The 57,671-nt window shown below is 71.2% G+C and carries 53 protein-coding genes and 2 tRNA genes (2 of these 55 running past the window's edge); 16 read left to right on the top strand and 39 right to left on the bottom strand.

The genetic code is table 11. The features are described 5' to 3' along the window. Together KK097_RS09530 and KK097_RS09535 are read left to right on the top strand one after the other, a co-directional pair. Positions 1-751 carry the 3' portion of an aldo/keto reductase gene (locus KK097_RS09530; protein WP_214544514.1) on the top strand. It extends 230 nt beyond the left edge of the window, so 751 of the gene's 981 nt are visible here — the last part of the coding sequence; its start codon lies beyond the left edge, outside the window; its stop codon occupies positions 749-751. Continuing rightward, on the top strand, positions 748-1,299 hold the full coding sequence (locus tag KK097_RS09535) for a hypothetical protein (RefSeq protein ID WP_214529853.1): 552 nt from the start codon (positions 748-750) through the stop codon (positions 1,297-1,299). Before KK097_RS09530 ends, KK097_RS09535 begins: the two co-directional genes overlap by 4 nt. 18 nt (positions 1,300-1,317) lie before the next feature. On the opposite strand, the gene KK097_RS09540 is transcribed toward KK097_RS09535, so the two are convergent. Together KK097_RS09540 and KK097_RS09545 are read right to left on the bottom strand one after the other, a co-directional pair. Continuing rightward, a complete protein-coding gene (locus tag KK097_RS09540) occupies positions 1,318-2,892 on the bottom strand; it encodes a phenylacetate--CoA ligase family protein (protein ID WP_307858360.1) in 1,575 nt (524 codons plus the stop codon). Further along, the gene (locus tag KK097_RS09545) at positions 2,889-3,941 is read right to left on the bottom strand and encodes a nitroreductase family protein (protein ID WP_214544515.1); all 1,053 of its coding nucleotides are present in this window, start codon (positions 3,939-3,941) and stop codon (positions 2,889-2,891) included. The genes KK097_RS09540 and KK097_RS09545 overlap by 4 nt, the downstream gene beginning before the upstream one ends. A 106-nt stretch (positions 3,942-4,047) precedes the next feature. Here KK097_RS09545 and KK097_RS09550 point away from each other — a divergent pair, with 106 nt between their 5' ends. From KK097_RS09550 to KK097_RS09570, 5 genes are all read left to right on the top strand, one after another. Next, the gene (locus KK097_RS09550; RefSeq protein ID WP_214544516.1) at positions 4,048-4,422 is read left to right on the top strand and encodes a holo-ACP synthase; all 375 of its coding nucleotides are present in this window, start codon (positions 4,048-4,050) and stop codon (positions 4,420-4,422) included. 80 nt (positions 4,423-4,502) lie between these two features. After that, positions 4,503-4,802: an acyl carrier protein gene (locus KK097_RS09555; RefSeq protein WP_214544517.1), complete on the top strand. Its 300-nt coding sequence runs from the start codon at positions 4,503-4,505 to the stop codon at positions 4,800-4,802. After that, on the top strand, positions 4,799-5,974 hold the full coding sequence (locus KK097_RS09560; protein WP_214544518.1) for an acyl-CoA dehydrogenase family protein: 1,176 nt from the start codon (positions 4,799-4,801) through the stop codon (positions 5,972-5,974). Before KK097_RS09555 ends, KK097_RS09560 begins: the two co-directional genes overlap by 4 nt. Next, positions 5,971-6,942 (top strand): amino acid--[acyl-carrier-protein] ligase, encoded by a 972-nt coding sequence (locus KK097_RS09565; protein ID WP_214544519.1) that lies wholly within the window; start codon positions 5,971-5,973, stop codon positions 6,940-6,942. Before KK097_RS09560 ends, KK097_RS09565 begins: the two co-directional genes overlap by 4 nt. Further along, entirely contained in the window at positions 6,939-8,525 is a 1,587-nt protein-coding gene (locus KK097_RS09570) for an alpha/beta fold hydrolase (protein ID WP_214544520.1), read from the top strand. Before KK097_RS09565 ends, KK097_RS09570 begins: the two co-directional genes overlap by 4 nt. Positions 8,526-8,540: 15 nt before the next feature. Here the strand turns inward: KK097_RS09570 and KK097_RS09575 are convergent, their stop codons facing one another. Beyond that, positions 8,541-9,467 (bottom strand): alpha/beta fold hydrolase, encoded by a 927-nt coding sequence (locus KK097_RS09575; RefSeq protein WP_214529846.1) that lies wholly within the window; start codon positions 9,465-9,467, stop codon positions 8,541-8,543. Positions 9,468-9,523: 56 nt separating this feature from the next. Beyond that, the gene (locus KK097_RS09580; protein ID WP_110862105.1) at positions 9,524-10,012 is read right to left on the bottom strand and encodes a peroxiredoxin; all 489 of its coding nucleotides are present in this window, start codon (positions 10,010-10,012) and stop codon (positions 9,524-9,526) included. A 242-nt stretch (positions 10,013-10,254) separates the two neighbouring features. Here KK097_RS09580 and aceE point away from each other — a divergent pair, with 242 nt between their 5' ends. The 6 genes from aceE (at position 10,255) to KK097_RS09610 (ending at position 18,055) form a co-directional block, all read left to right on the top strand. Further along, a complete protein-coding gene (gene aceE / locus KK097_RS09585) occupies positions 10,255-12,999 on the top strand; it encodes a pyruvate dehydrogenase (acetyl-transferring), homodimeric type (protein WP_214529844.1) in 2,745 nt (914 codons plus the stop codon). A gap of 7 nt (positions 13,000-13,006) precedes the next feature. Next, the gene (locus KK097_RS09590; protein WP_214529843.1) at positions 13,007-14,233 is read left to right on the top strand and encodes a PucR family transcriptional regulator; all 1,227 of its coding nucleotides are present in this window, start codon (positions 13,007-13,009) and stop codon (positions 14,231-14,233) included. 128 nt (positions 14,234-14,361) lie between these two features. Then, on the top strand, positions 14,362-15,303 hold the full coding sequence (locus KK097_RS09595; protein WP_214544522.1) for an ACP S-malonyltransferase: 942 nt from the start codon (positions 14,362-14,364) through the stop codon (positions 15,301-15,303). Then, the gene (locus KK097_RS09600; protein ID WP_250893048.1) at positions 15,300-16,352 is read left to right on the top strand and encodes a beta-ketoacyl-ACP synthase III; all 1,053 of its coding nucleotides are present in this window, start codon (positions 15,300-15,302) and stop codon (positions 16,350-16,352) included. Before KK097_RS09595 ends, KK097_RS09600 begins: the two co-directional genes overlap by 4 nt. Before the next feature lie 122 nt (positions 16,353-16,474). Then, a complete protein-coding gene (locus KK097_RS09605; protein ID WP_017886710.1) occupies positions 16,475-16,723 on the top strand; it encodes an acyl carrier protein in 249 nt (82 codons plus the stop codon). Between the two features lie 87 nt (positions 16,724-16,810). Next, positions 16,811-18,055, top strand: coding sequence for a beta-ketoacyl-[acyl-carrier-protein] synthase family protein (locus tag KK097_RS09610; protein ID WP_027465338.1), 1,245 nt, complete (start codon positions 16,811-16,813; stop codon positions 18,053-18,055). A gap of 221 nt (positions 18,056-18,276) precedes the next feature. On the opposite strand, the gene KK097_RS09615 is transcribed toward KK097_RS09610, so the two are convergent. From KK097_RS09615 to KK097_RS09640, 6 genes are all read right to left on the bottom strand, one after another. Continuing rightward, positions 18,277-18,777, bottom strand: a complete 501-nt coding sequence (locus KK097_RS09615; protein WP_027465337.1) for a DUF3145 domain-containing protein — start codon at positions 18,775-18,777, stop codon at positions 18,277-18,279. A gap of 169 nt (positions 18,778-18,946) precedes the next feature. Beyond that, positions 18,947-19,792 (bottom strand): DUF1684 domain-containing protein, encoded by an 846-nt coding sequence (locus tag KK097_RS18665; RefSeq protein WP_214544524.1) that lies wholly within the window; start codon positions 19,790-19,792, stop codon positions 18,947-18,949. Further along, positions 19,789-20,913, bottom strand: a complete 1,125-nt coding sequence (locus tag KK097_RS09625; protein ID WP_214529840.1) for an AI-2E family transporter — start codon at positions 20,911-20,913, stop codon at positions 19,789-19,791. The genes KK097_RS18665 and KK097_RS09625 overlap by 4 nt, the downstream gene beginning before the upstream one ends. A gap of 7 nt (positions 20,914-20,920) precedes the next feature. Then, positions 20,921-20,995, bottom strand: a tRNA-Ile gene (locus KK097_RS09630). Between the two features lie 13 nt (positions 20,996-21,008). Next, entirely contained in the window at positions 21,009-22,220 is a 1,212-nt protein-coding gene (locus KK097_RS09635) for a glycosyltransferase (RefSeq protein WP_214544526.1), read from the bottom strand. Positions 22,221-22,333: 113 nt separating this feature from the next. Continuing rightward, on the bottom strand, positions 22,334-23,248 hold the full coding sequence (locus tag KK097_RS09640) for a DMT family protein (protein WP_214544528.1): 915 nt from the start codon (positions 23,246-23,248) through the stop codon (positions 22,334-22,336). A 39-nt stretch (positions 23,249-23,287) separates the two neighbouring features. Between KK097_RS09640 and def the strand changes: the two genes are divergently transcribed. Further along, entirely contained in the window at positions 23,288-23,863 is a 576-nt protein-coding gene (gene def, locus KK097_RS09645; protein ID WP_214529837.1) for a peptide deformylase, read from the top strand. Between the two features lie 58 nt (positions 23,864-23,921). Here def and KK097_RS09650 read toward each other — a convergent pair whose 3' ends face one another. The 13 genes from KK097_RS09650 to dusB all read right to left on the bottom strand — a co-directional run bounded on the left by KK097_RS09650 (position 23,922) and on the right by dusB (position 39,828). Continuing rightward, on the bottom strand, positions 23,922-24,410 hold the full coding sequence (locus KK097_RS09650) for a hypothetical protein (RefSeq protein ID WP_214544529.1): 489 nt from the start codon (positions 24,408-24,410) through the stop codon (positions 23,922-23,924). Between the two features lie 74 nt (positions 24,411-24,484). Continuing rightward, positions 24,485-25,192, bottom strand: a complete 708-nt coding sequence (locus KK097_RS09655; protein ID WP_307858361.1) for a pentapeptide repeat-containing protein — start codon at positions 25,190-25,192, stop codon at positions 24,485-24,487. After that, positions 25,189-26,721 (bottom strand): hypothetical protein, encoded by a 1,533-nt coding sequence (locus KK097_RS09660; RefSeq protein ID WP_214544531.1) that lies wholly within the window; start codon positions 26,719-26,721, stop codon positions 25,189-25,191. The genes KK097_RS09655 and KK097_RS09660 overlap by 4 nt, the downstream gene beginning before the upstream one ends. Before the next feature lie 130 nt (positions 26,722-26,851). After that, positions 26,852-26,924 (bottom strand) — tRNA-Asn (locus tag KK097_RS09665). A gap of 114 nt (positions 26,925-27,038) precedes the next feature. After that, complete coding sequence (locus KK097_RS09670; protein ID WP_214544532.1) at positions 27,039-28,049, bottom strand: D-isomer specific 2-hydroxyacid dehydrogenase family protein; 1,011 nt, start codon at positions 28,047-28,049, stop codon at positions 27,039-27,041. Beyond that, a complete protein-coding gene (locus KK097_RS09675; RefSeq protein ID WP_214529833.1) occupies positions 28,046-28,975 on the bottom strand; it encodes an ATP-binding cassette domain-containing protein in 930 nt (309 codons plus the stop codon). The genes KK097_RS09670 and KK097_RS09675 overlap by 4 nt, the downstream gene beginning before the upstream one ends. A gap of 147 nt (positions 28,976-29,122) precedes the next feature. Next, the gene (locus tag KK097_RS09680; protein WP_214529832.1) at positions 29,123-30,820 is read right to left on the bottom strand and encodes an ABC transporter ATP-binding protein; all 1,698 of its coding nucleotides are present in this window, start codon (positions 30,818-30,820) and stop codon (positions 29,123-29,125) included. Beyond that, positions 30,817-31,851 carry an ABC transporter permease gene (locus KK097_RS09685; protein ID WP_214544533.1) on the bottom strand — a complete coding sequence of 345 codons (1,035 nt, stop codon included), beginning with the start codon at positions 31,849-31,851 and terminating at the stop codon, positions 30,817-30,819. The genes KK097_RS09680 and KK097_RS09685 overlap by 4 nt, the downstream gene beginning before the upstream one ends. Positions 31,852-31,853: 2 nt before the next feature. Beyond that, positions 31,854-32,951 carry an ABC transporter permease gene (locus KK097_RS09690; protein ID WP_214544534.1) on the bottom strand — a complete coding sequence of 366 codons (1,098 nt, stop codon included), beginning with the start codon at positions 32,949-32,951 and terminating at the stop codon, positions 31,854-31,856. A gap of 48 nt (positions 32,952-32,999) precedes the next feature. Next, entirely contained in the window at positions 33,000-34,631 is a 1,632-nt protein-coding gene (locus KK097_RS09695) for an ABC transporter substrate-binding protein (RefSeq protein ID WP_214529829.1), read from the bottom strand. A 769-nt stretch (positions 34,632-35,400) separates the two neighbouring features. Next, positions 35,401-37,320, bottom strand: coding sequence for a DNA primase (gene dnaG, locus KK097_RS09700; RefSeq protein ID WP_214529828.1), 1,920 nt, complete (start codon positions 37,318-37,320; stop codon positions 35,401-35,403). A 40-nt stretch (positions 37,321-37,360) separates the two neighbouring features. Continuing rightward, the gene (locus KK097_RS09705; protein WP_214529827.1) at positions 37,361-38,665 is read right to left on the bottom strand and encodes a deoxyguanosinetriphosphate triphosphohydrolase; all 1,305 of its coding nucleotides are present in this window, start codon (positions 38,663-38,665) and stop codon (positions 37,361-37,363) included. Further along, complete coding sequence (dusB, locus tag KK097_RS09710; protein WP_214529826.1) at positions 38,662-39,828, bottom strand: tRNA dihydrouridine synthase DusB; 1,167 nt, start codon at positions 39,826-39,828, stop codon at positions 38,662-38,664. Before dusB ends, KK097_RS09705 begins: the two co-directional genes overlap by 4 nt. Before the next feature lie 47 nt (positions 39,829-39,875). On the opposite strand from dusB, the gene KK097_RS09715 reads away from it, so the two are divergent. Continuing rightward, positions 39,876-40,361 (top strand): aminoacyl-tRNA deacylase, encoded by a 486-nt coding sequence (locus KK097_RS09715; protein WP_214544535.1) that lies wholly within the window; start codon positions 39,876-39,878, stop codon positions 40,359-40,361. Between the two features lie 119 nt (positions 40,362-40,480). On the opposite strand, the gene KK097_RS09720 is transcribed toward KK097_RS09715, so the two are convergent. From KK097_RS09720 to KK097_RS09735, 4 genes are all read right to left on the bottom strand, one after another. Then, positions 40,481-40,690: a hypothetical protein gene (locus tag KK097_RS09720; protein WP_123672642.1), complete on the bottom strand. Its 210-nt coding sequence runs from the start codon at positions 40,688-40,690 to the stop codon at positions 40,481-40,483. Next, the gene (locus KK097_RS09725; protein ID WP_214529824.1) at positions 40,687-41,421 is read right to left on the bottom strand and encodes a DsbA family oxidoreductase; all 735 of its coding nucleotides are present in this window, start codon (positions 41,419-41,421) and stop codon (positions 40,687-40,689) included. Before KK097_RS09725 ends, KK097_RS09720 begins: the two co-directional genes overlap by 4 nt. A 128-nt stretch (positions 41,422-41,549) precedes the next feature. Continuing rightward, a complete protein-coding gene (locus tag KK097_RS09730; RefSeq protein WP_214529823.1) occupies positions 41,550-42,935 on the bottom strand; it encodes a glycine--tRNA ligase in 1,386 nt (461 codons plus the stop codon). Between the two features lie 107 nt (positions 42,936-43,042). Next, positions 43,043-44,098 carry an aminotransferase class V-fold PLP-dependent enzyme gene (locus KK097_RS09735; protein ID WP_214544536.1) on the bottom strand — a complete coding sequence of 352 codons (1,056 nt, stop codon included), beginning with the start codon at positions 44,096-44,098 and terminating at the stop codon, positions 43,043-43,045. A 70-nt stretch (positions 44,099-44,168) separates the two neighbouring features. On the opposite strand from KK097_RS09735, the gene KK097_RS09740 reads away from it, so the two are divergent. Then, entirely contained in the window at positions 44,169-45,128 is a 960-nt protein-coding gene (locus KK097_RS09740) for a LysR family transcriptional regulator (protein ID WP_214544537.1), read from the top strand. Between the two features lie 62 nt (positions 45,129-45,190). On the opposite strand, the gene KK097_RS09745 is transcribed toward KK097_RS09740, so the two are convergent. From KK097_RS09745 to KK097_RS09800, 12 genes are all read right to left on the bottom strand, one after another. Beyond that, on the bottom strand, positions 45,191-45,988 hold the full coding sequence (locus KK097_RS09745; protein ID WP_214529820.1) for an isoprenyl transferase: 798 nt from the start codon (positions 45,986-45,988) through the stop codon (positions 45,191-45,193). Beyond that, positions 45,985-46,839 carry a DNA repair protein RecO gene (gene recO, locus KK097_RS09750; RefSeq protein ID WP_214544538.1) on the bottom strand — a complete coding sequence of 285 codons (855 nt, stop codon included), beginning with the start codon at positions 46,837-46,839 and terminating at the stop codon, positions 45,985-45,987. Before recO ends, KK097_RS09745 begins: the two co-directional genes overlap by 4 nt. Positions 46,840-47,065: 226 nt before the next feature. Continuing rightward, positions 47,066-48,841, bottom strand: a complete 1,776-nt coding sequence (leuA, locus tag KK097_RS09755; RefSeq protein ID WP_214544539.1) for a 2-isopropylmalate synthase — start codon at positions 48,839-48,841, stop codon at positions 47,066-47,068. A 403-nt stretch (positions 48,842-49,244) separates the two neighbouring features. Next, the gene (locus KK097_RS18670) at positions 49,245-50,645 is read right to left on the bottom strand and encodes an ABC transporter permease (protein WP_214544540.1); all 1,401 of its coding nucleotides are present in this window, start codon (positions 50,643-50,645) and stop codon (positions 49,245-49,247) included. Continuing rightward, complete coding sequence (locus KK097_RS09765; protein ID WP_214544541.1) at positions 50,642-51,394, bottom strand: ABC transporter ATP-binding protein; 753 nt, start codon at positions 51,392-51,394, stop codon at positions 50,642-50,644. The genes KK097_RS18670 and KK097_RS09765 overlap by 4 nt, the downstream gene beginning before the upstream one ends. A 112-nt stretch (positions 51,395-51,506) precedes the next feature. After that, the gene (locus tag KK097_RS09770) at positions 51,507-52,196 is read right to left on the bottom strand and encodes a response regulator (protein WP_214529815.1); all 690 of its coding nucleotides are present in this window, start codon (positions 52,194-52,196) and stop codon (positions 51,507-51,509) included. After that, positions 52,193-53,539: a sensor histidine kinase gene (locus tag KK097_RS18675; RefSeq protein WP_214544542.1), complete on the bottom strand. Its 1,347-nt coding sequence runs from the start codon at positions 53,537-53,539 to the stop codon at positions 52,193-52,195. The genes KK097_RS09770 and KK097_RS18675 overlap by 4 nt, the downstream gene beginning before the upstream one ends. Further along, on the bottom strand, positions 53,505-54,443 hold the full coding sequence (gene era / locus KK097_RS09780; RefSeq protein ID WP_214529813.1) for a GTPase Era: 939 nt from the start codon (positions 54,441-54,443) through the stop codon (positions 53,505-53,507). Before era ends, KK097_RS18675 begins: the two co-directional genes overlap by 35 nt. Beyond that, positions 54,440-55,762, bottom strand: a complete 1,323-nt coding sequence (locus KK097_RS09785; RefSeq protein WP_214529812.1) for a hemolysin family protein — start codon at positions 55,760-55,762, stop codon at positions 54,440-54,442. The genes era and KK097_RS09785 overlap by 4 nt, the downstream gene beginning before the upstream one ends. Before the next feature lie 3 nt (positions 55,763-55,765). Further along, a complete protein-coding gene (gene ybeY / locus KK097_RS09790; RefSeq protein WP_214544544.1) occupies positions 55,766-56,227 on the bottom strand; it encodes an rRNA maturation RNase YbeY in 462 nt (153 codons plus the stop codon). Next, positions 56,224-57,366: a PhoH family protein gene (locus KK097_RS09795; RefSeq protein WP_214544545.1), complete on the bottom strand. Its 1,143-nt coding sequence runs from the start codon at positions 57,364-57,366 to the stop codon at positions 56,224-56,226. Before KK097_RS09795 ends, ybeY begins: the two co-directional genes overlap by 4 nt. Continuing rightward, on the bottom strand, positions 57,356-57,671 hold the 3' portion of the coding sequence (locus tag KK097_RS09800) for a histidine triad nucleotide-binding protein (RefSeq protein ID WP_214544546.1). Its footprint extends 38 nt past the window's final position; only the last 316 of its 354 coding nucleotides appear in the window; the start codon falls outside the window, past its right edge — the gene reads right to left on this strand; its stop codon occupies positions 57,356-57,358. The genes KK097_RS09795 and KK097_RS09800 overlap by 11 nt, the downstream gene beginning before the upstream one ends.

Raw genomic sequence — 57,671 nt, forward strand, 5'->3', positions numbered from 1 at the left:
GACGATCACCACGAAGATGGGCCGACGCGCCGACCAGGTCCCCGAGAACTACCTCGCCGCGAACTTCCGCGAGTGGGTGGACCGCTCGCGGAAGAATCTCGGTCAGGACACCCTCGACCTCGTGCAGCTGCACTGCCCGCCGACCCCGGTCTACGAGGACGACGCCGTCTACGACGCCCTCGACGCGCTGGTCGCCGACGGCTCGATCGCCGCCTACGGCGTCAGCGTCGAGACCGCCGACCAGGCGCTCACCGCGATCGCCCGCCCCGGCGTCGCGAGCGTCCAGATCATCCTGAACGCGTTCCGCCTCAAGCCGCTCGACCGCGTGCTGCCGGCGGCCCGAGAGGCAGGGGTCGGCATCCTGGCGCGCGTCCCGTTGGCCTCGGGGCTGCTCTCGGGCAAGTACACGACGGACACGTCGTTCGCCGAGGGCGACCACCGCAACTACAACCGCCACGGCGAGGCCTTCGACCAGGGCGAGACCTTCAGCGGCGTCGACTACGACGACGGCGTGCGCGCGGCGCAGACCTTCGCGGCGTCCCTGCCGGACGCCGTCTCGGTCCCGCAAGCGGCGCTCGCGTGGATCATCGCGCAGGACGGCGTCACCGCGGCGATCCCCGGCGCGCGCAACCCGGAGCAGGCGCGGTCGAACGCCGCCGCCGGCGACCTGCCGCCGATCGAGGGCCTCGACGCCACCGTGCACGACCTGTACGACACGTGGTTCCGCGCGAGCGTCCACGACCGCTGGTGACCCTGCGGAGCGTCGCGGTCGCGGTGGCCGCACTCCTGCTGCTGTCCGGGTGTGCCGCATACGGACCGGCCACCACCCGCGACGCTCCGCCCTGGCCACGGCCGACCGACCTGACGGCCCGCGCCGAGTCCGCCGGGCTCCGGAACGTGTGGGGCGAACGGCTGGCCGAGCACGTGCACACGCACCTGACGATCCTGGACGGCGACGAACCGGTGACCGTCCCCGCGAACGTCGGACACTCCGACAGCCGGAAGTTCGCCGCTGAGATCCACACGCACGACACCTCGGGCATCGTGCACGTCGAGTCCCCGACGGAGCAGACGTTCACGCTCGGGCAGTTCTTCGACGAGTGGGGTGTCTCGCTCGGCCCAGAACACGTCGGCGGCCTGCGCGGCGAACTGTCGGTGTGGGTGGACGGGCACCGGCGGATCGGCAACCCGCGCTCGATCGAGCTGACGGACCTGCGGCAGATCGTCCTCATCGTCACGACGGTCGGCGAGGTCCCGCACCTGCCGGCCCCCTTCGACTGGCCGCCGCAGTACGACTAGCGCCGGAGCCGGCTCGGCTCAGGCCTCCTTCGCCGCGACCCACGACAGGTCGAGGTCCCACTGCTCGACCGACCCGGCCGGCAGCTGCCACACGTACTCGTTCTTGAGCTTCTTGCCGTCCTCGCGGAACGGCCCCGTCCGGTACGGGTAGAACGCCACCGTCGGCAGCGTGCCGGGCGGCGCCGTGCGGATCGCGTTCGAGAAGTCCTTGTTCAGCCGCCGCAGCTCGGCGATCACGTCGCCCCGGGCGGCGTCCGCGTCGAACCCGCCGGCACCCGAGGCGAGCTGGAACGCGATGTGCAGCTGCCGGTCGCCGTGGTCGTCCTCGTAGCTGATCAGCCGGTGGTTCTCGACGGCCTCGAGCAGCTCCGTATCGCCGTACACGACGTCCCGCACCACGTCGGGCGCGACGACGGCCCCGTTGTAGTCGACGGACAGGTCGGACCGGCCGTAGTGGAACAGCAGCGGCAGGTCGAGCTCGGCCTCGTCGGCGAGCGCGGCGTGCCCGGTCGCCCGCAGCACGGACCGCAGCTCCTTCATCCGCACGACGTGTCCGCGGTCGTGGATGTTGTAGCGGATGCGGGGGCTGATGTTCTCGGAGCGGGCGATGGTGACGACGAGTTCGCCGAGGTCGTTCGTCTCGATCAGGTAGCCGAACGGGTTGAACTGGAACACCATTGGCAGCACCCCGTACTCGCTCTGCTTGGTCAGGGCGGCGGAGAGTTCCGGTGAGGCGGCGATCGCCCGGCGCAGCTGCACGCTGAACGGGGTCTCGATGCCGAGGTTGATCTCGAGGTCGCTCGCCCCGTAGGAGCCGAGCACGGCCTGCGCGTACTGCTCGATGTGGGCGCGCATGTTCTCGCTGATGCCCTCGCCCCCGAACGCGGCGACGATCGTGTACTGGCTCCAGTCGAGCCGGTCGTCCTCGAACAGGGCCTTCAGGAACGGCGGGTAGCTGCAGATGACGTAGGTGAAGTCGGTGCCGAACTCGCGCATCGTCTGCACGATCTTGTCGCGGTCCGGGCCGATCGACTTGATCATGGACGACTCGGTGAGCGAGGCGGTCACGTTCATCCCCGTGGCCCATGCCCCGAGCGAGAAGGCGTTGAGCACGAAGGGCTGCTTCGACAGGTCCTTCGCGGTGCGGGAGAACCCGAGTTGCAGCAGCTGTCGGGTGGCCTGGCGTTCGTCGGGGCCGCGCACCCAGCTGGTCGGGGTGCCGCTCGACCCGCTGGACTCGTCGACGACGACCCCGCGCCGGGGCAGGCGTCCGTCGACGCAGCGCTCGGGGATGCTCCAGCGCTTGACGTAGGAGTCCTTGTCCATCTCGGGCAGTCCCGAGATCGCCGCGGCGATCCCGCCGCGGGTGTCGAGCCGGGAGGCGCGTCCGGACTCCGCCAGGAACGCCCGGTACGCGGGGACCCGCTTCGCAGCCCGTTCCGCGGTCCGCCAGGCGCGCCAGCGTCCGAGGGTCCAGCGGAGCGGCTCGATGCCCGGCGTGAGCAGGAGCTTGTGAGTGCCGACGCGGGGCATGAACAGCGCGACGAACGTCTCGACCACCCACACCACCGAGAACACCGCTGCGCGCTTCACCGCACACCCCCGACGGTCATCGCTGCTGCGGGTCGGCGGTGTGCCAGGGGTGGTGGGTCGCTGTGGCCGAAGCGGAACAGCATCCAGGCCATCCGCCCGTCGGACTCGTCGACGCCCGCACGTTCCACGAACGCGGCGTGTGACCGCGGGTTGGTGATGACGGTCCCGAAGGGGTGCATCACAATGCCGCGTGCGGAGAACTCGAGCCAGATGCGCATGAAGACCCGTCCGGCCTCGACGTACTCGGCGGGGGTGCTGAACGGTCCCTCGAGCCAGGCGAGCTGTCGGACGCCCCGCATGGTGGACAGGTACACCCGGCGGAAGACCCCGCCGATGCCCGGGGCCTCCCAGAGTCCGCGGTGCTCCATGGCGAACCGGAGCACCGGCCCGGGCATGAGCATCGTCTCGGCGGAGAGCCCGTCGCCGGTGGCCGCCGCCTGCCGCTTCGAGAACCTCAGCCAGTGCAGGATCTCGTCGTGCACGGCGTCGTGCCGCAGGTCGTCGAACAGGGTCTCCTGGTTGACGCGCACGATCTCGTCGACGGTTGCCCGGTCGTCGGTGGTGCGGAAGCGGTGTCCGGCTGCCGAGGCGATGGCGGACGCGGCCTCGATCGCGGCGTTGCCGACGAGCGTCGCGTCGTAGGGCCTGCGTGAGGTGCGGCGCGCGAGGAAGCCGGCCAGGGCCTCCCGGTCGTCCGCGGTGACCGTGTGCGGACGCAACGTCACCGTGCCCAGCCGGTGCAGGCGGTCGTCCCCCGCCGCGTCGACACCCGTGGCGTCCAGGCGACCGAAGTCCATCTCGGCGTGGTCGAGCCGTTCCTGCACGGTGAACCCGTGCGCCCGCGCCACCACGTCGAGCCCGGCCAGGAACACCCCGGCACAGACGTGCCCGAACGGGATGCCGAACGACTCCGCCGGCAACCCCCGTCGCAGGTCGTAGAACACGGTCGCGGTGTGGTCGTCCTCGACGCGCACGACGATCGGTTGCGAGTTGTGCGGCGACGGGTAGTGCCGCGCGTCCTCGATGATGCCCGTCCACGGTGATGCCATCGTTCCCCCTCGGTGGTCCCTGGCGACGATCATACGAACCCCCGGCGTGCCCCATGCCGGTCAGGGCATGCACTGTGGACAACGGGTGCGTAGCCTGCTCCTCGTGATGACCATCCGCACCGGCACCGACCTCGCCGCGGTCGAGGACGTCGTCGACGCCGTCGCTGCCCACGGTGAGCGGTACCTGGACCGGGTCTTCACCACCCGCGAGCGGACCGACACCGGCGACGACCCGGAGCGCCTCGCCGCACGCTTCGCCGGCAAGGAGGCCGTCGTGAAGCTGCTGCGGCCGACGCCCGAGCAGGCGGTACCACTGCGCGAGATCGCCATCGTGCTCGACGCGAGCGGCGCCCCCACCGTCGAGCTGTCCGGAGCTGCCGCGGCCCTGGCCGAGTCGATCGGCTGCGGCCCCATCGCGGTGTCGTTGGCGCACGAACGCGGCCTCGCGGTGGCAACGGCGGTGGCCCTCTCCCAGCGCTGACCGCCGGCTCCGGACACCGTGCGGTTTCCCGCACCCGCACGGCGGTTTCCCGAGGCCGCACCTTCCTTATGGTTGCCGTCATGGAACAGGACCCGAACCCCTCCAGCAGCACCGCGACGATCGCCGACCCGGCCACCGACCGGGCCGTCCGTCGCGCCCTCGCCGACCACGGTCGGCTGACGGTCGACGCGTGGGACGTCGCGTCGGTCGCCGACCTCTACGCCCTCGGCCTGACCTCGCACGCCACCGTCAACGTGATGCTCGCGGTGGAGTCCGACCTCGACGTCGAGTTCCCCGACTCCGTGCTGAACCGGTCCACCTTCGCGAGCGTCGAGTCGATCACCGCCGCGGCGGAGCTCGCCGCGGAGCTCGTCTCGTGACCCTGGTCCTGCCGGCACCGTCGGTCGTCGACCGCTTCGCCGAGCGTGCGAGCGCGGTGGCCGAGGTCGCCGCACAGTTCGCCGACGAGGTCGACCGCGACGCCCGGCCCCCGCGCGAGGCCATCGCCGCGATGCGGGAGTACGGCCTGCTGGCGGCAGCGGTGCCGACCGTGCACGGTGGCGAGGGTGCCTCCGTGTCGGAGCTCTCCGCGATCGCGACCGAACTCGGGCGGGCGTGTGCCGCGACCGGGATGGTGTTCGCGATGCACCAGGGCCAGGTCATGGCGCTCTGGCGGCACGGCGGCGACGGTGCCGGCGTGCTCGAGACCATCGAAGCCGTCCGGGGCGGGGCACTCGTCGCGTCAGCCACCACCGAGCGTGGCGTCGGCGGTGACGCCCGGCGTTCCACCTGCTCCATCGAGCCGACCGACGACGGCCGGATCCGCCTGCGCAAGGACGCGCCGGTGATCTCGTACGCCACCGAGGCCGACGCGGTGTTCGTCACCGCCCGTCGCGACCCGGACGCCCCGGCGTCGGACCAGCGCCTACTGATCTGCCGGACGGACGCGATGGTCCTGTCGCAGACGTCGACCTGGGACACCATGGGGCTCCGAGGCACGTGCAGCAACGGGTGGATCCTCGACACCGAGACGACGACCGACCGGGTGTTCCGCGACGACTACGCCACGATCTCCGCCCAGACCGTCCTGCCGGTGTCGCACGTGCTCTGGGCCTCGGTCTGGCTCGGCATCGCGGTCTCCTCCGCCGAACGTGCCCGCAGCGCCGTCCGCAAGCAGGCCCGCGCCGCCGTCGGGACGACCCCGCCCGGTGCCCTCCGGCTGGCCGAGCTCCTCGTCGACCTGCAGGCCCTGGCCGACTCGGTGCGCCACGCCGCCGAACGGTTCGACGCCGCCGCCGACGACCCGGACGTGCTGGCCTCGAGCGCGTACGCCCTCGCCGCGAACGCCCTGAAGATCGGTGCGTCCGAGCGCGTCACCGACATCGTCACGAAGGCGCTGCGCATCGTCGGGATCGCGGGCTACGCGGCCTCGGGTCCGATGAGCATCGCCCGGCACCTCCGAGACGCCCACGGCGCCGCCGTCATGGTGAGCAACGACCGTCTCCTCAAGAACGACGCCGACCTGGCCCTCATGACGGGAGTGATCCTGTGACCCCCACGGACACCACCACCAGCACCACCGCGACCGCCACCACGGACACGCCCGCGGCACTCGACGCCGCCCGCGCCGCCCTCCGCGCCAGCCTGCTCACCGACGGTGTGCTCCTCGACCTCGGCGCCCCCGGCCTCTACGGCCGTACCGGCGTCTTCGAGCGCGTGTACACCGCCGTCGACGCCGCCGCGGTCCGCGGCCAGGAGCACCTCGGCGCCGAGGTCCTGCGCTTCCCCCCGGTCGAGCCGCTCGCGTCCTTCGAGCGCACGGACTACATCGCGTCGTTCCCGGACCTCGCCGCGTCGATCTCAGGGTTCACCGGCGACGACCGCACCCACCGCGCACTGCTCGCCGCCCGCGAGCACGGTGAGCGCTGGGAGGGGTTCCTCGAGCCGGCCGACCTCATGCTCACCCCCGCCGTCTGCCACCCGGTCTACGGCCTGATCGGCGACACCGTGCCCCAGCAGGGCCGGTTCTTCGACATCCTCGGCGACTCGTTCCGCCGCGAACCCTCGCTCGACCCGATGCGCCTGCAGGCCTTCCACATGCACGAGTTCGTGCACGTCGGCACGCCCGCCTCCGCAGCCGCCCACCGCGACGGCAGCATCCCCGTGATGCGCGCCCTGCTCGAGTCGTTCGGCCTCGAGATCGACGTCGTGCCGGCGAACGACCCGTTCTTCGGCCGCGTCGGGCAGATGCTCGCCCGCAACCAGGTCGAGCAGGCGCTCAAGTTCGAGTTCGTGACGCCGGTCTACGGCCCCGACCACGACGCCACCGCGATCAGCTCCGCGAACCTGCACGAGGACCACTTCGGCACCTCGTTCGGCCTCCGCACCGAGGACGGACAGGTCGCGCACAGCGCCTGCATCGCGTTCGGCCTCGAGCGCATCACCATCGCCCTGTTCGCCGCCCACGGCACGGACGTCGACGCCTGGCCGGCGTCCACCCGCGCCGCCCTCGCCCTGTGACCACGCTGCACGGCTGGTCCGGATCGCCGGCGATCCGCGCCGCGGTCCAGCTCCCCGCCACGGCGCGAGCCGGCGTCGTCATCTGCCCGCCGCTCGGGCAGGAGGGCGTCATCGCGTACCGCACGCTCCGTCTGCTGGCCGACCGCCTGGAGGCCCGTGGCATCGCCTCGGTGCGCTACGACCCGTCCGGACGTGGTGACGGCGCCCCCGACACCACGCCCGACGCGCAGGTCCGGTCCGCACGCCACGCCGCCGCCGTGCTCCGCACGACGGGGGTGCAGCACGTCGCCTTCGTCGGGCTGGCCTCGGCCGCCCTCGTCGCGGCGAACGCGGCCGCTGACGCGGACGGCCTCGTCGTCTGGGACGCACCGGCATCGGGCAAGGGCTGGCTCCGTCGGCAGCGCGCCCTGGCGACGATCACGATCGGTGCGGACCGCGTGGTCGACGACGTCGAGAGCCTGATCGGGTTCGACGTCGAGCCCGACGAGGCCGCCGCACTGTCGGACCTCGCCTTCGCCCCGCGAACCGGGCCCACCGTCGCACTCGTCCGTCCGGGCGCGACCCCGCCGAAGGGCCTGGGCGGCGTGCCCGTCACCGAGGTCACCGGCAGCGCCGAGCTCCTCGACGGCACGAGCATCCACGCCCGCATCCCCGGGGCCGCCGTCGACACCGTCGTCGCCTGGCTCGACTCCTGGGCACCCGATGTGGCGGTGCCCGTCACGGCGCCCGTCCTCGAGGAGATCCTCGACGTCGACGGCCGCGTCTCCGAGCGGATCGTCCGCCTCGGCGAACAGGGGTTGTTCGGGATCGAGACCGTCTCGTCGACCCAGCACCACGACGCCCCCGTCGTGGTGCTCCACAGCGGCGGCGCCGAGCACCGCGTGGGGGCCACCGACTACCAGGTCGAACTCGCCCGCGCGCTCGCCCGCGACGGTGCCCGGGTCGTCCGGGTCGACCGTCGTGCCACCGGCGAGAGCACCGGCGTGCACGAGGACGAGCGGAGCTTCCTGTTCGCGCAGGAGTGGGTGGAGGACCAGTCCGCCGTCGTCACCGCACTCGCCACTCCCTCGGACCGGCTCGTGCTCGTCGGCATGTGCGCCGGCGCCTGGGTCGCGGGCCGCGCCGTCGAGGAGGCCCCGCGCCTGGTCATCGAGATCAGCCCGAACGACTACCGTCGCGGCCCGGCCGAGCCCGGCTCGTACGCAGACGACGTCCGGGCGGTCGACGCTCCCTCACCGGCTCGGATGTGGGTGCGCGAGCGCTACAACCGGTTCGTGCCGAAGGCCGTCCGCGACCGGATCGCACGCCGTGACCGGATGGGCGGGGTCGTCGGCCACGTCCGCCCGCTCGTCGAGCACGGCACCGACGTCGTCGTGATCGTCGCCCCGGAGGACGCCGCCCTGTTCGACCGGCTCGGCGGACAGAAGGCCGTCCGGCGCTGGCCCGGTGACGACCGTCGCGGGTCGGTGTCCGTCGTCCGCGTCGAGGACGGCGACCACGCGCTGTTCTCCCCCACGATGCGCGAGGCCGTCGTCGCCGAGGTGCGCTCCCGCGTCGCCGCGACGTTCCCCGTCCCCGCCTGACGCGGCCCGACCGGCTCAGCAGAGGCCGAGTGTCCCGGCGACCGCGTCGGGACGCTCGACGTGGGCGAAGTGCCCGCAGTCGTCGAGCAGCACGGTGCGCGTCTGCGGCAGGAGCTCCCGCAGCGCCGCGAGGTCCGACACCCGCGCGAACACGTCGTCACGCCCGGCGATCGCGGTCACCGGACAGGTGATCGTGCGCCACCGGTCGACGTCGTACGCCGCCGCCGACCGCGCGGCCTCGGTGAACTGCTCCGGCCGGAGCTCCTCGACGAAGGCGTCGAGCACGCTCGGGTCGAGCCGCCGCACGTGCGTGAACACCGGCGCGGCGACGAGCGGCAGCAGCCCGATCCGCGCGATCCCCCGGAGGAGCGGGCGAGCGGCGCCCCCGGTCACCGTGAGGCCCGCACGCAGCAGGGTGAACGCCGGCAGCGTCCGGAGCCCGCGCACGGGGTGCCGAGCAGCCCCGGCGGTCGCGACCGTGGTGCCGGACACCAGGGCGAGCGACCGCACCCGCTCGGGCGCCACCACCGCCAGGTGCAGCCCGACGAACGCGCCCATCGAGTGCCCGACGACGTCGACCGCGCCGAGGCCCAGCGCACCGAGGACGGCCGACACGGCACCGGTGACGGCGTCGAGCCCGAGCGGACCGTCCGGAGCCGGCGACGATCCCCAGCCGGGCAGGTCGACGAGCACCAGCCCGCGGTCGCCGATCCCGTCCGCGGCGTGCAGCAGCGGTGTCCACGTCGACCAGGAGCCGGCGACGCCGTGCAGCAGCAGGAGCGGGTCCGGGCCGGCGCGGTGGTGCACGACGACGGGCCCGGTCGGGGCCTCCACGAGCGTGCGGTTCAGCCCCCAGGCGCCGGGCGTGACGCGCACCGGGTACGGGGCGTACGCATCAGCGGCGACCCCGTGACCACGTGGGTCGGTGTCGATGGCGTGCACCGGGCCTCCTGTCCGACCGTCGACGCGGATGCGTCCGTCAGGAGGGATTCGGAACGCTAACCGACGGGGACGGGTGCCGAGCAGGCGGCGAGCCGGTCGAGGGCCGCCTTGTACTCGGCGACGTCGCGCTGCAGGCCGGGCTCGGTGATGATCGACGCCTTGATGCGGCCCTGCACGTCGATGACGAAGGTCGCGCGGGTGGCGAAGCCCTTCTTCTCGAGGAACACGCCGTACTCCTTCGAGACCGCGCCGTGCGGCCAGAAGTCGGCGAGCAGCTCGAAGTCGTAGCCGTTCGTCTCGGCGAACGACCGGAGCGTCGCCTTCGAGTCGACCGAGATGCCGAGGAGCTCGATGCGCTGGTCCTGGAACATCGTGATGTTGTCCTGCAGGGTGCAGAGCTCGTTCGTGCACCCGGACGAGAACGCCAGCGGGAAGAAGACGAGTGCGACCGGGCGGTTGCCGCGGAAGTCGCTGAGTCGGACGTGCTCACCGAACTGGTTCGGGAGCTCGAAGTCCGGCGCGAGTGAGCCGATCTCCAGTGCCATCGCTACGTGTGCTTCTTCCTCGGGCGTGGGGTGTGCCCGTCGGGTCCGTGCACTCGCAGATCGCGTGCGCACGATCGGCCATGCTACGCCGACGACACGTGAATGCAAGCACCCGTCCACCTGCACGTCACCATCAGCATCAGCGTCGGTCCTGGGGCCTAGAGTGGACGGGGCCCCAGCCGGTCGTGACCCGACCACCGGAGCCACCATGTCCACCACCACGAGAACGAACGAGGTCAAGGGTGACGGTGAACGACCAGGACCCGTACAGCACCGGGGCGAACGACCAGGATCCGCAGGAGACCGCCGAATGGCGTGAGTCCCTCGACGGGCTGGTCCAGACCCACGGACACCAGCGCGGTCGCGAGATCATGCTGAGCCTGCTCAAGCGGTCCAAGGAACTGCACCTCGGTGTGCCGATGGTCCCGACGACGGACTACGTGAACACCATCGCGCCGGAGAACGAGCCGGAGTTCCCCGGCGACGAAGAGCTGGAGCGCCGGTACCGCCGTTGGATCCGCTGGAACGCGGCCATCACGGTGCACCGCGCGCAGCGTCCGGGCATCGCGGTGGGCGGGCACATCTCGACCTACGCGTCGAGCGCCGCGATGTACGAGGTCGGCTACAACCACTTCTTCCGCGCGCAGGACCACCCGTCCGGCGGCGACCAGGTCTTCTTCCAGGGCCACGCCTCCCCCGGCATGTACGCCCGCGCGTACATGGAAGGGCGTCTCTCCGAGGACCAGCTCGACGGCTTCCGGCAGGAGAAGTCGCACGCTGGCGGCGGTCTCTCGTCGTACCCGCACCCGCGCCTCATGCCGCACTTCTGGCAGTTCCCGACGGTGTCGATGGGCATCGGCCCGATCAACGCGATCTACCAGGCGCAGCAGGCCAAGTACCTGTCGAACCGCGGCATCAAGGACGCCATGGACCAGCAGGTCTGGGCGTTCCTGGGCGACGGCGAGATGGACGAGGTCGAGTCCCGCGGACAGCTCCAGGTCGCTGCGAACGACGGTCTCGACAACCTGAACTTCGTCATCAACTGCAACCTGCAGCGACTCGACGGTCCGGTCCGTGGCAACGGCAAGATCATCCAGGAGCTCGAGGCGTTCTTCCGCGGTGCGGGCTGGAACGTCATCAAGGTCGTCTGGGGCCGCGAGTGGGACGACCTGCTCGCCCGCGACACCGAGGGCGCGCTCCTCAACCTGATGAACCAGACGCCGGACGGCGACTACCAGACGTACAAGGCCGAGAACGGCGCGTACGTCCGCGAGAACTTCTTCGGGCGCGACCCGAAGGCGCTCGAACTGGTCAAGGACTACACCGACGACCAGATCTGGAACCTCAAGCGCGGTGGCCACGACTACCGCAAGGTCTACGCCGCGTTCAAGGCCGCGACCGAGCACAAGGGCCAGCCGACGGTCATCCTGGCGAAGACGGTCAAGGGCTACGGCCTCGGCCCGAGCTTCGAGGGGCGCAACGCGACCCACCAGATGAAGAAGCTCACGCTCGACAACCTCAAGCAGTTCCGCGACGAGATGCGCATCCCGATCTCCGACGCGCAGCTGGAAGAGAACCCCTACACGCCGCCGTACTACCACCCGGGCAACGACGACGAGGCGATCCAGTACATGCACGAGCGTCGTCGGACGCTCGGCGGGTACGTGCCGGAGCGTCGCACGAAGTACACGCAGCTCACGCTGCCGGACGACTCGAAGTACCAGGTCGTGAAGAAGGGCTCCGGCAAGCAGGAGGTCGCAACGACCATGGCGTTCGCCCGCCTGCTGAAGGACCTGCTGCGCTCCCCCGACTTCGGCAACCGCGTGGTCCCGATCATCCCGGACGAAGCCCGCACGTTCGGCATGGACGCGTACTTCCCGTCGGCGAAGATCTACAACCCGAACGGCCAGCACTACACGTCGGTCGACCGTGAGCTCCTCCTGGCCTACAAGGAGAGCCCGCAGGGCCAGATCATCCACGTCGGCATCAACGAGGCTGGCGCCCTCGCGGCGTTCACCGCGGTGGGCACGTCGTACTCGACGCAGGGCGAGCCGCTCATCCCGGTCTACGTCTTCTACTCGATGTTCGGGTTCCAGCGCACCGGCGACGCCATCTGGGCCGCCGGCGACCAGATGACCCGTGGCTTCATGATCGGCGCGACCGCCGGCCGCACCACGCTGACGGGCGAGGGCCTGCAGCACGCGGACGGCCACTCGCCGCTCCTCGCCACGACGAACCCCGCCGTCGTCTCGTACGACCCGGCGTACGGTTACGAGATCGGTCACATCGTCAAGGCCGGCCTCGACCGCATGTACGGCACGAACGAGGACGGCTCGCCCAAGCACGCCGACCCGAACGTCATGTACTACCTGACGGTCTACAACGAGCCGCTGGTGCAGCCGGCCGAGCCCGAGGGCGTCGACGTCGAGGGCATCCTCAAGGGGATGTACCTGCTCAAGCCGAGCGAGCACGACGGCCCGAAGGCCCAGCTGCTCGCGTCCGGTGTCGCCGTGCCGTGGATCCTCGAGGCGCAGCAGCTCCTCGCCGAGGACTGGGGCGTGTCGGCCGACGTCTGGAGCGTCACGAGCTGGGGTGAGCTGTACCGCGACGGTGTGGCCGCCGAGCAGCAGGCGTTCCTCAACCCGAACGAGCCGGCCCGCACGCCGTTCGTCACCGAGCGTCTGCTCGGCACCGAGGGCCCGGTCGTCGCCGTGAGCGACTTCATGCACCTGGTGCAGGAGCAGATCCGTCCGTTCGTGCCGACCGACTACGCCACGCTCGGCGCCGACGGCTTCGGCTTCTCGGACACCCGTCCGGCCGCTCGCCGCTTCTTCCACATCGACGGCCCCTCGGTCGTCGTGCGGACGCTGCAGCAGCTCGCCCGCCAGGGCAAGGTCGACGGCGCGCTCGTCCAGCAGGCGATCGACAAGTACCGTCTGCACGACGTCACCGCCGGCACCACCGGCAGCGCGGGCGGCGAGAGCTGATCAACCCGTGACGACGGTCCGCCCGGACCACGAGAGCCAGGAGAGCGCGCGTGAGCGTGCGCTCTCCTGGCTCCGTCAGGTGTCCGGAGAACTCTCCACCGCGACGATCAAGCGCCTCGAGGACACGCTCCCCTGGTACAGCGAGATGCCGCCGGGGCGTCGCTCCGCCGTGGGCCTCGTCGCCCAGGCCGGCATCACCTCGTTCATCAGCTGGCTCGAGGGCACCGCGTCGACGCCGTGGATCGCCGCGGCCGACGTCTTCGGCTCCGCGCCGCGTGAGCTCCTGCGCTCCGTGAGCCTGCAGCAGACCCTGCAGCTCATCCGCGTGGTGGTCACCGTGGTCGAGGAACGCGCCGCCGACGACGAGATGCTGCAGGAGGCGATCCTCAAGTACTCCCGCGACATCGCGTTCGCCGCCGCCGACGTCTACGCCCGCGCGGCCGAGGCCCGCGGCCTGTGGGACGCCCGGCTCGAAGCACTCGTGGTCGACTCGATCCTCTCCGGCGAGTACGACGACGAGCTGCCGTCCCGCATCGCCGCCCTCGGGTGGCACGGGCACGGCGAGGTCGCGGTGCTCGTCGGCACCGCGCCGAAGCAGCTCGAGGTCGACCAGGTCCGTCGCACCGCACGACACCTGGACGCCGACGTCCTCGTCGGGGTCCAGGGATCACGGCTCGTCGTCGTCATCGGTCGTGCCACCCCGCGCGACGACGTGCCCGAGGGCGAGGAACCCGTCTCCTTCACCACCATCGCGCAGGCCCTCGAACCGCTGTTCGGCGAGGGCTACCTGGTGCTCGGCAACGAGGTCCCCGGGGTCGTCGACGCCTCGACCAGCGCGAAGGCCGCCCTCGCCGGGTTCGCCGTCGCACGGGCCTGGCGCGGGGTGCCCCGACCGGCCCTCGCCGACGACCTGCTGCCCGAGCGTGCCCTGGCCGGCGACCCCCTCGCCCGGTCGGCCCTGGTCCAGCGCATCTACGTCCCGCTCAAGGACCAGTCCACCGAACTCCTGCAGACGCTCTGGTGCTACCTCGACACAGGCCGCTCGCTCGAGGCCACGGCGCGGGAGCTCTTCGTGCACCCGAACACCGTGCGCTACCGGCTGCGCCGCGTCGCCGACATCATCGGGTGGGACGCCACGCACGCCCGTGACGCCCTGATCGTGCAGTCGGCGCTCATCCTCGGTGCGATGTCCGAGTCCGCGACCGGACGCCGACGCATCACGCCCCGGCGCTAGAACACCCGACGGCCGAACGCGCCGAACGCGCCGAACGCGCCGAACGGTAGAGAACCGACAATGTCCCGCGCGGATTCGTGTGGGAAGTCCACACGGGCCCCGCGGGACGAGAACGCGAGGATTGTCCGGTGATCGTCGTCGTCGCGCCCGGACAGGGCTCCCAGACCCCCGGCTTCCTCGCCCCCTGGCTCGAGGACGCCACCGTCCGTGAACGCGTCGGGCAGTGGTCCGAGTCGATCGGGGTCGACCTCGCCGAGCACGGCACGAACTCCGACGCGGACACCATCAAGGACACCGCGCTCGCGCAGCCCCTCATCGTCGCCGCCGGACTGGTCACCGCCGACGCCCTGCTCGCCGAGGGCCGCCCTGCCCTGGTGGGCGGGGTCGCCGGACACTCGGTCGGCGAGTTCACCGCCGCCGCGGTCGCCGGGGTCCTGGAGCCGACCGACGCCGTCGCCCTGGTGGCCGAGCGCGGCCGAGCCATGGCCGACGCCGCCGCGCTCGAGCCGACCTCGATGGCCGCCGTCCTCGGTGGCGATGCCGACGCCGTGGCTGCAGCCCTCGCCGGGCACGGCCTGGTGCCCGCGAACCACAACGGTGGCGGCCAGACCGTCGTCGCCGGTGCGGCCGACGCGATCGCGGCCCTCGCCGCCGACCCGCCCGCCAAGGCCCGCGTGATCCCGCTCGCCGTGGCCGGCGCGTTCCACACCCGGTACATGGCCCCCGCCGTCGAGCGGGTCGCCCCCTTGGCGGCCGCCGCCACGGTGCAGGACCCGACCCTGCCGATCTGGACGAACGCCGACGGCTCCCGGGTCGACGACGGCCGTCGCTTCGTCGACCTGATGGTCCAGCAGATCGCGAGCCCCGTGCACTGGGACGCGGTCATGGAGTCCTTCTCCGCCGCCGGTGTGACCGGCATCATCGAGCTCGCACCCGCCGGTGCCCTCGTCGGCCTGGCGAAGCGCGGTCTCCGCGGCACGCCGACCGTCGCCATCAAGACCCCCGACGACCTGCCTGCAGCGATCGACCTGCTGCAGCGCGCGGGCCAGGAAGCAGACGCAACCGCATGACCGACCCGACCACCCCGACGGACGCCCCCACGGGCCTCCCGACCGGATCCGCGCGTCCGCTGCTCCAGCAGCGCCGCGGCCACGAGTTCACCCGCATCCTGGCGTTCGGCGCCGCCCGCGGCGAGAACGTCGTGCCGAACGACGACCTCGTCGGCCCGATCGACTCATCCGACGAGTGGATCCGCCAGCGCACCGGCATCATCACCCGCAAGCGCGCGGGCAAGGACGTCGAGGCGGTGGACCTCGCCGAGGCCGCCGCGCGCGAGGCCATCGAGAAGGCCGGCATCGACCCGTCCCAGATCGGCGTCGTGCTCGTGAGCACCGTCACCCACACGGTGGCCACCCCGTCGATGGCGTCGCTGCTCGCCGAGCGGATCGGTGCCACCCCGGCCGCCGCCTACGACATCAGCGCCGCCTGCGCCGGGTACGCCTACGGCATCGCCCAGGCCGACTCGTTCATCAAGTCCGGGCTCGCCGACCACGTCCTGGTCGTCGGGGCCGAGAAGCTCAGCGACGTCGTCGACCCGACCGACCGCTCCATCTCGTTCCTGCTCGGGGACGGTGCCGGCGCCGCCGTGGTCGGCCCGAGCGACTTCCCGGGCATCGCCCCCACGATCTGGGGTTCCGACGGCTCGAAGTGGGACGCCATCGGCATGACCGCGACCTACAACGAGTGGGAGGCCGGGGCACCCCGTCCGACCATGCGTCAGGCCGGTCAGACCGTGTTCCGCTGGGCCGTCTGGGAGATGGTCAAGGTCGCCCGCCAGGCGCTCGAGACCGCCGGGGTCCGCCCCGAGGACCTCGCCGCCTTCGTGCCGCACCAGGCGAACATCCGCATCATCGACGAGTTCGCCAAGCAGCTCGGCCTGCCCGAGACGGTCACGATCGCCCGCGACATCACCACCACCGGCAACACCTCCGCCGCGAGCATCCCGCTCGCAACGCACCGCCTGCTCGAGGAGCACCCGGACCTGTCGGGCGGCCTCGCCCTGCAGATCGGGTTCGGCGCCGGGCTCGTGTTCGGTGCCCAGGTGGTCGTCCTCCCCTGAACCCACTCCGGTCGCGCACCCGCGCGACCGGTCCCCATCCCGACGAGCCTCCGCGCACCCGGACCCCGCGTGCCCTAGGCTGGTCCACGGTCAAACGACACCCCCCTTCAAGGAGAACACTCATGGCCCTGTCCAACGAAGAAGTCCTCGCCGGCCTGGCCGAGCTGATCAACGACGAGACCGGTATCGCCACCGACACCGTCGCCGCCGACAAGTCCTTCACGGACGACCTCGACATCGACTCCATCTCGATGATGACCATCGTGGTCAACGCCGAGGAGAAGTTCGACGTGAAGATCCCGGACGAAGAGGTCAAGAACCTCAAGACCGTGGGCAACGCGGTCGACTACATCGTCAAGGCCCAGGCCTGACACGAGCTTCCTGAGCGCCGCGGCCCGCGGACCCCTGTGGGCCGTGGCGCTCATCTTGTTCACCCCAACGAAAGAACACGTCGTCCCATGACCAAGAAGACCGTCGTCGTCACCGGGATCGGTGCGATCTCACCCCTCGCCGCGACCGCCCCGGACACCTGGGACGCGCTGCTCGCCGGCAAGTCCGGCATCACCCGCATCGAGGACCCGCGCTACGCCGAGCTCGAGCTCCCCGTTGAGTTCGCTGGCCAGGCACGTCGGTTCCTCACCGACCAGCTCACCCGCCCGGAGTCCAAGCGCCTCGACCCGTCGTCGCAGCTGTCCCTCGTCGCCGCGCGTGAGGCCTGGGCCGACGCCGGCATCGACGACGAGTCGGTCGTCCCCGAGCGCCTCATCGTCGACTGGGCCACCGGCATCGGCGGCGTGAACACGCTGCTCGACGCCTGGGACACCCTGCGCGAGAAGGGTCCGCGTCGCGTCCTGCCGATGACGGTCCCGATGCTCATGGCGAACGGTCCGGCCGCCGCCATCGAGATGGAGTTCGGCGCCCGTGGCGGTGCCCGCACCTACCTCTCCGCCTGCGCGTCCTCGACCGAGTCGCTGGCCGAGGCGTACCGGCACATCGCCGACGGCGACGCCGACATCGTCATCACCGGTGGCGCCGAGGCTGCCCTGCATCCGCTCCCGCTGGCCGCGTTCGCCGCCATGCAGGCCCTGTCGCGTCGCAACGACTCCCCCGAGACCGCTTCACGTCCGTACGACGTGACCCGTGACGGCTTCGTGCTCGGTGACGGCGCCGCGGCGCTCATCCTCGAGTCGAAGGAGCACGCCGAGGCCCGCGGCGCGACGATCTACGCCGAGGTCGCCGGTTCCGGCATCACCTCGGACGCCTTCCACATCACCGCGCCGGACCCCGAGGGCAGCGCCGCCGCCCGTGCGGTCCTGCAGGCCCTCGAGCACGCCGACGCGAGCATCGAGGACGTCGTGCACGTCAACGCGCACGCCACGTCGACCCCCGTCGGTGACGTCGCCGAGTACCACGCGATGCGTCGGGTCTTCGGCGACCACCTCGACGACGTCGTGGTGTCCGCGACCAAGGCGTCGACCGGTCACCTGCTCGGTGGTGCGGGTGCGATCGAGGCGGTCTTCACCGTCCTCGCACTGCACAACCGCGTCGCCCCGCCGACGATCAACCTGCACGACCAGGACCCGGAGATCGTCATGGACGTGGCCCGCGAACCGCGTGCGCTGCCCGAGGGCGACCTGCTCGCGGTCAGCAACTCGTTCGGCTTCGGCGGCCACAACGCCGTGGTCGCGTTCCGCAGCGTCTGATCCGTCGCACCCTGCCTGGAGGCCCGTCCCGCGTCGTCGGGGCGGGCTTCCGTCGTCCGGTGGCCGGTCCACCGCCCGCCCACACACGCCGTCGTGTCGCTGTGACGCCCCTGGAACGACGAGACGCCGCCGTATTCGGCGGCGTCTCGAGTCTGTGGCGGTGTCAGGACAACACGCCGGCGTCTGGCGCACCCGAGACGCCGGTGTGTCGTGAGTCCGGGTCAGCCGACGCGGTGCAGCCAGACGACCGGGTTGCCCTCGGCGGCGTGGCGGAAGGGCTCGAGCTCGTCGTCCCAGGCCTGACCGAGGGCGAGTCGCAGCTCACGGTGCAGTTCGAGGGCGTTGCTGCCCGCGACCTCCATCGCGTAGCGCACGCGGTCCTCGGGGATGACCATGTTGCCCGTGACGTCGGTCTGCGCGTAGAACACACCGAGGTCCGGCGTGTGCATCCAGCGGCCACCGTCGGAGGCGCTCGTCGGCTCCTCGGTGACCTCGTAGCGCAGGTGCTCCCAGCCGCGAAGCGCCGAGGCGATCGCGGCACCGGCGCCCACCGCACCGGTCCACGTGTACTCGGTCCGGCGCGCGCCGTCCTGCGCGGGCTGGTCGAGCCACGAGAAGTTCACGGCACGGTTCATCGCACGACCTGCCGCCCATTCGACGTGCGGGCAGAGCGCGCGGGGTGAGGAGTGCACGTAGAGCACTCCTGTCGTCGTTCCGTTCACGGTTCCTCCGATACGTCAGGTGCGACTTCCCCATCGACCTGGTGCGGAGGACCCTGACCCGAGGGGCCACGGAACCATCGGTATGCGATTGTGATGTCCCGACGGGACACGCCCATTATGCAGCGCCGCGCCTGGGAACGGCAAGGACCCGCCCGGATCAGAGCACCGATCAGTGCAGGACGGCCCCGCTCGCGTCGACCGGGTGCCGCTCCCCCGCCGGGATCGGCACCGGGACACGGTTCTCGTCCGGTGGGATCGGGCACGCGTACTGGTACGAGAAGGCGCAGGGCGGCAGCACGAGCAGGTTCCAGTCGAGCTCGACGGCGGCCTCGGTGCCGGGGTCGTCGAGGAACAGGAACCGCCCCATCGCGTACGTGCTGCCCGGGTCGTCCTCGGGCAGGGCACCCGTGGCGTCCTGCACGATGAGCTGCAGTCGCGGAGCTCCGCGGAACGCGGCCGACCGGACGGCGACGAACCGCATCGTGGCGGTCCCGACGGTGGTCTCGACGTGCCCGGCGACCGGCAGGGCGTCGCCGGCGGCGTCGCGGACGCTGCCACGGGCCTCCAGGTCGTCGCCCACCAGCGGGACGTACCTGCCGGACGTGACCCCCTCGTCGGACCGCTCGAAGCGCGCGATGTGCGAGAAGCGGGCGATCGCCTCGGAAGCGGGGTCCCAGACGCGCAGGGTGTCACCGCTGACGGTGCCGGCGAAGCCGTCCGGGAACGCGACGCTGGACGGGACGACGGCGGTGTCGCCCGACACCAGGACCGTGCCGTCCACCGGGACGCCGTCGACCACGATGCCTTCGGATGCCTCGGCCGTGACGGTGAGTCCGCCGGGAGCCGGGGCCCACGTGCCGGGGACCGGCCAGACCGGCTGCGGGTGGTCGACGTGCTGCGCGTTCACCAGGGCGAGCGGGCCGCGAGCACCGCGTGCCCAGCGGTCGCGATCCTCAACGTGGGCGGCGAACGCGGCGAACGCGTCCCCCTCGGTGCGCGCGGCGCCACTGGTCACGCCTGCTCCTGGCGGGGGTAGATGACCTTCTGCACGATGATGATGACCGACGCGGCCACCGGCAGCGCGACGAGCGCGCCGAGCACACCGCCGATGGTGCCGCCGGCGACCGCGGCGATGACCACGAGCGCGCCGGGCACCTGCACCGCACGCGACATGATGCGCGGCGAGATCAGGTACGCCTCGACCTGCATGTACACGAGGTAGTAGATCGCGGCGGCGAGGGCGGTCGCCGGCGACGCGAAGAAGCAGAGCAACGAGATCACGATCGCCGCGGCGAGCGTGCCCACGAGCGGGATGAGCGACCCGAGGAACGCGAACGACGCCAGCAGCACCGGCAACGGCGCACCGATGATGATCAGGAACACGAAGCTCAGGATGCCGTTGATGAGCGCCTGCGACACCTGCCCGACCACGTACCGACCGACCGCCTGGGTGATCTGCTCGCTCACGTCGATGAAGTTCTGACGACGCGACGCCGGGACGAACCGGTACGTCGCACGCTTCATGCCCCGCATCGACGCGAGGAAGTACAGCATCAGGATGATGACGATGAGCGCCCCGGTGACGCCGGACAGGATGCCGCTGCCCACCGCCAGGATCCCGCCGCCGACGCTGAGCAGGTTGCCCGGCTTCTCGACGAAGGACTGCAGCGACTGCAGCGCGTGGTCGATGTCGAACGACCCGGCGAACTGCTTCGACAGGTCCTGCACCCACTGCTGCTGCGAGATGTCCTGCACGATCTCGGGGAAGTTCTGGATCAGGTTCGACGCCTGCTCCACCAGGATCGGCACCACGGCGAACACGATGCCGGCGAAGGCTCCGAGCACCGCGACCACGACGATCGTGATGGCGGACCAGCGCGGGATGATCCGTTCGAGGAACGACACCAGCGGATCGATGCCGAGCGCCAGGAACAGCGCCACCCCGATGTAGACCAGGACGGTGCTCAGCTCGTTGATGATCGACCCGGCGAGCAGCGCGACGAGCACACCGATGGCGCCCATGAACCCGATGCGGAAGGCGTTCACGCGCACGCCCGTGCCGCCACGGGTCACCTCGAAGGTGACGTTCGGTGTCGGTGCGTGGTCGTCCTGCGACGTGTCGCGCTTCCTTGGCATGTGCACGTAGGGCGGGCGGGACTCGAACCCGCGGATCGTTCGGTTATGAGCCGACTGCCTTGACCAGCTTGGCTACCGCCCCTCGCCGGGGACCCTCAGGCCACCGGCTCCCCACGATACAGCGACTCGAACGTCGACAGCGTGCGGTTGATGTCGTGCGCCTCGATCATGGCCAGACTGCGGTCCCGCATCGCCACGTACTCTGACTCCGGCGCGGTGAGCACCGTCGTGAGCTTCGCCGCCAGGTCGTCCACGTCGCCCGGGGCGAACAGGTACCCGTTGCCGTCGATGAGGTGCGGCAGGGCCATCGAGTCGGCCGCGACGACCGGCAGTCCCGACGCCATCCCCTCGAGCGAGGAGATGCTCTGCAGCTCGGCCGTCGACGGCATCGCGAACACCGTCGCGTTCGTCAGCGCCTCCTGCTTGCGCTCGTCGGAGACGAACCCCAGGAACCGCACGCGGTCCTCGAGGCCGAGCTCCTTCGCCAACGCGGTGAGTTTCGGGATCATCTCGCCGTCGCCGACGATGGTCAGGGTCGCGGACAGTTCGGCGGGCAGCAGCGCCACCGCCCGGACGAGCACGTCGAGGTTCTTCTCGGGGGCCACACGGCCCACGAACACGATGTCGTTGTTCGCCGGGCGGCCCTCGCGGGCGACGTACCGGGACGCATCGATGCCGCACGAGATCGCGAGGACCTGCTGGCCGGCGATGGCCTTCCGCAGGTAGTCGGCGGCCAGGTTGGTCGGCGTCGTGATGGTGTCCGCCAGCCGGTAGGTCTTGGCAGCGTCGCTCCACGCGATCTTCAGCGCGATGGGCAGCGTCCACTTGCCGAACGGCGTGTACTCGAGCAGGTTCTCCGGCATGAAGTGGTTCGTCGCGATGACCCGGATCCCGCGGTCGTTCGCCTCGTGCACCATGCCGCGGCCGATGACCACGTGCGACTGGATGTGCAGCACGTCGGGCTCGACCGCGTCGAGGATCGGGCCGGTCCACTTCCGGACGCTCCACGGCCACACGAAGCGCAGCCACGGGTGCAGCGGCCACTTGTACGACTTCAGGCGGTGCACGACCAGGGTGACGCCGTGGTGCTCCTCGTCGAACGTGCCGTACTGGCGGCTCGAGGCCGGGGCCACGACGTGCACCTCGTGCCCGCGCTCGGCCAGTCCGACGGCGAGCTGTTCGGCGAAGGTGGCGGCGCCGTTGACGTCGGGGGCGAAGGTGTCCGCTGCGATCAGCACGCGCAACGGTCGGTGACCGCCCGTCGCACCCGTCGGTCCGGCGGTGGCGGTGGTGGCGTCTCCTGACACGGCTGAGTTCGTCCTCTCGTGGGCGATGGCTGGTCGGCAGTGACGCTATCGCACCAGGATCGACGGCCGCGTCAGCCGCGCGGATGAGGGTGGCGACGGCTGGGCGTGCGGCATCAGGCCCGGGTCTGGGGATGGTGCTTGGCGAGCAGGAACACCCCGGTGATGGCGATGCCCGCGGCGACCACGAACCCGGCGACCGCGAACCACGGCGCCCCCGATGCCTCGGCGAGCACGATCACGCCGATGCCGACCGCGACGATCGGGTCGATCACCGTCAACCCTGCGATCACGAGGTCGGCCGAACCGCTCGAGTACGCGTTCTGCACGAAGTACCCGCCGAGCGACGCCGCAACGACGACCCCCACGATCGCGAGCACCGTCAGCCAGTCGAAGGTGCTGTGCACGAACCGGTTCAGCACGACCTTGGCCAGCGTCGCGACGAAGCCGTAGAGCACCCCGGCCCCGACGATGTAGTAGAGCGCGCTGCGGTGCTTCGCCATCAGGCGGAACGACACCAGCACCAGGACCAGCACCACGGCCAGGATCACCAGGACGGTGACGAGCTGCTGCCGGGTGATCGCGCTCTCGTTGCCCACGAACGCGGCGATCCCCACGAAGATGCCGACGCCGATGATGCAGGTCCACACCGCTCGCCGCGCACGGCGACCGAGCGGCACGCCCGACGACCGCGACGAGAACCACGTCGTGATGACGAGGGCCACCGCGCCGAGGGGCTGCACCACGATGAGGGGGGCGAACGCGATGCTGACGAGCTGCAGCACCACCGCGATGCCGAGCATCAGCGTGCCGAGCACCCAGTAGCCGCTCGAGACGAGCGCGACGACGTGCCGGACGCTCAGCCCCTTCGACTGCCGACCGAGACGCGCCTCGACCCGCTGCACCCCACGGCTCTGGAACTGCGCCCCGAGCGACAGGAAGACCGCGCCGATCAGGGCCACGGGGATCATCAGCGCCTGGAACGGCGTGAGGTTGCTCACGGCGTCGGGCAGCTGGAGGTCCGTCGTCACGCGTCGAGGCTACCGTTCCCCGCCGGATAACCTGGGTGAATGGCCGTTCTCCCGATCCGCATCACCGGCGAACCCGTCCTGCACGAGCGTGCAGCCGAGGTCACCGCGTTCGATGACGACCTCCGCACCCTCGTCGCCGACATGTTCGAGACCATGGACCTGGCGCCCGGCGTCGGCCTGGCCGGCCCGCAGGTGGGCGTCGGCAAGCGCCTGTTCGTGTACTCCTACACCGATGACGACGAGGTCCTGCACCGCGGCGCCGCCGTGAACCCCGTCCTGTGGATCACGCCCCCGGTCCCGGAGTCCGTCGAGGAGCTCGACGAGGACGAGGAGTCGGAGGGCTGCCTGTCGATCCCGGGCGAGCGCTTCCCGCTCCGCCGCTCCGAGGGCGCCCTGCTGCGCGCCGTCGACGAGCACGGCACGCCCTTCGAGGTCGAGGCGCACGGCTGGCTGGCGCGGATCTTCCAGCACGAGTACGACCACCTGGACGGTTGGCTCTACGCCGACCGCCTGGTGCACCCCTACGGCAAGCAGGTCGCCAAGGCGATCCGGAAGAGCAGCTGGGGCGGCCCCGGCCAGTCCTGGTTGCCGGGTCGCGACCACCCCGAGGGCTGACGCCCGTTCCGCCGCCGTCGGACCGTCGCTGGTCCGACGGTCGGCCTGGAGGCCCGGCTCAGCCCCGGTACGCCGTCAGCGCGTCCCGCAGTCGGTCGGTCTCCGGGTGCCCCGGGCAGTACCGCAGGAGCCCTGCGGCCACGTGCGCACCGCGGTCGTCGGCGACCGCCGACGTCCACGGGTCGGAGCCGCGCACGGCGCAGGCGCTCGCGAGCTCGACCAGGGTGGCGTCGCCACGGGCCGCATCGACCGCTGCCTGCTGCTGGCTCGACGGCACCGAGCCGGTGAGTCGCTTCGCCGCGCAGTCGGACCGACCGGCCTCCCACACCGCCGAGTAGGTCGTGTAGGTCTCGCGGTCCGCTCCGTCGCCGTCGCACACGAAGGCGAACACGACGGGCGACGCGCCCGAACCGAGTCCGGTGTCGGAGCTCGTCGGGTCCTCGGACGCATCGGTGTCCGGGCCGACGCTGCTGCAGCCGGAGAGCGCCGCCGTCACGGCGACGACCACGCCGAGCAGGGCGAGTCGAGGCGAACGGGAACGGTGCACCTGTGAACGCTAACAGCATCGGCGGGGCGGCAGCCGTACGACCGACGTCCGTCAGCGCGTCGGGGCGGTGACCGTCAGCGCGTCGGAGCGGTGACCGTCACGGTGGCCCGCTGGTCGAGCCGGCCCTGTCGCGCGTCGGTGCTCATGCGGCACCGGAGTTCCGTGACGCCGACCTTCGCGTGGAGTACCCGGTCGACGCAGCTCCGCGAGGTGACCCCGCGCGGGAGGTCCAAGTCGACGCGCACCGTGACCCGTTCGCCGTCGGGACTGCGCAGCCGGCGGTCGACGAGTTCCATCGGCGTTCCACGGACCGTCAGCCGCTCGATCTTCGCGCTGGTCAGGTCGACACCGTCGAGGCGCGCGTCGGTGATGTCGGCGCCGACGAGGTTCGCGCCGACGAGGCTCGTCCGCCGGAGGTCCGCCCCGGTGAGGTCGGCGGCGTACAGGTCGACCCCGTGCAGGTCGGCACCGCGCAGGTCCGCGCCCCGCAGGTCCGCGCCGAACAGGACGGCCTGCCGCAGGTCCGCGCCTCGCAGGTCCGCGCCGTGCAGGTCGGCCAGCCGGAGGTCCTCGGTGGCGAGGTCGACTCCGCCGAGGTCCTGTCCGGCGCACGTCGTGACGGACCCGGGCTGCGGGGCGATGCGCACCGTGCAGGACCCGACCTGGCGTTCACCGGCGCTCGTGCCACCGGTGCGGGCGAACGCCGCGACGCCGATGACCACGAAGAACAGGACCGTGAGCGCCACCACGATGACCGTGCGGATGCGCGGTGACGCGGTCACGAGCGGACCCCGGTCAGCCAGTGCGGCAGCACGTTCTGCGCCCATCCGGAGTACCACGCCGGCGAGGAGGCGTAGGGGAAGAAGGCGCTGATCGGGTTGTAGAGCGCGAACAGCGCGACGCCGACGACGACCACGACGGTCCACGCGACCGTCGCGGCGCGCCCCCGCAGCCGGCGGAGCCACGCGTGCACGCCGAGCAGGACCACCGCGACGATCATCGGCATCACCGGCAGCAGGTAGCGACCGGAGAACGCGAACTCCTGCCGCAGGTTCACGGTCGTCGCCGCGTTGAAGCACAGGACCGCGAGCGTGTAGGCCACCGGGACGACCGCGAGCCACCACGTCGAGGCCGAGCGCAGCACACGACGCAGCTGGGTGGCGGCGACGACGGTGGCCGCGAGCACGGCGGTCGCGCCGAAGACCACGACGGCCAGGTTCGGTCGCCAGGGCAGCGTCGGGCCCCAGAAGAAGAAGAGCGACCGGAAGTAGGTGGTGGCCCACGCCCACAGGAACGCGAGCGGGTGGAACGGTTCGAGGGTCCCGGCAGCGGCGGCCAGGTCGTGCGTCCGCGTCGCGTTGTAGTTGCGGCGGAAGATGTCGAAGTTCATGCACGCCGCACGGCTGTGGATCGCGGAGCAGTCGGGGTTCAGTGCCCGGTACACGAGCAGGTTCACGCCGAACCGCTCGAGCACCAGGGCGAGCAGCGCCGCGCCGACCACGACGAGCACGAGCGACCGCCCCGGCCGCTCGCGGAAGCCGGCGACCGCCCGGCGGACGGGGTGCCGCAGCCAGGTGAAACCGTCGACGCGGTACCGGAACAGGATCGCGAAGAACGCGCCGGCGAGGATGAGCGGCGCCTGCGAGTACTTGAGCATCAGGGCGAGCATCGCGGTGACGACCAACCACGCGAGCGTGCGGAGGCCGCCACCCCGCACGACCTTCACGGCCACCGCGGCGAACAGGAAGAAGGCCGCCATCGAGGGTGCGTCGTAGCTGATCGTCGCGGCCTGCCAGACGTACCGACCGGTGAAGGCGGTCGCGACGATCGCGAGCAGACCGATCGCGGCGGGGACCCCGGCGTTCCGGAACATCACGCGGAGGGCGTACAGACCGGCGCCCGCAGCGAGGACGTCGATGCCGCGCAGCACCATCACGGTGCGCTCCTGGTCGAGGCCGATCGCGAGCGCCGCCTTCGCCGGGAACGACATCCCGTAGTAGTAGAGGTACGCGGGGAACCGCGTGACCTCACCGAGCCGCAGCGTGGAGGCCGCGACGTCGTGCAGGAACGGCCCGGCGGTCCAGGGCCGCTCCGCGTAGAGCAGGATGTTGCCGATGTGCCGGACCTCATCCGGGGCGGCCGACGCCGGCACGTGGATGGTGACGGCGAACAGGAACCCCATGAGGACGAAGGCGACGAGCACGACGACGAACGCCGCTCGTGACGCCAGGACGCGGCCCGTCCGACGAAGGACCCGTTCGCCCCACCCGCCGACCGTCGGCCCGCTGACGGACTCGGTGGTCAACGACATCGAACAGTGGCCTTCCGTGGATCTGGGTGCGCTGGCTCAGGCTAGCAGCGCCGCCCCTCGGGGACGGGGAGGCCAGCGGGCCGCCCGCAACGCAAAAGGTCCCCACCCCCGGAGGGATGAGGACCTGTCGCTCCCCGAGTTGGACTCGAACCAACAACCTGCCGGTTAACAGCCGGCTGCTCTGCCAATTGAGCTATCGAGGATCACTGTTCACTGGCGAATGACGTGCGAACAACGGGTAACAGCATAGCAGCACCCTGGCGCCCTCCACCGCATCGGACACGCCGCCCGGGCGCGCCGCGCGACGAGGCCCCGCGTCAGTAGCCGGCGACCGGGTCGACGACCCCGACGAAGCCCTCGCCGTCGCCGCCGAGGAACGCCGCGGTGTTGAGCCGGACACGCTCCGCGAGCAGGGGCGCGACCATCTCCGGGGTGTCGGCCTGGTGCGGGGTGATGACCGCTCCGGGCTCGGACCACAGCGGGTGACCGTCGGGCAGCGGCTCGGGGTCGGTGACGTCGAGGCCCGCCGCCGCGATCTCCCCCGCGCGCAGGGCGGCGACCAGGGCGTCGGTGTCGACGAGTCCGCCGCGGGCGATGTTCACGAGCCGGGCCGACGGCTTCATGATCCGGAACTGCCGCTCGCCGAACAGCTTCGCGGTGCCCGAGGTCATGGCCGCCGCGATCATCACGACGTCGGCATCCGGCAGGACCTGGTCGAGGTCGTCGGTGGTGACGGTCCGCGCGGCGCCGGGCACGGGGTCGGCCGAACGGCGCACCACGGTCACGTCGACGTCGAACGGGGCGAGCAGCCGGAGGTACTCGAGCGCGATGCCGCCGGCACCGATCACGACGACGTTCCGCCCGTACAGCGAGACGCCCTCGGGCTCGGTCGCCCACGACGACGCACGGGCGCGCTTCTGCAGGACCCGCAGCGTGCCGAGCGTCAGCGCCAGGGCGTGTTCGGCGACGGGTTCCGCGTAGGCGCCCTTGGCCGAGGTGAAGAGCACGCGGTCCCCGTGCTCCTGGATCAGGTGGGCGAAGGCGTCGACGCCGGCGAACGGCAGCTGCACCCAGCCCACCCCCGGGGCCGCGGACAGCGCGTCGGCGAGGCCGGACGGGTCGGAGGCGTCGAGCCAGACGATCCCGCGGGTGTCGGTGTCGAGCGGCGCGACGGTGCCACCGGCCTCGGTCACGGCGCCCGCGTGCAGGTCGGCCGGCTCCGGCAGCACGGCGACGGGGCCGGCCTGCGGGGCGTCGATCGGCAGCGGCGCACCCGACGTCGGGACGACGGCGCGGTGACCGCGCTGGACTCGGTCCGTGGTGCTCACGGGTTCTCCTGACGGTCGGTCCGGGGGCCGGTGCCGGCGGCGAGCGGGCGTCGGGGCGCCGACGAACGGCGCGCAGTGGTCGGTGCCGGGCGACGCTTCACGCCCCGGGCAGCGGTCGACGCGAGCGTCTTCACGTAGGGGTCGACGGGGTTGTCGAGGACCTCGTCGAAGGTGCCGAGCCCGACGAGCCGCGCGTCGGCCATCACGGCGACACGGTCGGCGAGGGCGCGGGCCTCGCGCAGGTCGCTCGACACGACGACGGCGGAGAACTGCCGCCCGCGCTGCAGGGTCGCGAGGGCCTCGAGCACGGACTGCCGCACGAGAACGTCGACACCACGGGCCGGTTCGTCGGCCACGAGCAGCTGGGGTTCGAGGACGAGTGCCTTCGCCAGGGCGACCCGCTGACGCTGACCGCTCGAGAGCTCCCACGTGTTCAGACGCATCGTCCCGAGCGGCAGGTGCACGGCGTCGAGCAGCCGCGCGACGATGAGCCCGGCCTCGCGCCGGTCGAACCGGCGGTCGCGCGCGTAGATCGGTTCGGCGACGGCTTCGCCCACGGTCAGGTCCGGGCTGAGCCGGTCCGCGCCGTCCTGCGGCAGGTAGCCGATCCGGCCGCTCAGCCGTTCGAGCTTGCGGGACGAGGGACGGAGGCCCCGGGTCTTCTGCCCGAGCACGGTGAGCTCGCCGCCGACGATGTGGCGACGCAGCGCGCCCTCGCCCTCGCCGTGGGATCCGAGCTGGCCGGCGATGGCCGCGGCGAACGTCGACTTGCCCGAGCCCGACTCACCGAGCAGCGCGAGGATCTCCCCCTGACGGACGGTGAGGCTCACGCCGTCGACGGCCCGGATCGACTCGCCCCCGCGTCCGCCCCGGTACTCGATCGACACGTCGTCCGCGACGACCGCCGGTCCGTTGACCGCGATCATGGGTCCCCTTCCACGCCGCCCCCTGGCGGCGGTTCGCGACGGGCCGCCCTGGCAGGCCCGTCGTGCGTACAGCAGTGGAGGCGACCGCCCTGGAGGCCCGGCGTGCGTCGTCGACGCAGGGCGGGCCTCCAGGGCGGTCACGTCGGGTCAGGACCCGGCGTTCTCCAGTCGCTCCAGAGTACGCCGTCGCTCCGCCTGCTCCGCTGGGTCCGGTACCGGCAGCGACGCGAGGAGGCGCTGCGTGTACGGGTGCTGCGGCGAACCGAGCACCTGCGCGGTCGTGCCGGTCTCGACCAGGTCACCGCGGTACAGCACCGCGATCCGGTCGGACAGCGCGCCGACGACCGCGAGGTCGTGGCTGATGAACAGCGACGCGAACCCGAGGTCCTGCTGCAGCTCGAGGAAGAGCTCGAGGACCCGGGCCTGCACGGAGACGTCGAGCGCGCTGGTCGGCTCGTCGGCGATGAGCAGCTTCGGCCGGAGCGCGAGCGACCGGGCGAGCGACGCGCGCTGGCGCTGCCCACCGGAGAGCTCGTGCGGGTAGCGGTCGCCGTACGCGGCCGGCAGCTGGACCGCCTCGAGCAGCTCGTCGACGCGCTTGCGGGCGGCACGGGGGCTCGAGACCTCCTTGTGCACGACCAGCGGCTCGGCGACGCACTCGGCGATCGTCAGCAGCGGGTTGAACGAGGTCGCCGGGTCCTGGAACACGAACCCGATGTCCTTGCGCAGGTGCTTGAAGTCGCGCTCGCGGTACCCGAGCATCTCGGCGCCGAGGACCTTCAGCGAGCCGCCGGTGACCTTCGTCAGGCCGGCCATCGCGCGGCCGATGGTGGTCTTGCCAGAGCCGGACTCCCCCACCAGGCCGAGGACCTCGCCGGGACGGATCGCCAGGTCGACGCCCTTGACCGCCCGGAACGCCGGCGCACCGAGCCGACCCGGGTACTCGATCTCGAGACCCTTCGCCTCGACCAGGGGTGTGACGTCCTCGGTGATCGCGGCGCGCCGGGCGACCCCGGTCGACGCCTCGAGCCGGGGCACCGCGGCGAGCAGCCGCTTGGTGTACTCGGCCTGCGGTGTCGCGAAGAGTGCCGTCGCGGTCGCTTCTTCGACGATCTCGCCCTGGTACATCACGGCGACGCGGTCGGCCAGGTCGGCGACGACGCCCATGTTGTGCGTGATGACCACGATCGCGGTGCCGAACTCGTCGCGGCATCGGCGCAGCAGGTCGAGGATCTCGGCCTGCACCGTCACGTCGAGCGCGGTCGTGGGTTCGTCGGCGATGATCACGCTCGGTTCGAGGGCCAGCGCGCTCGCGATGACCACGCGCTGCTTCTGCCCGCCGGAGAACTGGTGCGGGTAGTGGTCGACGCGGGTCTCGGGGTCGGGGATGCCGACGCGACCGAGGTAGTCGATCGCCTTCGCCCGTGCCTCCTTCTTCGACATGCCGCCGTGGGCGCGGAGCCCCTCGGCGATCTGCCACCCGACCGTGAAGACCGGGTTGAGGGCGGTGGAGGGCTCCTGGAACACCATCGCGCCGGCGGTCCCGCGCACTTCGCGGAGCTTCTGCGACCCGACCGACACGACGTCGGTGCCGTCGAGGAGCACCGCGCCGCCGAGCGTCGCCGTCTCGGGCATCAGTCGCAGCATGCTGCGGGCCGTGACGGACTTGCCGGAGCCGGACTCGCCGACCAGGGCGAGGACCTCGCCCGGGCGGACGTCGAGGCTGACGCCCTTGACCGCGTCGACGGCGCCGCCGTCGGTCGCGAAGGTGACCGTCAGGTCGTCGACGACGACGACGGGTTCGGTGGTGGTGTCGCCCGGTTGCAGGCGGGTGGTCGGGGTCATGCGCCCGTCCCTTCCGTGTCGTTCCCGGCCTTCCGCGCATCGTCGGCTCCGCGCGGTGTCCGGGTTCCGCGCGTGGACACCAGCTGCTTCAGCCGGCGTCGTGCACGCAGGCGGGGGTCGGAGATGTCGTTCAGGCTCTCGCCGATGAAGGTCACACCGAGCACGAGCACCACGATGGCGACGCCGGGGAACACGCCGGTCCACCAGACACCGCTCGCGACGTCCGAGAGCGCACGGCTCAGGTCGTAGCCCCACTCGGCGCCGGACGTCGGGCCGATGCCGAACCCGAGGAATCCGAGACCGGCCAGGGTCAGGATCGCGTCGCTGGCGTTCAGCGTCAGGATGAGCGGCAGGGAGCGCGTCGAGTTCCGCAGGACGTGCCGCGTCATGATGCGCCACGGGTTCGTGCCCATCACGCGCGCCGACTCGACGAACGCGTCGTTCTTCAGCCGGACGGCCTCGGCACGGACCACGCGGAAGTACTGCGGCACGTAGACGACGGTGATCGAGATCGCCGCCGCGATGATGCCACCCGAGTAGCTCGAGTTGCCGCCGGAGATGACGATCGACACGATGATCGCGAGCAGCAGCGACGGGAACGCGTAGACGGCGTCGGCCACGACCACCAGGACACGGTCGAGCCAGCCGCCGAGGTAGCCCGAGACCATGCCGAGCAGGACGCCGACGGTGATCGAGACGATCACCGCGACGATCACGACGAGCACGGCCGTGCGGGCGCCGTAGAGCACGCGGCTGAAGACGTCGAAGCCGCCGACCGTCGTGCCCCAGATGTGTTCGGCACTCGGGGCGCCGGTGCGCGGGAAGCTCTCGCCGTCCGCGCCCTGCAGCTGGCCGAAGCCGTACGGCGCGAGGAGCGGGGCGAACACCGCGATCAGCAGGTAGAGGGCGCAGATGACCACGCCGACGATGAGCATGGCGCGCTGCCAGCCGGTGCTCTTGCGGAGCTGGACCACCACGGGGAGCCGCTTCCACAGCGGCTCGTGGCGGTCGACGAGGGTGGTGTCGGCCATCGTCAGAACCTCACTCTCGGGTCGATCAGTGCGGCGACGACGTCGACGACGAAGTTGGTCACCGCCACGATCACCGCCAGCATCGCGACGATGCCCTGCACCGCGACGAAGTCTCGGGCCGACAGGTACTGGTTGAGTTCGAAGCCGAGGCCACGCCACCCGAACGTCGTCTCGGTGAGCACCGAGCCGCCCAGGAGCATCGCGATCTGCAGCCCCATCACGGTGATGATCGGGACGAGCGCCGGACGGAACGCGTGGGTCCGGACGAGCCGCGACTCGCGCACGCCGCGCGACCGGGCGGCGTCGACGTACTCGGAGCCGAGCGAGCCGATCATGTTCGCGCGCACCAGGCGCAGGAAGATGCCGGCGGTCAGCAGACCGAGCGTCAGCGCGGGCAGGACGGCGTGCTGGAGCACGTTGCCGATGACCTGGGCGTTGCCGGTGCGGAGCGCGTCGACGATGTAGATGCCGCTCGCCCCCGGGATGTTGTCGAGGATCAACGAGACCCGCGTCGAGGCTCGGTCGCCGAGCGGCAGCCAGTCGAGCCACACCGAGAACACGAGCTTGAGCAGCAGCCCGCCGAAGAACACCGGCGTCGCGTAGGTGAGGATCGCCAGCGCACGGAAGAGCACGTCCGGCCACTTGTCGCGCACGTAGGCGGCGATCATGCCGAGCGGGATGCCGATCACCAGCGCGACGATGAGCGCGTAGAACACGAGCTCCGCGGTCGCGCCGCCGTACGTGACGATGACCTCGGTGATCGGCCGGTTGTCGGTCGACGTCGTGCCGAAGTCGCCGCGCAGGATGTTGCCGAGGTACTCGAAGTACTGCACGAGCACCGGGCGGTCGTACCCGGCGGCGGCGAGGCGTTCCTGGAGCTGGTCCGGGGTGAGCCGTCCGCCGACGGACGCGGTGATCGGGTTCCCGATCACGCGCATCAGGAAGAACACGAGCGTCACCAGGATGAAGACGGTCGGGATGATGAGGAGGAATCTGACGAGGATGTACCGGCCGAGTCCGCCGCCACCGCCGCCGGCACGTCGCTGTGCCTGGGGCTTGGTGGGTTCGGTCTCGATCGCCTCGGGGGTGCTGAGGGTCACGGGGTGGGTGCCTTTCGTCGCCGTTGCACAGGCACGCGGGGCTTGGTGTTACTTGCTGAGCGTGGCGTAACGGAACTTGTACGAGGAGTCGAGGGTCAGGCCCTTGACGTCCTTCGATGCGACCGCCACCGACTTGCCCTGCAGCAGCGGGAGCGTCGAGATCTGGGTGGCCTCACGCTCCTGCACCTGCTCGATGAGGTCGGCGCGCTTGTCCGCGTCGGACTCCTGCTGCTCGGCGGCGATGAGGTCCTGGATCTCGGCGTCGTCGTAGTGGTTCTGGACGAAGTTGTCCTTCGAGAAGAACGGCGACAGGTAGTTGTCGGCGTCCGAGAAGTCCGGGAACCAGCCGAGCTGGTACACCGGGTAGGCGTCGTTCACGCGCTCCTCGGAGTAGGTCGTCCAGACCGTGGACTGCAGGTTCACGGTGAACAGGCCCGAGTTCTCGAGCTGGGTCTTCAGGGCCGCGTACTCGTCGTCCGAGGTGGAGCCGTAGTGGTCGGGCGAGTACTGCAGGTCGATCGAGACCTTCCCCGTGACACCGGCGTCGGACAGGGTCTTCTTCGCCTTGTCGACGTCCGGGCCGCCGTCGCCGTCCCCGTACATCTCCTCGAACGGCTTCGCCGCACCCGTGAGGCCGTCCGGCACCATCGAGTAGAGCGGCGAGTAGGTGTCGTTGTAGACCTCTTCTGCGATCGCCGAGCGGTCGACGACGTCGGCCACGGCCTGACGGACCGCGAGGGCCTTGGCCTCGTCGGCGTCGTCCGTCTTCGCGCCGAAGGGCTGCGTGTCGAGGTTGAACACCACGTAGCGGATCTCGCCACCGGGGCCGTCGGTGACCTTCAGCGAGTCGTCCTTGCGGAGGTCCGCGATGTCGGTCGGGGTCAGCGAGCGGTACGCCACGTCGACGTCGCCCTTCTGCACGGCGAGCTTGAGGTCGGTCTCCTTGGTGTAGTAGCTGGCGGTGACCTCGTCGGTCTTCGCCTTGCCGAGGAGGCCGTCGTACGCCTTGTTCGCCTTGTACTGGATCGTCTCGTTCTCCTTGTACGAGGTGATCTCGTACTGCCCGGCGAACGCCTTGCCCTTGACGATGTCGTCGGCGCTGGTGAGCTCGGTGGCCGAGAACACGTCCTCGTCGACGATCGGGCCGGCGGGGCTCGAGAGCACCTGCGGCCAGGTCTGGTCGGCGTGGTCGAGGTTGAACACCACGGTCGTGTCGTCCGGGGTGTCGATGCTCTTGAGGTTGGCCAGCAGCGACTGCGGGCCGTTCTCGTTGTTGATCTTCAGTTCACGGTCGAACGAGAACTTCACGTCACTCGACGTGAGCTCGTTGCCGTTCGCGAACTCGAGCCCGTCCTTGAGGGTGACCTCGTAGGTGGTCGGGTCGGTGAACTCCGCCTTCGTGGCGATGTCCGGCTCGACGTCCGGGCTGCCCACGGGCGTGTTCATCAGGAACGGGAACACCTGGTTCTGCACGGCGAAGGAGCCGTTGTCGTAGGAACCGGCGGGGTCGAGCGACGTCACCTTGTCCGTCGTCCCGATGCTCATGCCGCTCAGTTCGGTGTCGCTCACGCTGCTGCTCGCGCAGCCGGTCAGCACCAGCGCCGTCGCTGCTGCTCCGGCGCCGAGCGCGATGCCGCGCCTGCCCCACGTGCCTGTGTGCTTCTTGAACACGGATGCCATGTTCGATGCCTCTCTTGAAGATGAATGCAAGGGCCCTGAGCCGGAGGTGGAACGTCTGTGTGCCCGGTCAGGAACGCTCATTGGTACCACCCTGTCACGGAACCCAACGAGCCGAGGACGATTTGTTTACACCGCTGTAATGCACGGCCCGGTCGCGTGATGCATGATTCGTGCGCATCGGTCCGGCGCGCCGCACACGAATGTTGCGTGGTGCAACCGGGGCGCTCTGGCCGCCCCAGGTTCCGAAATCTCGGCATGTCGGCGCTCGTCCGGCCCGGCATCGGCACCTCGGCGCATCGCACACGGCGTTTCCTGGAACCTCGGCGCGCCGAACAGGATGCCCCCGAACCCACCCGTCGTGCGTTGCGCGGACACCTCCCGCCCACCCCAGGTTCCGAAATCTCGGCATGTCGGCGGACGTGCGGCCCCGCATCGGCATCTCGGCGCACCGCACGCGGTGTGTTGTGGAACCTCGGGCATCGACCGGGAGGCCCGCCACACCTCCACAGCGCCCGTCACCGCTGCGACGCGGTCGCGCCGCACGGCCTCGGTTACGACGTGCGGTCGCGTCCCGCCCCCACCATGGCCCGCCGAGGTTCCACGAAGTGCCGCTCGAACGCCGGCAGATGCGCAGATTTCGGAACCTGGGCGAACGGCAGTCGGAGTGTCGTGCGTCGTGCGTCATGCGGCGTGCGTCGGGTGCGTCGTACGACTTCGGGGCCGCTGACGACCCGACGCGCCGGCGGGAGCTCGAGGCGCGCGAGGAGCGCTAGGATGCCTCGGCGTCGGCGCGCAACCGCATCCGCTGCCCGTCGATGTCGACGAGCTGCCGCTGGATCTCGGCGCGGCGCTCCGCCTGCTCGTGTGGGTCGGCGCGCTGCAGCTGTCCGAGCAACGAGGCCTTCCGAGCGAGCAGGTCGCGCTCGACCAGGGCCACGACGATGCTCCGGCAGTAGGCCGCCAGGTCCTCCGCGTTCCGAGCGGGGATGGGGGCGAGGGCGAGTTCGTGCGTCAGGGTTCGCAGGGGCGCCGGCACGTCGGCGAGCAGCCGGTCGAGCCAGTCCCCCGCACCGATGACGTCGACGTTCGCGACCACGGCGTCCCGCACCGCGGCGAGCATCGGCGTCGAGAACGTCGCCGACGCGGCGAGCCCGAGCATCGGTGCCCCGACCGACGTCGGCTGCTGCACCATCGCCATCACGGCGTCGCGCTCCATGCGGCTGATCGGGTCGTTCGGCAGCGAGCGGATCCCGGCGACGGGCTCGTCGGGGGTGTCGGCCCCGTCGGTACCGTTGCCGGCACGGCCATCGCGCCCCGAGCCCGCGGACCGGTCGTCCTGGGCAGCGGACCCCGCACGGCGTCGGGCGGTCTCGACCGACCGACGGACCTCGGGGATCTCCATGCCGAGCCAGCCGGCGAGTTCGCGGACGTAGCCCTGGGTCAGCGAGCGGTCGCGGATGCCGGCGAGCACGGGCGCGGCCGCCCGCAGGGCACCGACGCGCCCTTCGACGGTCTCGAGGTCGTGGCCGTCGAGCGTGCGACGGATCATGAACTCGAACATCGGGCGCTTGTTCGTGACCAGGCGGCGGATGGCGTCGTCACCGCGGGCGAGCCGGAGGTCGCACGGGTCGAGTCCGCCGGGCGCGACGGCGACGTAGGTCTGGGCGGCGAATCGCTGTTCCTCGGCGAACGCACGCGACGCGGCACGCTGCCCGGCTTCGTCCGGGTCGAACGTGAACACGACCTCACCGTTGGCGTTCGGGTCGGCTCCGGCCAGGTCGCCGAGCATCGGTCGGAGCACCTTGATGTGGTCGACGCCGAACGACGTGCCGCAGGTGGCGACCGCGGTCGTGACCCCCGCGACGTGACAGGCCATCACGTCGGTGTAGCCCTCGACGATGACGACCTGCTTCTGCTTCGAGATGTCGCGGCGTGCGAGGTCGAGCCCGTAGAGCACCTGGCTCTTGTGGTAGATCGGGGTCTCGGGCGTGTTGAGGTACTTGGGGCCCTTGTCGTCCTCGAGCAGCCGGCGCGCACCGAACCCGATCGTCGCCCCGGTGACGTCGCGGATGGGCCACATCAGGCGCCCGCGGAACCGGTCGTACGGCGAACGGTCGCCCTGGCTGACGAGACCGGCGGACACGAGTTCTTCCATGGTGAAGCCGCGCCCACGCAGGTGGTCCTTGAGCATGTCGTAGGACTTCGGGGCGAACCCGACGCCGAAGTGCTGCGCGGCCGAGGGGTCGAACCCGCGCTCCCCCAGGAACCGGCGGGCGGGGTCGGCAGCGGCCGTGGTGAGCTGCGACGTGAAGTACTCGAGCGCGGCCTCGTTCGCCGCGATCAGCCGGGCACGGGTGTTGTAGTCGGTGCGCGGCCCGTCGCCCTCTTCGTAGTGCAGGGTGAAGCCGATCTTCGCGGCCATGCGCTCGACGGCCTCGGCGAAGGTGGTGTGGTCCTGCGCCATGATGAAGCTGAAGACGTCGCCGTCCTCGCCGCAGCCGAAGCAGTGGTACCGACCGACCTGGGGCCGGACGTGGAACGACGGGGAGCGTTCGTCGTGGAAGGGGCAGAGGCCCTTCATCGACCCGACGCCCGCGTGCTTCAGCGTGACGTAGTCGCCCACGACGTCGGCGATGTTGACACGCGAGCGGACCTCGTCGATGTCGTTCCGCGCGATCCTGCCAGCCACCCCTCGATCCTAGTTCGTGGGACCGACGTCGGCGGACCGGTCAGACGGCGATGTGGACCGGTTCACGGTCGCCCACCACCAGACGGCGGTGCCACGCGAGCGCACCTTGATCGGTCAGGCTGGCGACCTGGTCGACGACGGCACGGAGCCGGCCGGCGTCGTCGTCCGCGGCGTGCCAGTCGGCGGCGAAACCCGGCTCGAGGTCGGACGCACCGGTCGCCGCCAGCGCGTCGAGCAGTTCGGTGAGCACGCGGCGCTGGTCCTCGTACACGGGCTGACGGTCGCCGTGGGTCATCACGAAGGCCGCGACGATGCCCTTGAGCACCGCGATCTCGCCGATGATCTCTGGTGGGGTGACGACCGAGGCGGCGAACCGCACGAGCGATCCGGAGGCGTAGGACTCACGGGTGGCAGCCGTCGCGGTGCGCGCGAAGCGCCCGATCAGCTGCGACGTCAGGTTCTTCAGGCGCGCGGCGTCGCGGCGTGACCCGTCGTACGCGGTCATCCAGAGGGGCAGTGCCCGGAGCCGGTCGAACGCCTCGAGCAGCTCGTCGCGGCTCAGGTCGTCCCCCACCCAGGCGTGCATGGCGCTGACGATGTCGTTCTCGCCGACGCGGTCGCCCAGGGCGGCGACGTCGATGAACCCCGCGACGACGGCGTCTTCGAAGTCGTGCACCGAGTACGCGATGTCGTCGGCGAGGTCCATGACCTGCGCCTCGATGCACCGCTGGCGACGCGGGGCCCCGGCGCGGAGCCACTCGAACGCGTCGTGGTCGTCGTCGTAGAAGCCGAACTTGGTGCGCCCCGACGATGCCTCGGAGACACCCTGCGCCGCGGGCCACGGGTACTTGCAGCTGGCATCCAACGACGCGCGGGTCAGGTTCAGCCCGAACGGCCGCTCGACGTCGGCACCACCGGCACCGGGGCGGAGCCCGTAGACCTTCGGCTCGAGCCGCGTCAGCAACCGGAGCGTCTGCGCGTTGCCCTCGAACCCGCCGATGCCGGTGGCCCAGGCGTTCACGGCGGTCTCGCCGTTGTGCCCGAACGGCGGGTGCCCGATGTCGTGCGCCAGGCACGCGGTGTCCACCACGTCGGGGTCGAGCCCGAGTGAGTCGGCGAGCTCACGGCCGACCTGCGCGACCTCGAGCGAGTGCGTCAGCCGGTTGCGGGCGAAGTCGAGCCCCGCGGTCGGGCTGAGCACCTGGGTCTTGGCGGCCAGGCGTCGGAGCGCACTGGAGTGCAGCAGCCGGGCGCGGTCGCGGGCGAAGTCCGACCGGCGGTTGCCGTGCTCCTCGGGGAGCCAGCGCTCGGCATCGGCCGGGCCGTACGAGGCGGTGGCGCTCATCCGCCGCTGTGGTGCAGCTCGGCGGCGGCCAGGACCTTGCGGAACTCGGAGTCGACGTCGCGGCTCTCGAGCCAGCGGTCGGGCAGCGCGGTGCGCTTCGCGTGCCCGGCACGACCGCGCGGCCCCTCGGCACCAGCACCGGGGTACGGCGCGTCGTGGTCGAGCTGGCCGAGGAAGTCGTCGATCTCCTGCAGGCTCGACGCCATCGCCAGGCCGGACCGCACGTCGCTGCCGATCGGGTACCCCTTGAAGTACCAGGCCACGTGCTTCCGGATGTCGCGGCAGGCGTGCTCTTCGGAGCCGAAGAACTCGACGAGCAGTTCGGCGTGCCGGCGGAACCCGTCGGCGACCTCGCCCAGGGTCGGCATGTAGCGCAGCCCCTCGCCGCGGAACGCCGCGGCCAGGTCGCCGAAGAGCCAGGGACGACCGAGGCATCCGCGCCCGACGACCACGCCGTCGGCGCCGGTCTCGTCGATCATCCTGAGCGCGTCGGCCGCCGACCAGATGTCCCCGTTGCCGAGGATCGGGATGTCGGTGACGGTCTCCTTCAGCGTGGCGATCGCCGACCAGTCGGCGTGCCCGGAGTAGTGCTCGTTCGCCGTGCGCGCGTGCAGCGACACCGCGGCGACCCCGGCATCCCGCGCGATGCGGGCGGCGTCGAGGTAGGTCAGGTGGTCCTCGTCGATGCCCTTGCGCATCTTCACGGTGACCGGCACGTTGCCCGCGGCACGGACGGTCTTGGTGACGAGTTCGCGGAACAGGTCGAGCTTCCAGGGCAGGGCCGCCCCGCCGCCCTTGCGGGTGACCTTGGGGACCGGGCACCCGAAGTTCAGGTCGATGTGGTCCGCACGGTCCTCGCCCACCAGGATCGACGCCGCTTCGGCCACGGTGTTCGGCTCGACGCCGTACAGCTGGATCGACCGCGGGTCTTCCGACTCGTGGTGCTGGATGAGCTGCATCGACACGGGGGTCCGTTCGACCAGCGCGCGCGAGGTGATCATCTCGCACACGTAGAGCCCGGCGCCGTACTCGCGGCACAGCCGGCGGTACGCCATGTTCGTGATCCCGGCCATCGGCGCGAGCACGACCGGCACGTCGACCTCGATCGGGCCGATGCGCAGGGGGCCGCCGACTCGCGAGGCGGGTGCTTGTGTGATCGTCATACCTGTCCCATCTTCCCACGTCGGTGCGCGCCGGTAGCGTTCTCCACATGACGACCGACGCCAGCACCCGGTTCGACGCCGACGCCCAGGCCCGTGGCCTGCCGGTCCAGGTCGTCGAGCGCCCGGCCGCGGACTCCCTGCACGAGGCCGCCGACCTGCTCGGCATCGACCCAGGCGACATCGTCAAGACCCTGGTGGTGAAGCGCCACGACGGCGGGTTCCTGCTCGCCCTGGTGCCCGGCGGCCGCAGCATCGCGTGGAAGAAGCTCCGCACGGTCGTCGGCGTCAACAAGCTCTCGATGCCCGACGCCGCCACCGCGCTCGAGGCATCGGGGTACGAGCGCGGCACCATCACCCCGATCGGTGCCACGGGAGACCTGCCGGTCTACGCCGACGAACGCATCGTCGGCCGCCGGGTCGCCCTGGGTGCGGGCCGGCACGGCGCGAGCGCCTTCGTCGACGCCGACGCGCTCGTCGCCGCCTACGGCGCGACCGTCGCCGACATCACCGATGAGGAACCGCAGCGCGACTGATCGGTCTGGCGACCGACGGATCGCGCCCCCGCACAGCCGTCGCGCCCCGCAGAGTCGGGGCGCAACGACCGCACGGGGGCGCGGGACCACCAGCGCGCGACGCGCGACCGAAGGAAGCGTCAGTCCGGCACCTCGGTCCAGTCGCCCTCGGCACCGGCGAACGATCCGGCGTCGATCAGGCACGAATCACCGTCGCAGACCGGCGCACCGCCGGGCGTGACCAGCGTGAGCAGGCCGGGGCGCGCCTCCAGACCGGAGATCGCATCCGGGACCGACGGGGCGGACGGGAGGCCCACCCCACCCCCGACGGTGACCGTCGCGCCCGTCATCGGGTCACCGCCACGTCCGCGCTCGCGTCGTCCGCGGCGCGCTCGGCCGCCGAGGCGACCTCCTCCGGTGTGGTCTCGCGGAGCGCGACCACCTGGCGGAGCACCTGCTCGAACGCCGACGGGTCCTGCGCGCCGGAGACGCCGTACTTGCCGTCGATCACGAAGAACGGCACGCCGTTGATGCCGTAGGCCTGCGCCTGGGCCTGGTCGGCGCGGACGGCAGCGAGCTGGGCATCGTCGCGTAGGGTGCTGAGGACCTCGTCACGGTCGATGCCGATCTCCGCCGCGAGGTCGGCCAGCGAGGACTCCTGGCCGACGTGCTCGCCGCGCTCGAAGTAGGCGGTGAACAAGCGCTCGACCATCTCGAGCTGCTTGCCGTGCTGCTTGGCGAGGTGGATGACCTGGTGGGCCTTCACCGTGTTGGTGTGGTGCATGGCCTCGAAGTCGTACTCGAGGCCCACGCCCGCGGCGATGGCCGTGACCTGGTCGAGCATCTGCTGCGCCTGGTCGACGGGCATGCCCTTGTGGCTGGAGAGGAACTCGGCCTCGGTGCCCTCGAAGTCGACGGGGGTGTCGGGGCTCAGCTCGAAGGAGTGGTACTCGACCTCGACGGGTCGGCCCTCACTCGAGGCACCGAACGCGGCCACGCCGGCCTCGAACTTGCGCTTGCCGATGTAGCACCAGGGGCAGGCGATGTCCGACCAGACATCGACCTTCACGGAGTCGTTCATGCTGACCCCAACGCGCTCGTGCGGCGCGCATTCCCGTCGCTGGTAGCTGAACACCGGTGTTCGCAGGTCGAACACCCGGCTGCGGGTGTGCAACGCACGAACACCGGTGTCTTGCGGAACCGAAACCCCTACGCGCCGAGCAAGCGCTGCGCCAGGTACCCCTGCAGCTGGTCGAGCGAGACCCGCTCCTGGCCCATGGTGTCGCGCTCGCGCACCGTGACGGCCTTGTCCTCGAGCGTGTCGAAGTCGACCGTGATGCAGAACGGCGTGCCGATCTCGTCATGGCGACGGTAGCGACGGCCGATGGCACCGGCGTCGTCGAAGTCCACGTTCCAGTTCTTCCGCAGGTCGTCGGCCAGTCCGCGGGCGACGGGCGAGAGCTGCTCGTTGCGCGACAGCGGCAGGACGGCGGCCTTGACCGGGGCCAGGCGCGGGTCGAGACGCAGGACGGTGCGCTTGTCGACGCCGCCCTTCGCGTTCGGCGCCTCGTCCTCGTGGTACGAGTCGAGCAGGAACGCCATGAGCGCACGGGTCAGGCCGAACGACGGCTCGATCACGTACGGCACGTACTTCTCGTTGGCGGCCTGGTCGAAGAACCGGAGGTCCTGGCCGGACGCCTCGATGTGGTTGTTCAGGTCGAAGTCGGTGCGGTTCGCGACGCCCATCAGCTCGCCCCACTCCGAGCCGGTGAAGCCGAAGCGGTACTCGATGTCGGCGGTGGCGTCGGAGTAGTGCGCCCGCTCGCCGTCCGGCACGTCGAAGCGGCGGAGGTTCTCCGGGTCGATGCCGAGGTCGGTGTAGAACGCGACCGAGTCGGCGATCCACTGCTCGTAGTGCTCCTGGGCCGAGGCCGGCGGCACGAAGTACTCGATCTCCATCTGCTCGAACTCGCGCGTGCGGAAGATGAAGTTGCCGGGCGTGATCTCGTTGCGGAACGCCTTGCCGACCTGGCCGATGCCGAACGGGGGCTTCATCCGGCTCGTCGTCACGACCTGCGCGAAGTCGACGAAGATGCCCTGGGCGGTCTCGGGGCGCAGGAAGTTCAGGCCCTCTTCCGACTCGACCGGGCCGAGGTAGGTCTTGAGCATCCCGGAGAACTCGCGGGGCTCGGTCCACTCGCCGCGGGTGCCGCAGTTCGGGCAGGCGACCTCGGCCATGCCGCCCTCGGGGGCGCGGCCCTTCTTCGCCTCGAACGCCTCGAGCAGGTGGTCCTCGCGGAACCGGTGGTGGCAGTGCAGGCACTCCACGAGCGGGTCGGTGAAGGTCGCGACGTGCCCGGAGGCCTCCCACACCTTGCGGGGCAGGATCACGGCGGAGTCGAGGCCGACCATGTCCCCGCGGCCGCGCACGAACCGCTGCCACCACTGGCGCTTGATGTTCTCCTTGAGCTCGACGCCGAGGGGCCCGTAGTCCCATGCGGAGCGGGAGCCTCCGTAGATCTCACCCGACTGGAAGACGAAGCCGCGGCGCTTGGCCAGGGCGATGACGCTGTCGAGACGGGAGGGCTGTGCCAAAGGGTGCTCCAGAGGTCGCCGAGCTGGGTGCTCGGTGCGGAAACGGTCCGGGCAAGACTACCGGCGATCGTGGGCCGGGAGGCCCGCCCCGCGTCCGGCCTCCGCGCTCACGTTCCCGACGTGCCCGGCCCCACCCCGCGCAACGCGGCCGCCACGTCCGTCACGTCCGTCTCGTCGTTCCACAGGTGGAACGCGATCCGCAGTCGCCCCGCTCGCCCGGAGGCGGTGAGGCCAGCAGCGGTGAGGGCCCGGAGGGCCGACCCGTCGGCGTCCGCGAACGTCACGATCGCCTGCCCGTCGCCCTGCCGAGGCGACCCGAGTGCGTCGCACAGCCGATCCGCGAGACCGGTGGCGTGCCTCCAGACCGCCCCTTGGTCGAGCGCGACGGCGTGCCGGAGCGCGGCGACCGCACCGGGCCACGCCTGCCAGGCCGGCGAGACGTCGAAGCGACGCGCGTCGTCGGCCAGGTGCATGGCGGGGCCGTAGCAGGAGGACCACACGTCCGCTCCCGCGTACCAACCGGCCTGCACCGGGCGGAGTCGACCGAGGGCGGTGTCGGAGAGCGTCATGAAGGCGACGCCGCGCGGCGCGCAGAGCCACTTGTAGGTGTGTGTGAGAGTCACGTCGAACGGTGCCGCGTCGACGGGCAGGACGCCGGCCGCCTGCGTGAGGTCGCAGAGGGTGAGGGCGCCGACGCGTCGGGCGGCGGCCACGATGGGCTCGGGGTCGGTGACCACGCCGGTGGCGGACTGCACCGCGGACCAGGCGACGAGGGCGGTGTCCGGTCCGACGGAGTCCGCCAGCCGGTCGAGCGGGACGCTCCGGACCCGGACACCGCGGTGTGCCTGGGCGAGGAACGGGAAGACGACCGAGCTGAAGTCACCGTCCGGGACGACCACCTCGGCCCCGTCCAGCAGGGCGTCGGCGACGACCGCGGCCATCACCGAGGTCTGCGAGCCCGTCGCGACCCGCTCCGCCGGGACGCCGACCAGCGCGGCGAAGAGGGCACGCCCCTGCTCGACCAGCGCTCCGTACCCGGCCGCCGACGTCTCGGCGCGGGACCACGCGTCGAGGTCGGCGCGCTGCGCGGCGAGGGTGGCGCGGGTCGGCAGGCCTGCGGTGCACGCCGCCAGGTAGCCGCGGCCGGCGGGGAAGGAGTCCATGCGGACAGCGTCCCGGTTCTCGTCCCATCACACCAGAGCTGGTTCGTTGTGCCACCGATAACATCGGGTGATGGACGAGATCGATCCCCAGTTGCTCCGGGTGCTGCGCGCCGTGGCCGACGGCGGGTCGATCACCCGCGCCGCCGCCGCCCTCGGGTCGAGCCAGCCGGCCGTCAGCCAGTTGGTGGCCCGGGCCGAGCAGCGTCTCGGGCACGCGCTGGTCCTGCGCGGCGGGCGGGGCGCGACCCTCACGCACGCGGGGCAGGTGCTCGCCGACCACGCTCTGCACGTCCAGGCCGCGCTCACCGCGGCGCGCGAGGACCTCGACGCCGTCAGCGGGCTCAGCCGCGGTCGGGTGCGACTGGCCGGGTTCCCGAGCGCGTCCTCCGCCCTCGTGCCCGCGGTGCTCGCCCGGCTCGCCGCGACGGCGCCCGGCGTGACGACCTCGTACGTCGAGGTCGAGCCGCCCGAGGCACTCGACCTGCTGCGCGGCGGCGAGGTCGACGTCGCCCTCACCTTCACCTACGTCGGCGACGAGGTCGGGACCACCCCGGACCCCGGGCTCGTCACGCGGGCGCTCGGCCGGGATCCGCTCGCACTGGTGACGCCGACCGGGGCGGCCCTGCCGGGAGGCGCGGGGCCGGTCCGCAGCGCGGGTCCGGCCGCCGTCGTCGACCTCGCATCACACCGCGGCGCGCGCTGGATCGGCGGCTGCCCGCGCTGCCGGGGGCACCTGCTCGCCTCGTGCGCGACGGCCGGGTTCACCCCGGACATCGTGCTCGAGACCGACAACGCGGCGGCGGTGGTGGGGCTCGTCGCCGCCGGGCTCGGGGTGGCGCTGCTCCCCCGGTTGGCACTCGCGACGACGGTCATCCCCGCCGGGGTCGCGATCGATCCCGTCGACGACGACCTGGCCCGACGCGTCGAGGTCGTCGTCGCCCGAGGGGCCGAGCGGGTCCCGAGCGTCCGTGCGGCGCTCGACGCGGTGCGCTCGGCCGCCCACCTGCTCGAGGGCCCGCTGCCGCGGTGAGGGTCGCGGTTGGGGTCGGGGCTGGGGCTTGGCTCGGGCTCGGGCTCGGGCTCGGGCTTGGGCTATGCCGTCGGGGTGTCGACCGCGCCACCGTAGCGGCGGTCGCGGCTGGCGTACTCCTCGATCGCACCCCACAGGTCGGTGCGACGGAAGTCCGGCCAGAGCCGGTCGAGGAACACCATCTCGGCGTAGGCGGACTGCCACAGCAGGAAGTTGCTGGTGCGCTGCTCGCCCGAGCTCCGGAGGAACAGGTCGACGTCGGGCATCTCCGGCACGTACAGCCGCTTCGCCAGGGCCTTCTCGGTGACCTGGCTCGGTTTCAGGCGACCGGCTGCGACGTCCTCGGCCATGCCCCGCACGGCGTCGACGATCTCGTTCCGGCCGCCGTAGTTCACGCACATCGTCAGCGTGAGGACGTCGTTGCCCGCGGTCATCCGCTCGGCGGTCTCGAGCTCGTCGATGACGCTCCGCCACAGCCGCGGACGCCGACCGGCCCACCGCACCTTGACGCCCCACTGGTGCAGCTGGTCACGGCGACGGCGGATGACGTCGCGGTTGAAGCCCATCAGGAACCGGACCTCCTCCGGGGAGCGCTTCCAGTTCTCGGTCGAGAACGCGTACGCCGACACGTGCCCGACGCCGATCTGGATCGCGCCGGCGACGACGTCGAGCAGCGAGGCCTCGCCAGCCTTGTGCCCCTCGATGCGCGTCAGCCCGCGGCCGTTCGCCCACCGGCCGTTGCCGTCCATGACGATGGCCACGTGCTCCGGCACGAACCGGGCCGGGATCGCCGGTGGCGTCTCACCGGTCCAGTCGACCGGGCGGAAGGGTTCGACGTCGTCGGGGCGGCGGGGGCTCATGCGGTGGGGGCTCCTTCGACAGCGGGATCGGGGTCGGGGACGGGCACGGCGGGTGCCGGCGTCGAGGCCACCGCGCGCGCCGTCGCCTCGGGTCCGCCGTGGGTCTGCGGTACCGGCAGCGGGTGCTCGGAGCGGTCGACGTGCGGCAGGGACCGGAGCGATCGTTCCAGGTGCCACTGGGCGTAGGCCGCGACCACGCCGGAGGCCCGCGAACGCGTCCGCTCGTCGGTGGCGTCCACGGTCGCCCAGTCACCGGCGAGCAGGGAGCCGAGCACCCCGAGCGTCGCCGGGTCGAGCCGTGGGGTCCCCGGGGGCGCCGCACGGTCGGCGACGACGCCACCGAGCTGCACCACGAACGCCGAGTGCGGGCCGGGCTCCCCCGTCACCGCACAGTCGCTGAACGAAGGGGCCCACCCCGCGATGCTCATCGCGCGGAGCAGGTACGAGTCGAGGGTCGCGCTGGACTGGTGCTCACCGCGCGACAACGAGCGCAGCGCCCCGACAAGCAACAGGTACTGCTGCAGCCCGGCGTCGGCCTCGCTCAGACGGTCGGCGGTCTCGACCATGGCGCTGGCCGCGGTGTACGCGCCGTAGTCGGCGACGATCTGGGCCCCGTACGCGCCGAGGGACTCCGCCTGGGTGACGATGTCGAGCGACCGGCCCTCGTAGAACTGGGCATCGACGACCATGAACGGTTCGAGCCGGCTGCCGAACTTCGACGCGGTGCGCCGCACGCCCTTTGCCACCGCACGGATCTTGCCGTGCTGCCGCGAGAGCATCGTGACGATGCGGTCGGCTTCCCCGAGCTTGTGGGTGCGCAACACGACGCACTCGTCCCGGTACAGCGGCATGTCCCCAGTATCCCCCGCCCCGCCGACACCCGCGTGCGGTGCGGGGCGATCGCAGCGACGAGACGCCGTCGTCTTCACCGGACGCCGCGCGCTCGTCGAGACGCCGCGACTTTCGGTGGCGTCTCGACGACACGACGGCGTCTTGCGTCAGGCAGTGAACGGGCGCACAGACGGGAGGCGCGGTGCGGGACGGACCCGCACCGCGCCTCCCGGCCTGGTCGCGAACTCAGGCCGAGACGAGCTCCGGCGCGTCGGCACCGGCCGCGGCACCCGCACGCACCGCGCGGTTCACCGCGGACACGATCGCCTTGAGCGAGGCCGTCGAGATGTCGGCGTCGATGCCGACGCCCCAGAGGCGCACGCCGTCGACGTCGAGCTCGACGTAGGACGCCGCCTGGGCGTCACCGGAGGCGCTCATCGTGTGCTCCGAGTAGTCGTACAGGGTGACCTGGACGCCCTGCTCGGCGAGCACCTTGAGGAACGCGTCGATCGGACCCGTGCCGACGGCCTCGGCCGTGACCGCGCCCTCGTCGACTCGGAGCGCCACGGAGAGCGAGGTCGTGCCCTCGAAGTCGCTCGACGTCGCTGTCTTGGTGAGCTCGTACCGTCCCCACTTCTCGTCGTCGACGGAAGCCGGCAGGTACTCGTCCTGGAACACGTCCCAGATCCGCTGCGACGAGAACTCGCCGCCCTCGGTGTCGGTGTGCCGCTGCACGACACCGGAGAACTCGATCTGCAGCTTGCGGGGCAGGTCGAGGGCGTGGTCGGTCTTGAGCAGGTAGGCGACGCCGCCCTTGCCGGACTGCGAGTTGACGCGGATGACGGCCTCGTACGACCGGCCGATGTCCTTCGGGTCGACGGGCAGGTACGGGACCGCCCACTCGATCTCGTCGATGTCCTTGCCCGCGGCGGCGGCCTTGGCCTTCATCGCCTCGAAGCCCTTGTTGATGGCGTCCTGGTGCGAGCCACTGAAGGCCGTGTACACGAGGTCGCCCGCCCACGGCTGACGCTCCGGCACGGGCAGCTGGTTGCAGTACTCGACGGTCCGCTTGACCTGGTCGATGTCGGCGAACGAGATCTCCGGGTCGATGCCCTGCGTGAACAGGTTCATGCCGAGGGCGACGAGGTCGACGTTGCCGGTGCGCTCACCGTTGCCGAACAGGCAGCCCTCGATGCGGTCGGCACCGGCCATGTAGCCGAGCTCGGCTGCCGCGACCGCGGTTCCGCGGTCGTTGTGCGGGTGCAGCGACAGGATGACGTCCTGGCGGTGCGCGAGGTTGCGCGACATCCACTCGATCGAGTCGGCGTAGACGTTCGGCGTGGCCATCTCGACGGTCGCGGGCAGGTTGATTATCACCTTGCGGTCCGGCGTCGGCTCGAAGACCTCGAGCACGGCGTTGCAGATCTCGAGCGCGACCTCGAGCTCGGTGCCCGTGTAGGACTCCGGCGAGTACTCGTAGTAGATCGTGGTGTCGTGCTGCAGCGTGGCCTCGGCCGCCTTGCAGAGCTTCGCGCCGGCGACCGCGATGTCGACCACGCCCTGCACGTCGGTGCGGAAGACGACCTCGCGCTGCACGATCGACGTCGAGTTGTACAGGTGGACGATGGCCTGCTTCGCACCGTCGATCGCCTCGTACGTGCGCTGGATGAGGTGCTCGCGCGCCTGGGTCAGCACCTGGATCGTGACGTCGTCCGGGATCGCGCCCTCGTCGATGAGCGACCGGACGAAGTCGAAGTCGGTCTGCGAAGCACTCGGGAACCCGACCTCGATCTCCTTGTAGCCCATCCGGACGAGGAGGTCGAACATCGCGCGCTTGCGCTCGGCGTCCATCGGGTCGATGAGGGCCTGGTTGCCGTCACGCAGGTCGACGGCGCACCAGCGGGGCGCCTTGTCGATGCGCTTCGTGGGCCAGGTGCGGTCCGGCAGGTCGACGCTGATCTGCTCGTGGAACGGGACGTACTTGTGGATCGGCATCCCGGAGGGCTGCTGGGTGTTCTGCATCGTTCTTCGCTTTCGTCGCGTGTTCGTGAGCTGTTGTGGTGCGGCCACGACGGACTCCGCGACGAGGTGGGCCGGAGTGTCAGGCCTCGTCGCGGCAGCGAAGGAGGAGGAGTGCCGAGTACATCGACACCCACGGTAGCACCGGCGTGCCAGCCTGGCGCAAGCGTGTGACGCAGGGCTCGTCGGCCGCTGCCGACTGGAGCACCGAGTGGTCACGACATGCCGTGGGTCGGTCACCGAGTGGTCACGTTCTGTCGGCCGGGCCACGCTCCGCCGACGGTTCGTGACCACTCGGCGGACGTGAGCGGCGCGGGTGAGGGCGACGACACGACGACACGGGAGGCCCGGTGCCAGCTGGCACCGGGCCTCCCGTGTCGTCGTGTGGTGCGACCAGGGCGTCGGTTCAGTCGACCGCGAGCGCCTCGGTCGGCGGGACGCGCATCGCGCGCCGCACCGGGGCGATGGTGGCGACGACCGCCAGGACCAGCGCGCCGATCACCACGATGCCGATGGTCAACGGCGGCAGCACCGGTGTCACCGGAGTACCGAGGGAACCGAGCAGCGTCTGTCCGCCGACCCATCCGTACAGGGTGCCGAGCACGAGCCCCGAGACGACGGCCGCGACGACCATCTGCACGGCCTCGGTCACGATCATCCGGCGGACCTGCGCCCCGGTCAGGCCGAGCACCCGCAGGAGTCCGAGCTCCCGTCGGCGCTGCAGCACCCCGAGCGCGAGGGCGTTCACGACCCCGACCGCGGCGATCACGGCGGAGAACCCGACGATCACGCTGACGACGGCGTTGATCTGCACGAAGAGGTCACGCTGCGCCTCGATCATCTGCGGCGTGGCACTCCCCTCGCTCAGCTCGCGCATCTGCGTCTCGAGCACGTGCTGCATGATTCCCAGCGCCACCGCGAAGGTGACGAGCAGGGTCACGCCGATGACGAGCCCGATGGTCGCCCGCGAGGACCTGCCGGGCGCACGCATCGCGTTGCGTCCGGCGAGCAGGACGACCGGGTCGTGCGAGCCGATGCGTCCGATCAGCTGCAGGACGGGCGGCATCACGATCGTCGCCCCCACGGCGACACCCGCGAAGGAGACGAACCCGCCGAGCGCCGCCGGCAGCACCGCGATCGGTGACAGCGAGCTGGCGGCGAGCCCGATGAGCATCAGCGCCGCGCCGCCGGCCATGAGCACGATCGCCCAGACCTTGCGGGCGGTACCCGACCGGACGTCGTCGTGGCTCGGTTCCACGGAGGACGACAGCGCCTCGAGCGGCGTGACGGTGAGGACCCGACGCGACCCGGCGGCGAAGGCACCCCAGGTGGCGAGCACGACGGCCACGACGGGCAGCACGAGCTCCCACGGGACGTACGTGTACTCGGTCTCGGGCAGGACCCGGTTGCCCTGGAGGACGACGACGAACACGGCCGAGAGCGTGGTCCCCACGACCGCGCCGATGACCCCGCCGAGCACGCCGACGACCAGGCCGGTGCGGGTGATCCGCGCACGGAGGGTCGCACCGGTCGCGCCGACGAGCCGCTGCAGTGCGATGATGCGGGTCTGGCCGGCGATCAGCGTCGCGCAGGTGTTCGCGGTGACGATCGCCCCGACGTAGAGGGCGATGCCGAGGAAGAGCCAACCGACCACGGACAGGATCGCCTTGATCGGCCCGAGGTCGGCGAGCCCGGCGGCCCGGAGTGCTTCGGTCACGATCCCCGGAGCGATGACGAGGGCGGAGCCGAACGTGGTGCCGAGCGCCGCGACGAGGACGGTGGGGGCAAAGGAGCGGACGCCGTTCACGCTGCTGCCTCCATCCCGAGCATCGTCGTGGAGATCGCGCCGGCGTCCATCGCCGGACGGTCGGCGACGATCCGGCCGTCTGCCAGGAACAGGATCCGGTCGGCGTTCGCAGCCGCCACCGGGTCGTGCGTGACCATGACGACGCTCTGACCCCACTCCTGCACGGCACCGCGCAGGATCGCGAGCACGTCACGACCGGTGCGGGAGTCGAGTGCGCCGGTAGGCTCGTCGGCGACGACCACCGCCGGCCGCGATGCGAGCGCCCGCGCGATCGCGACCCGCTGCTGCTGTCCGCCGGAGAGCTGGTGCGGGCGGTGGGTCAGACGGTTGCCGAGCCCGAGCATCTCGACCAGCCGGTCGATCCATGCGGTTTCCTCTCGCGAGGGCTTGTGCCCACCGAGCAGGAACGGCAGGCGGATGTTCTCGCTGACGTCGAGCGTCGGGACGAGGTTGAACGACTGGAAGACGAACCCCAGTCGGCGACGACGCAGCTCGGTGAGGTCCTTGTCCCCCAGGGCTGTGATGTCGACGCCGTCGATCTGGATCCGGCCGGCGGACACGGCGTCGAGGCCGGCGGCGACGTGCATGAGGGTCGACTTGCCGGACCCGGACGGCCCCATCACGGCGGTGAACTCCCCCGCACCGATGTCGACGCTGACGTCGTCGAGCGCCGTCACACGTCGGGCGGCGTCGCCGTAGTGCTTGGACACGTGGTCGAGGCGGATGATCGGAGCGTGGCTGGTGGTCATGCATCCACGATGACGGTCGGAGGACATCCGCCGCGTCGGCCCGTCGGCTCCTGTGGATCGTCCGCTCGGCTCGGTTGCCTGTGGAGGGGTCATCCCCGCGGATGACCCGGTGTCAGTCGGCCTTCGTGACGAGGCCGTGTTCGTGGGCGAACACGACGAGGCGCACGCGGTCCCGGAGCTCGAGCTTCGTCAGGACCCGCGAGATGTGTGTCTTCACGGTCGCCTCGCTCACGTACTCGTGCTGGGCGATCTCGCTGTTGCTGAACCCGCGGGCGGCCAGGTCGAAGATCTCCCGCTCGCGGGGGGTGAGGTCGGCGAAGGCCGCGGGCACGGCGGCGGCGCGCCCGACCGAGTCGTCGTAGCGCCGCAGGAGCTCGCGGGTGGCCGACGCGGCGAACACCGCGGTGCCGGCGTGCACGGTGCGGACGGCCGCGAGCAGGAACTCGGGGTCGGCGTCCTTGAGCACGAAGCCGCTCGCCCCGGCGCGGATGGCCTTGGCGGCGGCCTCGTCGAAGTCGAACGTGGTCAACACGAGGACCTTCGCGCCGTCGGTACCGGACTGCTCGACGATGTGGCCCGTCGCCGTGATGCCGTCCATCACCGGCATGCGGACGTCCATCAGCACGACGTCCGGACGGGTGCGCCGGACGAGCTCGACACCCTCGGCACCGTCGCCCGCCTCGCCGACGAAGCGCAGGTCGGGCTGGGAGTCGATGAGCATCCGGATGCCGGTGCGGAAGAGCGCCTGGTCGTCGACGAGGGCGACGCGGATCGACTGCTCGGCGTGCGGGATCGTGGTCATCGGGCGGTGTGCTCCTGCTCGGTCGGGGTGATGCGGCCGCGGGGCATCTGCCCGCTGGCCGGGACTGCTGGCATCCGGACGGCGACCGCGAAGTCGTCACCCCGGGCTCCGGCGGTCATGGTGCCGCCGGTCATCACGGCACGTTCCCGCATGCCGACCAGGCCGTGGCCCGTACCCGGTCCGCGGACACCGTCGTCCGCACGTCGGTTCACGACGGCGATCTCGACCGTGTCCGGCCGGTAGGTCAGAGCGGCGTGCACCGGGCTACCGGGCTCACCGTGCTTGTACGCGTTCGTCAGGCTCTCCTGCACGATCCGGTAGACGGCGAGCTGGGTGGTGGTCGGGAGGCCCGCGGGGTCGCCATCGCGCTCGACACGGACGTCGAGTCCGAGCTGGCGCATCTCGTCGATGAGCCGGTCGATGTCGTCGATCTCGGGCGTCGGCGCGGTCCCCTGCTCGTGCCGGAGCGCGCCGAGGAGTTCGCGCACGTCGCCGAGTGCACGGCGGGCGGTGGCCGAGATCGTGCTGAGGGCCTGGTCGGCGACCGCGGGATCGGCCTTCAGGGCGTACCGGGCACCGTCGGACTGCGCGATGACGACCGCGAGCGAGTGAGCGACGATGTCGTGCATGTCGCGGGCGATCCGCACCCGCTCCTGCTCGACCGCGACGGCCCGGTCGGCGCGTGCGGCGTCACGCTCGGCGAGCAGCTGCGCCTCGCGGCTCATGCTCGCCGACCGACGGGTGCGGACCACGAGCCCGGCGAGCCACGGCAGCAGCAGCAGGAGCAGCACCACGGCGAAGAACGAGAACGTGACCTGCAGCGACTCCTGCACGGGCGCCGCGGCGGTCTCGTAGGTGAGGCGGTTCTGGTAGTCGTCGAAGCCCATGTACGCCGCCGCGGTGACCGAGCCGACGATCGCCGACACGAGCCCGGCCAGCCGTACCCGACGGCTGCCGTAGGCACTCGTCGTGTACATCACCCCGGCGATGAACGCGTTCGACAGGTCCGGGACCTGCCCCGTGACCATCTCGAACACCGCGAACACCCACGCCACGGCCAGGGCGAGTCCGGGCGACAGACGCCGGAGCGCGAGGGCGGCGGTCATCCCGACGACGGTGATGACCGACAGGGGACCGTCGAGTCCACGCCCGCTGGCGACCAGGACCAGCCCGCCGAGCAGGACGGCGATCACCAGGTCGATGACGACCTGCGCGCGGAGCATGGGACGGAACACCCGTCCACGGTACGGCGAGCCGCTCACGGGCGCGTCCTTCGCCCGGATGACCCGAGCCGCCGGCGCCGTGCGGTCAGAAGCCGAGGCGTCCGAGCTGCTTCGGGTCACGCTGCCACTCCTTGGCCACCTTCACGCGGATGTTCAGGTAGACGTGCCGGCCGCCGAGCAGCGACTCGATCTCGACCCGTGCCCGCGACCCGACGTCCTTCAGGCGCTCGCCCTTGTGGCCGATGACGATCGCCTTCTGGCTGTCGCGCTCGACGAACAGGTTCGCGAAGATCCGCAGGGGACCGTCGGCGTCGTCGTCCTCGTCGGGTTCGACGATGTCCTCGATGACCACGGCGAGCGAGTGCGGCAGCTCGTCACGCACACCCTCGAGCGCAGCCTCGCGGATGAGTTCGCCGATGCGCTCCTCGTCGGTCTCCTCGGTCACCGCGCTCGAGTCGTACAGCTGCGGCGACTCGGGCAGCAGGCCGGTGACGACGCCGAGCAGGTCTTCGAGCTGCATGCCCCGGGTGCCCGAGGTCGGCACCACGGCGTCCCAGTCGCGGAGCTTCGAGACGGCCAGCAACTGCTCGCCGACGCGGTCCTTGGAGGTGCTGTCGATCTTGGTGACGATCGCGATCTTCTTCGCCCGCGGGTACTGGTCGAGCGTGTCGTTGATGAACCGGTCTCCGGGGCCGACGGGCTCGTTCGCCGGCACGCAGAAGCCGATGACGTCGACGTCGCCCAGGGTGGACTGCACGAGGTCGTTGAGCCGCTCACCGAGCAGCGTGCGCGGACGGTGCACGCCCGGGGTGTCGACGATGATGACCTGGCCGTCGGGTCGGTGCACGATCCCGCGGATGGCGCGTCGGGTGGTCTGCGGCTTCGACGACGTGATGGCGACCTTCTCGCCCACCAGGGCGTTGGTCAGCGTCGACTTGCCGACGTTCGGACGGCCGACGAACGAGACGAAGCCCGCGCGGTAGGGCTTGTCCGGGCCGGCCTGGGTGGTGTCGGGGTCGGTCATGCGTGCGTGGTTCCCGTCGTGGTGGTTTCGGCGTCGTCGAAGGCGTCCTCGACGTCGGCGAGGGCGTTGGTGCGTTCAGCGAGCACGGTGATGAGGTGGCGGCGCTTGCCCTCGACGCGGTCGGCGGTCAGGACGACCCCGGACACGGTGACGGTCTCACCGGACACGGCCAGGTGTCCGAGTTCCTTGGTGAACAGGCCGCCGGCGGTGTCGACGTCGTCGTCGTCGAGTTCGATGCCGAACAGGTCGCCGAGCTCGTCGATCGGCAGGCGCGCGGAGATCCGCCAGACGCCCGGTTCGACCTCGGTCCGGTCGACGACCGCGCGGTCGTACTCGTCGGAGATGTCCCCGACGAGCTCTTCGATGAGGTCCTCCATGGTCACGAGCCCGGCGACCCCGCCGTACTCGTCCACCACCAGGACCAGGTGGTTCTTGGCGACCTGCATGTGCCGCAGGGTGTCGTCCGCGTGCTTCGACTCCGGCACGAACTCGGCGGGCCGGAGCAGTCGGCTGACCCGTTCGCTGCCGGACCCGGGTCGCTCGTACAGCGACCGCGCGACGTCTCGGAGGTACAGCACGCCGCGCACGTCGTCGCTGTCCTTGCCGATGACCGGCATGCGGGACACCCCGGAGACCAGGAACTGCTCCATCGCCGCTGCCAGGGTGTCCGCGCCGTCGACGGTGCGCATGTCCGTGCGGGGCACCATGACCTCGCGCACCAGGGTGTCGCTGAACTCGAACACCGAGTGGATGAGCTCACGGTCCTCGTCCTCGAGCACGTTGCTCTCGGTGGCCTCGTCGACCAGGGAGAGCAGCTGCTCCTCACTCGACACCGTGGAGGCGCTCCTGCCCCGGCCCGGGGTGACCCGGTCGCCGATCCGGACGAGCAGCCCGGCCAGCGGACCGAGCACGATGCGCACCCCGCGGACGATGCCGCCGGTCGCACCGATCAGCCGCTCGGCGTGGGCGCGCCCGACGCTGCGCGGGCTCGACCCGACCAGCACGAACGACACCGCGGTCATGATGGCCGCGGAGAGGACGAGCGCCAACCACCAGCTGTCGAATGCGCGCACCAGGGCGATCGTGACGAGCACCGCGGCGGCCGTCTCGGCCAGCACACGGAAGAAGTTGAGCGCGTTGACGTGTGCTCCGACGTCGTCCGCGATCGCCTCGATGGAACGGCGGCGCTTGTTGCCCCTGGCGATCTCCTCGAGGTCGGCACGGGACACCACCGAGAGCGCGGCGTCGCTCGCGGCGAGGAGCCCGCCGAGGACGACGAGCCCCAGCGCCACCGCGAGCAGCCCGGCGACGACGACCATCGGCTACCGCCCTCGGCGCTGGGCGGCGAACGCGTTGAGGATCTCGCCCTGGATGCCGAACATCTCGGCCTTCTCGTCGGGCTCGGCGTGGTCGAAGCCGAGCAGGTGCAGGATGCCGTGGCAGGTGAGCAGCAGCATCTCGTCGGTGCTCGAGTGCCCGGCGGTCTTCGCCTGCTCTTCGGCCACCTGCGGGCAGAGCACGATGTCGCCGAGCAGTCCGGCCGGGGTCGGGTCGTCTTCGGTCCCCGGTTGGAGTTCGTCCATCGGGAAGCTCAGGACGTCGGTGGGACCGGGCTCGTCCATCCACCGCACGTGCAGCTGCTCCATCGCGCCCTCGTCCACCAGCACGATCGCGAGTTCCGCGTCGGCGTGGACGTGCATCGCGTCGAGGGCGAATGCGGCGAGTCGCTGGATCGCGGCCTCGTCCACCTCGACCCCGGACTCGTTGTTGAGCTCGATGCTCACCGGTTGCCTCCTCGGGCGTCGTTCTGGGGGTACGGGGGCCGTGCGCGGTCCTGCGGCGGACGTCCGCGTCGCTCGGCACGGTTGACGCCGTCGGGGTTGCCGACCGGAGCGGTGCCGCGGCCGCCGGGACGCTGCCCGGCCTGCTCGGCGAGGCGCTCCTCGTCGTAGACCGTGTAGGCGTCGACGATCCGGCCGACCAGGGTGTGGCGGACCACGTCCTCGCTGCCGAGGCGGGCGAAGTGGATGTCCTCCACCTCGTCGAGGATGCGGGTGACGAGTCGGAGCCCGGAGACGTTGCCCGGCAGGTCGACCTGGGTGATGTCGCCCGTGATGACCATCTTCGATCCGAACCCGAGACGGGTGAGGAACATCTTCATCTGCTCGGGCGTGGTGTTCTGCGCCTCGTCGAGCACGACGAACGAGTCGTTCAGGGTACGGCCACGCATGTACGCCAGCGGGGCGACCTCGACCGTGCCGGCGGCCAGGAGCTTCGGGACCAACTCCGGGTCCATCATCTCGTTGAGGGCGTCGTAGAGCGGACGCAGGTACGGGTCGATCTTGTCCGTGAGCGTGCCCGGCAGGAACCCGAGCCGCTCGCCGGCCTCGACCGCGGGGCGGGTGAGGATGATCCGGTTGACCTCGCGCCGCTGGAGTGCCTGGACGGCCTTCGCCATCGCCAGGTACGTCTTGCCGGTACCGGCCGGACCGATGCCGAACGTGATGGTGTTCTCGTCGATGGCGTCGACGTAGGCGCGCTGCCCGTCGGTCTTCGGGCGCACGGACTTGCCGCGGCTCGACACGATCGGGGTGCCGAAGGTGTCCGACGGCTTGCGGTCGTCGTCGAGGATGCGCGCCGACATGGGTATGTCGGCCGGGCCGATCTCCTGGCCGCGCCTGACCATGCCGACGAGTTCGTCGACGAGCGCCTTCGCGCGTGCGACGTCACGCTCCGGGCCGGTCAGGGTGACCTCGTTGCCGCGGACGACGACCCGGACGCCCGGGTACTGGCGCTCGACGGTCTTGAGGAGTCGGTCCTGGGGTCCGAGCAACTGCACCATGGCGATGCCGTCGACCTGGAGCGAGACGGAGACGGGCTGGTCGTCGGCGGCGGTGGGCTGTGCTGGTTCGTTATCCGGCAAGGGTGCCTTCCTGCAGTTCACCTGCGAGTACGTGCGCGTGCACGTGGAACACGGTCTGACCGGCGGCTTCGCCGGTGTTGAAGACGAGACGGAACTGACCGCCGGCGCGCTCGTCGGCGATGCGCTGCGCGGTGGCGACCATGTGGGCCAGGAGGTCGGGGTCACCCGCGGCGAGCTCCGCGACGTTCGCGTACTGCTCCGTCTTGGGGACGACGAGCACGTGGACGGGGGCCTTCGGCGCGATGTCCTCGATCGCGATCACACGATCGTCCTCGGCGACGATGGTCGCCGGGATCTCGCGCGCG

The organism is Curtobacterium flaccumfaciens (assembly GCF_018598405.1).
Lineage (GTDB): Bacteria > Actinomycetota > Actinomycetes > Actinomycetales > Microbacteriaceae > Curtobacterium > Curtobacterium aurantiacum.

Coding starts and splice junctions, on each gene's coding strand:
- KK097_RS09660 (WP_214544531.1), bottom strand. CDS start 26,721: ATGTCGTTGACCACCGAGTCCGTCAGCGGGCCGACGGTCGGCGGGTGG.
- leuA (WP_214544539.1), bottom strand. CDS start 48,841: ATGCAGAACACCCAGCAGCCCTCCGGGATGCCGATCCACAAGTACGTC.
- KK097_RS09705 (WP_214529827.1), bottom strand. CDS start 38,665: ATGAGCGCCACCGCCTCGTACGGCCCGGCCGATGCCGAGCGCTGGCTC.
- KK097_RS09675 (WP_214529833.1), bottom strand. CDS start 28,975: ATGATCGCGGTCAACGGACCGGCGGTCGTCGCGGACGACGTGTCGATC.
- era (WP_214529813.1), bottom strand. CDS start 54,443: ATGACCGACCCCGACACCACCCAGGCCGGCCCGGACAAGCCCTACCGC.
- KK097_RS09680 (WP_214529832.1), bottom strand. CDS start 30,820: ATGACCCCGACCACCCGCCTGCAACCGGGCGACACCACCACCGAACCC.
- KK097_RS09695 (WP_214529829.1), bottom strand. CDS start 34,631: ATGGCATCCGTGTTCAAGAAGCACACAGGCACGTGGGGCAGGCGCGGC.
- KK097_RS09600 (WP_250893048.1), top strand. CDS start 15,300: ATGACCGACCCGACCACCCCGACGGACGCCCCCACGGGCCTCCCGACC.
- KK097_RS09605 (WP_017886710.1), top strand. CDS start 16,475: ATGGCCCTGTCCAACGAAGAAGTCCTCGCCGGCCTGGCCGAGCTGATC.
- recO (WP_214544538.1), bottom strand. CDS start 46,839: ATGCCGCTGTACCGGGACGAGTGCGTCGTGTTGCGCACCCACAAGCTC.
- KK097_RS09765 (WP_214544541.1), bottom strand. CDS start 51,394: ATGACCACCAGCCACGCTCCGATCATCCGCCTCGACCACGTGTCCAAG.
- KK097_RS09555 (WP_214544517.1), top strand. CDS start 4,503: ATGGAACAGGACCCGAACCCCTCCAGCAGCACCGCGACGATCGCCGAC.
- KK097_RS09685 (WP_214544533.1), bottom strand. CDS start 31,851: ATGGCCGACACCACCCTCGTCGACCGCCACGAGCCGCTGTGGAAGCGG.
- KK097_RS09745 (WP_214529820.1), bottom strand. CDS start 45,988: ATGAGCCCCCGCCGCCCCGACGACGTCGAACCCTTCCGCCCGGTCGAC.
- def (WP_214529837.1), top strand. CDS start 23,288: ATGGCCGTTCTCCCGATCCGCATCACCGGCGAACCCGTCCTGCACGAG.
- KK097_RS09545 (WP_214544515.1), bottom strand. CDS start 3,941: ATGGCATCACCGTGGACGGGCATCATCGAGGACGCGCGGCACTACCCG.
- KK097_RS09725 (WP_214529824.1), bottom strand. CDS start 41,421: ATGAACGACTCCGTGAAGGTCGATGTCTGGTCGGACATCGCCTGCCCC.
- KK097_RS09770 (WP_214529815.1), bottom strand. CDS start 52,196: ATGACCACGATCCCGCACGCCGAGCAGTCGATCCGCGTCGCCCTCGTC.
- KK097_RS09625 (WP_214529840.1), bottom strand. CDS start 20,913: ATGCCAAGGAAGCGCGACACGTCGCAGGACGACCACGCACCGACACCG.
- KK097_RS09735 (WP_214544536.1), bottom strand. CDS start 44,098: ATGGACTCCTTCCCCGCCGGCCGCGGCTACCTGGCGGCGTGCACCGCA.
- KK097_RS09720 (WP_123672642.1), bottom strand. CDS start 40,690: ATGACGGGCGCGACGGTCACCGTCGGGGGTGGGGTGGGCCTCCCGTCC.
- KK097_RS09580 (WP_110862105.1), bottom strand. CDS start 10,012: ATGGCACTGGAGATCGGCTCACTCGCGCCGGACTTCGAGCTCCCGAAC.
- KK097_RS09550 (WP_214544516.1), top strand. CDS start 4,048: ATGACCATCCGCACCGGCACCGACCTCGCCGCGGTCGAGGACGTCGTC.
- KK097_RS09740 (WP_214544537.1), top strand. CDS start 44,169: ATGGACGAGATCGATCCCCAGTTGCTCCGGGTGCTGCGCGCCGTGGCC.
- KK097_RS09715 (WP_214544535.1), top strand. CDS start 39,876: ATGACGACCGACGCCAGCACCCGGTTCGACGCCGACGCCCAGGCCCGT.
- KK097_RS09785 (WP_214529812.1), bottom strand. CDS start 55,762: ATGGTCGTCGTCGCCGGGCTGCTCGCGGTGGCGCTGGGGCTCGTCGTC.
- KK097_RS09610 (WP_027465338.1), top strand. CDS start 16,811: ATGACCAAGAAGACCGTCGTCGTCACCGGGATCGGTGCGATCTCACCC.
- dusB (WP_214529826.1), bottom strand. CDS start 39,828: ATGACGATCACACAAGCACCCGCCTCGCGAGTCGGCGGCCCCCTGCGC.